Below are 57,671 nucleotides of genomic sequence, written 5' to 3' on the forward strand. Positions count from 1 at the left end.
AGTAGGGCTTATTCCTCAAATTGTTTTGGGTTTGCTCTTAGGTATAACATTAGCAGCAATTTCTAAAGACGTTGCGTTAAATATGTCTTTTATTGGCTCGCTTTTTATTAATGCCTTAAAATCAGTCGCGCCAATTTTGGTACTTATTTTAGTTATTGCGTCAATATCTAATCACCAACGTGGTAAACGCGCTAATATGGGTAAACTTTTTGCCCTATATTTTTCGGGAATGATGTTGGCCGCTTTGTTAGCAACTATTGCTAGTTTCATCTTCCCTTCTGATATTTCATTAGGTGATGCTGCTGATCAGAGTAAATTAACACCTCCAGGTAGTATTATTGAAGTATTAAAAACTCTGCTAAATAAAATGATAGACAATCCAGTTAATGCGCTTGTTAATGCTAACTATATTGGGCTCATTGTTTGGGGAGTCGGAATTGGGATTGCATTAAGACACTCAAGTGAAACAACCAAAACGATGATGAGCGATCTTTCTTTAGCAATTTCATTCATTGTAAAAATCATTATTCGTTTTGCTCCATTAGGGGTTTTTGGTTTGGTTGCTTCAACACTTGCAGAAACAGGATTTGGTGAATTACTTAAGTATGCTCATCTATTAGTTGTATTAGTGTCTTGTATGTTAATTGTGGCATTGATTATTAATCCATTATTAGCTTATATTGTAATGCGTAAAAATCCGTATCCATTGGTTTTTACCTCATTAAAAGATAGTGCTATTCCTGCTTTCTTTACTCGTAGCTCAGCAGCAAATATTCCAGTTAATATCGAAATTTGTAAAAAATTAAAAATGGATGAAGATACTTATTCTGTCGCTGTACCACTGGGAGCAGCAATTAATATGTCAGGAGCGGCAATTACTATCACTATTTTAACGTTAGCTACCGTAAATTCTTTGCATATAGACGTTGATATTCTTTCTGCAGTATTACTTTGTATTGTGACGAGTATATGCGCTTGTGGTGCATCAGGAATCGCAGGTGGTTCATTACTGCTTATTCCTGTCGCTTGTAGTATGTTTGGAATACCTAACGAAATTTCAGCTAAAGTCATTGGTATCGGTATAGCTATTGGTGTTATTCAAGATTCGGTTGAAACTGCGCTTAATTCATCAAGTGATGTTGTATTTATTGGTGCAGTATCAGAAAAAGTAAATCGTGGAAAAACTAGATAATGATATCTTAATCTTAAGTTAACCAATATTTATTATTAAGCCTGATAACTATCAGGCTTTTAAATTAATTGAATAGTGCTTTTACTCATCAAATTATTGCATTTGGTTATTTGACTATTTATTATGATTTTATTGCTGTAGGTATTAAGGAATTATCATGTCATTCAACGCCATTATTTTAGAAAAAGATGAGATTAATGGGTTTTCACATTCATTAAAAACCATCACTAAACAACAGTTGCTGCAACAACAGGGTGATACTCTAGTTCAAATTCACTATTCAAGCATCAATTATAAAGATGCATTAGCGTTAACTAATAAAAGTCCTGTTGTTAGGCAATGGCCTATGGTGCCGGGTATTGATGGTGTCGGTACAGTTATTGAATCTAGCAGTGATCGTTATCAAGCTGGTGATACTGTTATTTTAAATGGTTGGGGATGTGGTGAAACCCATTGGGGGTGTCTGGCGCAATATGCTTACTTAAAATCAGATTGGTTAATTCCATTACCCCAAAATATCACATCCTATCAATCGATGATTATTGGCACCGCTGGATATACTGCTGCATTGTGTGTAAAACGTATTGTTGATTTTGGGATAAAACCACAAAGCGGAACAGTACTGGTGACAGGGGCGAGTGGCGGAGTTGGCTCAGTTGCGGTAGCTTTATTAAGCAAATTGGGTTATCAAGTTACTGCATCAACAGGTAAATTAACTGACAAAGAATATTTAAACAAACTTGGTGCAAGCAATATTATTGATAGTAAACAGTTGAAAGAGGCTGGTAAACCTTTACAAAAAGAACAGTGGTCAGCCGTTGTCGATGTGGTTGGTTCTCATACCTTAGCTAATGTATGTGCCCAAACTCAGTATGGTGGCATTGTAGCTTGTTGTGGGCTAGCACAAGGAATGGATTTCCCGGCAACTGTCGCACCTTTTATTTTGCGCGGGGTAACATTGGCAGGTATCGACAGCGTAATGGCAAGTTATGATAATCGTATTGCCGCATGGAACTTATTAGCTCAGTATTTAGATGATAAAATTTTGTCTCATATAGGCAATACTATTCGTTTAGACGAGTGTGTTGATACTGCGCATAACATGATAGCAGGCAAAACAAAAGGTCGTTTTGTGGTAGATGTGAACAAATAAAATAACTTTATATTGAATTTCATACAGATTTTTGCTGTTTTATTGAACGCAATTCATTTTTTATTTAGATTTGTTGGTTTTCTATGATTAGCAAAATCGTCACCTATGCAAGTAGCTAAATTATTTACTGTCAAGTAGTTAGCTACTTTGCATGTGTTGGTCATTTTCAACTATTCAATTGGATAGTTTTGTTAATTACACTAAAGGTTAGCTATTTGGATCTTATTTTTAGCCAAAATACCGCAATGGTGAGCTAGCTGATAAAAGAAAAAATAGGTTGATTAATCAAAGCAAATTAAAACTTGTATTCTTGCCAAAAAGAGACTAAATTTTAAACGTATTTTGATTTTGTAGCAGCTTTAACTTTTACCGTTTTTAAATTTTCATTCATGTATGACTAATTTATTGAGGAAATGTTATATGCCATATCAAACACGAGATGATTTACCCGAATCTGTACGCCATGTTTTACCCGAACATGCTCAAGATATTTTTAAAGAAGCTTTTAACAATGCCATAAAAGAGTACCAAGATCCCAAAAAAAGACGAGATAAAAGTTCGCCAGAGCAAATCGCATTTAGAGTGGCGTGGTCAGCTGTAGAAAAGGTTTACCGCAAAAATGAAAATGGTCAATGGGAACGCAAGTAAAAACTCAATACTATAAATGCTATCAAGTCCACAACTAAGTTATTATAGATATGGGTTTATTATCAATATGTATAGTCAATAAAAACTAGCTATTAAGCTGGTTTTTTATATGGAGAATTATTATGTTTATATTCACCCTCACTTATATTAAACCCATTAGTGAAGTTGAAAAATTTTTACAGCAGCATATCGATTACCTTGAAGATAATTATCGATAGGGACATTTTATTGCTTCAGGCCGAAAAGTGCCACTTACTGGCGGTGTGATACTTTGCCGTGCTGAGAATAAAGAACAAGCATTAACTATAATGCAAAAAGATCCGTTTTATATTCAGCAAATTGCCCAGTACGATATTATCGAATTTGTACCGTCCAAATATGCCGCTGGTTTTGAACAATTTATTTAGTTAATGATCACGGTAAGCGCAATTTTATTTTTTTAATCATCACGCTTTTACATCTATTTTCTTTGCGTATATTTTCCTGATCAATACGGAAAAAGTTGGTTAGTAATTCAAATTTTTTCCTTTTATACTGTATTTAATCTCTCATTTAATACAGGTATTTGATCATGAATAATAAAGGTTTACCAAAAGATTTTTTATGGGGTGGTGCGGTTGCTGCTCATCAATTAGAGGGTGCTTGGCAAGCTGGTGGTAAGGGGCCTAGTGTTGCCGATGTGATGACTGTTGGATCGCCTAAAAGTTATCGAAAAATTACCGAAGGAATCATTCCTGGTGAGTATTATCCTAATCACGAGGCTATCGACTTTTATCATCATTATAAAGATGATATTAAACTCTTCGCTGAAATGGGGTTTAAATGTTTTCGAACTTCGATTGCTTGGACTCGAATCTTCCCGAAAGGTGATGAGCTTGCACCAAATGAAGAAGGGTTGAAGTTTTATGATGATCTTTTCGATGAATGTTTAAAATATAATATTGAGCCGGTTGTTACCCTTTCGCACTTTGAATTACCTTATTATCTAGTTACCGAATATGGTGGCTTCCGTAATCGTAAATTAATTGATTTCTTTGTTCGCTTTGCTGAGGTCTGTTTTGATCGTTATAAAAATAAAGTGAAATATTGGATGACCTTTAATGAGATCAATAACCAAGCTAATTTTAATGAAGATTTTGCGCCTTTCACTAACTCAGGTATTTATTACAAAGCAGGTGATAACAGAGAAGAAATCATGTATCAAGCTGCACATTATGAATTAGTTGCAAGCGCAAAAGCGGTGCAAATAGGTCATGCTATCAATCCTGATTTTCAAATTGGTTGTATGATTGCTGTTGTGCCAATCTATCCGGAAACCTGTAAACCAGGTGATATCTTAATGGCTCAAAAAGTCATGGAACGTAAGTATTTCTTTACTGATGTTCATGTTCATGGTCAATATCCTAATCATATTATCAAATACTGGCAACGCAAAGGCTTTAAATTAGACGTGACAAGCCAAGATCTCGAAGTATTAGAAAACGGTACAGTCGATTACATTGGTTTTAGTTATTACATGTCTAATGCGATTAGAAAAAAATCAGATAACTATGAATATAATGAAAAAACCGATTTAATTGGTAATCAATACGTTAAAAAATCTGATTGGGGGTGGCAGATCGATCCGGAAGGTTTGCGCTATACATTAAATTGGCTAACTGATATGTATCATTTACCGCTTTTCATTGTGGAAAATGGATTTGGTGCATATGATAAAGTTGAAGCTGATGGAAGTATTCATGATAGTTATCGTATTGAATATCTTCGAGAACATATTAAACAAATGAAGTTAGCGGTTGAAGAAGATGGTGTAGATTTGATGGGATATACTCCATGGGGTTGTATTGATTTAGTGTCAGCTGGAACCGGTGAAATGGAAAAACGTTACGGCTTTATTTATGTTGATAAAGACAATAAAGGTAATGGAACCTTAAAACGTAGCCGTAAAGATTCATTTACTTGGTATAAAAAAGTCATTGAGTCAAATGGTGAAACCTTATAACGATTTAAATTCATTAGGAGAAGTTATGAAAAAAGCGTTAATTATTTGTGCAGCTGGTATGTCATCATCGCTTATGGCCAAAAAGGTAACTGAATTTTTTGCTAGTAAAAATGTACCTATTGAACTTGATGCGGTATCTGCAACTGAAGGTAGTAATAAAATTAAAAATAGTGATTTTTCACTGTTTTTAATTAGTCCGCAAACAATGATGATGTTTGATAAATTAAAAGCATTAGGTGATGAAGTGGGTAAACCTGTTGTAAGTATTCCTTTTCAGGCTTATATTCCAATTCAATCTGGTATTGAACAACTAGCTAAATTAGTTGAGGACAATATTAATTAATTTTAGGCAAATCTGAGTTCTACCGTTCTTGATGCGATTGTTTAGTTTAATAATCGCATCATAGAAGTAGCTTATATTTTAATGACTTGATCTTTTAGGATAATTCTCATTAATAGTTAAGGTATAGTAGATAATGATAAAACAAAAACAACGAGAACTTATTAGTTTATTGATTCGTTCTAAAAATGGATTTAAAAGTAGTCAAGAACTCGCGGAGGAATTATCGTTATCAGATCGTACTGTACGTACCTATCTTAAAGATTTAAAAACATTAATAGAACGCAATGGCGGTAATATAGTTAGTAAACAAGGCTATGGTTTTCAACTTGAAATATTAGATCGAACTGTATTTAATTTATTTTTGATTGAATATCATTTATTAGATAAAAATATTGAGAAATCCCAATGCCGGGAGGCAAGTGAACGAAAGCACTATATCCTTAATTTATTATTACTTGAAAGCCAAAAAATTGATGTTGAAGCATTATCTGAACAGCTATTTATTAGCTCATCCCAATTGAATAAAGATATTGCGGAAATTAAGTCCCAATTACAACCTTATGAACTCACGCTTAAAAAAAGCCATTCTTTAATTTATGTTGATGGTGAAGAAAAAGCTAAACGTCATTTTATTATGAGTTACTTTTTTCATGAGGATTCAATCAATTTTTTACACCATTTATCCTATTTTAATCAAGCATGTGAAGCAATTAGCTTTGATACCTTAACTATCATTATTTTAGATGAGTGTCGTGAAGCGAATATCAAATTATCTGATGTAATGATTCAAAATATAGTCTTACATTTGTCGTTAAGTATTAAACGTTTGCAGTCGGGTCTTACAATCCAAAATCTTGATTTACTTGTTTCAGCTGATTCAGCTATTGAATATCAAGTTGCTAATCGAATCATTGCTCGTATTGAATCAATAATTGGTTTTCATTTTCCTAAAGAAGAGCAGATGTACCTTACGCTACATTTGATGAGTAAATCAAATTTAATCCAAAACGATCTTGATGATGAACTTGGCTCTTTATTAACTAATTTACTTTTAAAAATAGAACAAGAAACAGGCTATCCTTTTTGGCATGATGAACAGTTGAAAAATGGGTTAATTCAGCATTTAAAACCAATGCTTGTGCGTTTAGCGCAGAATATAAAATTAGAAAATCCTTTAATAGATGAAATTAAAAGCCAATATGGTGAAGTTTTTGGATTAGTTAAACACTATTTCAATCAATTACCTAATTTAAATAAATATAATGTTATTGATGATGAGTGGGGGTATTTAGCACTTCATTTTCTGGCATCACTGGAAAAATTAAAAAATGAACAGAAAGCTAAAGTATTAATTATCTGCGCAACGGGGCTTGGTAGTGCACAATTACTTAAAAATCGAGTAGAAAGTGAATTTGATGAGCGAGTAAAAATTATAGCAACACGTGGTTATTATGAAATAGAACAAGGGATGTTAAATGATATCGATTTTATTATTTCTTCTGTCGATTTATCATCCAAAGTATTTAAAGTACCAGTATTTCATGTTTCTGTATTTTTTTGTGAGGAAGATGTTCAAGCAATTCGCCGATATCTTTCTCATAGACAAACCCCCAATTCATTACCCAAAAATTTCTTTGATGATAAAAAACAGAATCATTCAATATATATAGCTCAAGTATTTGATGAAATTGCTGCTGATTATTTTTACTTGTGTCCCAATAAACCATCTAAACAAGCCGTGTTGGATCATTTGCTTAATTTATTATCTATCAATGAATCAAAGAACTTTAAGCAAGAGATGAAAAAACAGATGGAAAAAAGGATGGCGTTAGGTGAAATAATCTTTAGTCCAACCATAGTGGTTCCTCATCCAGCTATTCCAGTCGGTAAGATAGCCAAAATAGCGATTGCTGTTATTCCTCAAGGTGTGAGTTGGGATATAAATTATCAAGATGTTAAGTTTATTTTTATGATTTCTCCATCAATATACCAAAATTCCAACTTAGCTATGATGACCAAAGCGATTGTCAATTTAATTGATGATTTAGCTATGCAAGATGCAATGTTAAAAATTACCGATTTTAATCAATTCAAATCTTACTTTATCCAATTAATTGAAAAAGGAGCGTAGCAATGACTGACATAATGAGCTCGGAGGATATTCAAATTACTGCTTTCAATATTATTTTGCATAGTGGTAATGCCAAAACCAAAATTCACCTTGCATTTAAAGCGATGAGAGAGGCTAATTTCGAACAAGCAACGCAGTTACTTGAAGAAGCCAATCATGAGATTTTAGAAGCACATAAATCTCAAACTGAATTGCTTCAATCTTATGCAAGTGGCACTAAAATTGAGATGGAAATCATTATGGTTCATGCTCAAGATCATTTGATGACGACAATGACATTGAGAGAAATTGCTATTGAGATGTCCCATCTATATCAACAAACATATAAGTTATCAAATCAATAAAGAGGTTTGAGATGAATACACCACTAGAAAGCCAACTTAAATTACATAAAAAAGTTAGTTTGACTAACCTCTATTTTAATCGCTTTTTAGCGGTTCGTTATGCTACAGCATTTTTTTTGTTTATAAATCTCTATTGGGCAGTTTTTTTGATGGGAAGTTTATCTATAGCTATCGTGCTACCTATTATGCTCATAATACTTGCTACGCTAACCAGTTTTGAGCAAATTAAACTTTATCGAAATCATAAAAACCATCTACGCTATGCAAGTTTATTTTATCAAATAATGTTGATATCTATCATTGCGTTAATTGTTTCGATATTCACTCCATTATTTCACTTTTTCTTTCCATTCTTAAAAAATTCACAAGAGGCTATAAACATACTATTGGGAATAATGTTAACAAGTTTAGTTTTTACTATTCTTATATTAATAAAATTGAAAAAAATCGAACGTAATGAGGATAAACATTTTAAAAGAATTCAAGCTTATCAAGAAATCATTAATTAAATGAGGAAAACAAAATGAATACCGGATTTGTGTTGCTACAAAAATATCTAATGACTCCGATGGCTAAAATATCGCAGTTTAAGATTGTAAGGGCAGTAATGGCAGCGGGGATGGCATCAGTTCCTTTTTGTATCGTTGGGTCGATGTTTTTAGTATTTAATACATTACCAATGACATTTACTGGATTAGAAACTCTTTTCCAAAATACCATTTTCAAAGTAAGCGATCTTTATATGATTGCGAACACTGCGACAATGGGAATATTGGCGCTTTATTTTAACATTGTAGTTGGTTATGAATTAACCAAAATTGAGGAAGAAGAAACCGGTTTAAAAGTGAATGCGCTTAATGGTGCTATGTTATCAGTATTTGCTTTTGTTATGACTTTACCGGAATTAGTTCTACAAAATGGTTCTATGGTATTGCTTAGTGACCAAAGTGAAGTCTTCAATGGATTACGATTACAACCATTTGTTTTCCGATTAGGTACTTCGGGTATTTTTATTGCAATAGTAATGGCTATTGTGGCAACTCAACTTTATTTCCTCTGTGTACGTCGTAACTGGGTGGTTAAAATGCCTGAAACCGTTCCATTAGGTGTATCACGCTCATTTACTGCACTAATTCCAACCTTTGTTATTGCTTTTACAGTTATTATTTTAAACGGTATTTTAATTTTCTTTGGTACTGATATTTTCGATATTATTGGTGTTCCATTTACCTTTGTAACCAATTTGACTAAAAGCTGGCTTGGTATTATGGTAATTTTATTTTTAATTCATGCGCTTTGGGTTGTCGGTATTCATGGTGCAAGTATCATTGGTGCTTTTATAACACCAATAATGCTGGCTAATATGAATGAAAACGTTGGTGGTGCTCATATTCCATTTGCGGGAGAGTTTAACAATTCTTTGGTTATTTTAGGTGGTTCAGGTTCTACACTTCTTATGACATTCTTTATTGCTTTTTGTGCTAAGTCGAGTCAATTGAAAATTTTAGGTCGAGCCTCAGCAGTTCCTGCAATCTTTAATATCAATGAGCCAATTATTTTTGGTATGCCGATAGTTTATAACCCATATCTTGCCATACCATTTTTATTAGCGCCAATGGCTTGTGGTACTTTAGGTTATTTTGCTATAAGTAGTGGTTTTATGAATCCTATTATTGCGCTAGTGCCTTGGCCATCACCAATGGGATTAGGGGCATTTATTGGTACCGGTGGTGATTATCGTGCTATGTTTGTTGCGATACTTTCAGCAATATTAGCTTTGGTGATTTATTTGCCGTTTGTCAAAATGTATGACAATAAACTTTATAAAGAAGAACAAGTAAAATTAGAAACAGAAGTTCAAACTGAAGAATAAGTCACAAAATCGTTTAATGAATTATTCTTGTTAAGGTAGTAATAGATAGAAAAAATAAATTGATATAATAAAAAACCCGTTATAGTAAACGGGTTTTTTTATTGCTATTATCTGATGATTATTCAGGAATAATCTCAACAATAATTTTAGCAAAAGCTTCGCTATGCACTTGGAATAACACTTCGTGTTCACCAGTAGTACGTAATACACCATTTGGCAGGCGAACTTCGCTTTTTGATACTTGAATACCACGAGCTTTAACTGCATCAGCGATATCACGAGTACCAATTGAACCGAATAGACGACCTTCATCACCCGCTTTAGAAGTAATAGTTACTTTACCTAATGCATTGATTTCAGATACGCGCTCTTCTGCGGCTTTTAACGTTTCTGCTAGTTTTGCTTCTAATTCAGCACGACGCGCTTCAAAGAATTCAATATTCTTTTTAGTCGCAGGTACTGCTTTACCTTGTGGAATTAAAAAGTTACGAGCATAACCCGCTTTAACATTAACTTGATCACCTAAGCTGCCTAAATTAGCAACTTTATCGAGTAGAATAATTTGCATTATATGTTCCCTCTGTTGCTAATTACTGATGGTTGTCAGTGTATGGTAATAATGCCAAGTAACGAGCGCGTTTGATAGCGCGAGCTAATTGACGTTGATATTTTGCGCTAGTACCAGTGATACGGCTTGGTACAATTTTACCACTTTCTGTGATATAGCTTTTTAATAAAGAAACATCTTTATAATCAATTTCTTTAACGCCTTCTGCTGTAAAACGGCAGAATTTGCGACGACGGAAATAACGTGCCATTTGGCTATTCTCCTAATAGTTTAATTTGGTCAGCATGTAAAACTAATTGACTGGTTTTATCTCGTTTAGTATGTGTGCTGATAAAGCCACTTACTAATACTTTGCTGCCTTTTTTAATACTGCAACTTAACTCTTGTTGTCCACTGACAATAACTGGCATTGTGCACCATGCTTGTCTTGGGAATCCTGCTTCGATTTGTTCAGAAACGTGTTCTAAATAAAACTGGCAGTGTAAAATCCCACTGGGACTCATTTTTTTTATCGGGGTTTTGGTAACCAAACCCGACAAAACTAAACGATTATTCTTCTGAATCATCGTCCATGTTTACATCGCTATAATCTTCTTCTGAACTACGACGTTCATCTTTAGCTTTTAGCATAGGTGATGTTTCAGTTACAGCGTGTTTTGTGCGCATAATTAAACTGCGAATTACTGCATCATTGAAACGGAAGTTATCTTCAAGTTCATTGACTGCTTCTTGAGTAGCTTCTACATTCATTAACACATAGTGTGCTTTATGCAGTTTTTCGATAGGATAGGCTAATTGGCGACGACCCCAATCTTCTAAACGATGGATTTTTCCACCATCAGTGGTTAATGTACCAGTATAACGTTCAATCATACCAGGTACTTGTTCACTTTGATCTGGGTGAACCATAAATACAATTTCGTAATGACGCATTATCGCTCCCTACGGATTAATCAGCTTTCTGTCGGGGCAACCGCAACCCATTGAAAGCAAGGAACATGAAAATTAAGCGGTTGAAATCGACGGCGCATTATATATCAAATTAATCTCTTTAACAAATGAATAAGTTATAAAAATACGATTTGGCTATTTACGAGCAAAATATAGTCTTAATCATCAAAAAAACGGCTACTAGCTCCCTCAAAAACCCCGTTCCTCAACTTTTTTTATCAAAATATGAAGCGTAAATATAAAAATGTAACGATATCTATACATTTTTGTCATTAAAGTATGCTATTCTTAACAGAATAAAAATTTAAAATTAATAGCTATTTTTTTAGGGAGTGTTTATATGGCTGAAGAAACCATTTTTAGTAAGATTATTCGCCGTGAAATTCCTTCTGATATCGTCTTTCAAGATGATAAAGTTACTGCATTTCGAGATATTTCGCCTCAAGCTCCTACACATATCTTAATTATTCCCAATAAATTGATTCCAACCATAAATCATATAGAAGCGTCTGATGAAGCTTTGCTTGGTCATATGGTGGTAGTGGCAGCTAAAATTGCCAAGCAGGAAGGTATTGATGAAAGTGGTTACCGTTTAATTATGAATTGTAATAAGGATGCGGGACAAGAAGTCTTTCATATTCATATGCATTTATTGGGCGGTAAAAATTTAGGGCAATTAATAGGTTAACTTATATGAAACAGTTTAAACGTACCGCAGTAATTAGTATGCTGGCTTTAAGCTTGGCTGGTTGTCAACTTTTAGGTTCTAACCAAAAAACTGAAGTTAAAGCCCCAATTGAAACACCGAGTGATCCAGGTGTAGTAGATACGCCTCCAAAGATTGCAAAGACAATTGATTGGAATACAATTTTATCACCACTTGTAAATAAAATAATGCAATCTTCATCCTCAATTGAAGGCGATAAAGTTTTGTTGATTAGTGATATTCAAAATCGCAGTGGTGATTATTTAGCAACAAATCAGGTTGATGAAACGTTACATAGCTTAATGAATAAACAAAATCTTTTTACTGTCGCTGATAGGCAATCTATCAACCGAGCCAAACAAGCATTAGGTATTTCGGCTGATGATAAACTTGTATCACGAAGCAAAATGATAGGCTTAGCAAAATCAATGAATGCTGGATATGTGCTTTTTACTACACTTTATAAATCTCCATCAGAAAATGATAATGCAAACCTTTCTATGGAGTTACTTTCAACGCAAACTGGTGAAATTTTACAACGGGTAACATCAAAAGATGTGCCATCGGATAATGTTCAAGGGGCTGTGGAGTAATGGGGCCTTTATTGATTGATGTGCAAGGAACATCGTTAACTAATGATGATGTAAAGCTTTTACAAAATCCGTTGGTTGCAGGTATCATCTTATTTAGTCGTAATTACGAAGATCCAGAACAATTAACTGAACTTATTAAACAGATTCGTGCTACCACATCTGAACGTTTATTAATTTCGGTCGATCATGAGGGGGGGCGAGTTCAACGCTTTAAAAAAGGTTTTACCCATATTCCTCCTGCTCAATCATTCGCATTGTTTAATGATATCGAACAGGCTAAATCATTGGCCTTCGATGCTGGCTGGTTGTTGGCTATAGAATTGATTGCCTACGATATCGATCTTAGTTATGCGCCGGTATTAGATTTAGGCCATGAGTGTTTAGCAATAGGTAGTCGATCCTTTCATTCAGATATCAATATTGCTTATCAAATTGCATCATCTATGATTGATGGTATGCATTGTGCAGGGATGAAAACAACGGGTAAACATTTTCCCGGTCATGGTCATGTGATTGCTGATTCTCATAAAGAAACACCAATTGATCATCGCTCTAAAGCACTTATTGAAAATGATATGCAGATCTTTGCAAAATTGATCGCAGAAAAGAAACTTGATGCCATTATGCCCGCTCATGTCATTTATCCTGAATTTAATGATAAACCAGCCAGCGGATCAGCATTTTGGCTTAAAACTGTATTACGTGAACAATTACATTTTAATGGCATTATATTTTCGGATGATTTATCAATGGAAGGTGCAGCGATTTTAGGTAATCATGCTCAACGAGCAGAAGCTGCACTTAATGCTGGTTGTGATTTATTATTGGCATGTAATAACCGCAATGGCACATTAGCTATTTTAGATGCGTTGACTAATTTAAATAAAAAACAATCATTACTAACTGATAAAGCAAAACAGTTATTGACGACAACTAAAATCAATTGTGTTGACTTAATTAATAGCCATGAGTGGCAAGTTCGTCATAACAATTTAATGAAGTTAAATGAAAAGTGGGAAAATTATAATGCAAGCAGCCATCATTGAAATCGATAATAATTCAAAACTGTTGGCTTATAATAATGTAGCAAAAGCGCTATTTTATGTTAATTCATTGAATTTAAATCAAAAATTTGATTATCAAAATGTATTTAATTTGGATGCCGCATTCAATTTAGCTCAGCATGATGATGCTATTATTGTTTTAAATTCGCAGTATTTTTTATTGCAAAAAGTCCGAGAATCATTCAAAATTACTTTTGTTTTACAACCGGTTGAATATTTAAAAAGACGACTATCAAAAATCAATGTTGTTGGCAGTCATGCTTTTGATATTTTCGCCGTTCAAAGTCAAGCTATGCAAAAGTTGATTGCTCAAGCTAAAGCATTTTCGGTGCAACGAGAACCATTACTAATCACTGGTGAAACTGGGACTGGTAAAGATTTATTAGCTAGCGCATGTCACCAATATAGCCCTAGGGGTGATAAAGCTTTTTTAGGTTTAAATTGTGCAGCAATGCCCGATGATGTTGTTGAAAGTGAACTTTATGGACATGCAGCAGGCGCTTATCCTGGAGCAGTTGAAAGTAAAAAAGGTTTTTTTGAGCAAGCAAATGGTGGTTCTGTATTACTTGATGGCATTGATGAGATGTCATTCCAAATGCAAACCAAATTATTACGTTTTATTAATGATGGATATTTTCGAAGAGTAGGTGACGATAACGAAGTTTACGTTGATGTTAGAATCATCTGTGCGACTAAAGTTGATTTAGCTGAGTTAGTGGAACAAGGAAAGTTTAGGAAAGATCTTTATTATCGCTTGAATGTATTGTCTTTAAATTTACCTTCACTAAAAGAGCGCAAGGATGACATAGAACCACTTACTCATATTTTCATTGATGAATTTGCTAATAAGCAAGGTATTACCCCGCCAAAAGTGAGTCAGGATGTCATTCCTTACTTAACGCAATACTCTTGGCCTGGCAATGTAAGACAGCTTAAAAATGTACTTTATTCCGCATTATCTCAATTGACATCATCACAATTAACAGTAAAAGATATTGTTCTACCTACGATAACTTCGACCCAAGTTTCTTGGATCAATGATATCGAAAATAAAACACTTGATGAAATGACCAAACAATTCGAAAAAGAAGTTTTAAAAAGCTTGTATACCGAATATCCAAGCTCTAGAAAACTCGCAAAAAGATTGGGTGTATCGCATACTGCGATTGCTAATAAGCTTAGGGATTATGGGGTGGGTAAATAGATATAATTAAAGATTTATTTAAATTCAATTATCTATATTGACTAAATATATTATTTGAATTTGAAGCTTTACAAAAATAAGTATATTGAAACGAGATAGGAAATTTAAATAGATATCCTTAGCAAGGAAATTATAGGAGTTTTATTTATCCTATATTATTATTGCTTTCTACCTGCCTTATTGTCGAAAAAACAATGATTCCATTAATGTTAAAAGGTGATGCAAAAGAAGAAAAAACTTGCCGTATCAGATTAATTTATAGTAAATAATTATATTAATAAATGATTCAATATCTATGGCTCAACCAGTGTTCAATATATAATAAGAAAAGCCATCAGTAAAGATAATGGGAATTATTACATTGTATCTTATTTATTATGTGGAGATTTTACCTAATTACATTAAGGGTAGCATTAATTTTGCTAATTTGAAAATCATAAAGTATATCATTGAAATGTCAATTCCAAGCCATTTATAAATTAATATATACTAATTGATTGAATATCTAATAATTAAAATTATTTTTAGTTATGATTGTTTTATTTTTCATACAGTAAATACATTAGCTTTAAATATGGAAAGTTAATTTATTGGTAATTAAAGTAGGGCTAAAAATTTATGTTAAAAGTATTGATATGTACTAATCATATGGCAAGTATTGGTGGTTCAGAAATAATTGCATTAGAAGTTGCAGAATGCTTTAAAAAAAATAATTATTTAGTTGATATTGTGGCAAATTATATAGGCTCTCCTGTAATGGATATTGCCAAAGATTCGGATATCAATTTATTCACATCCGATGAATTACCAAATCCATTCAATTATGATATTGTTTGGTCTCAACATCAGGTATTACCCATTCTCGTCAACCAACATATTGAAAGTTTTAATAATAAAACTTTCTTTGTGTTTGCACATTTATCTCCTTATGAACATTTAGAAACTTTTGGATTATATACAGAAAGATTATTAGCCAATAAAATATTCTTTAATAGCGAAGAAACTTATACTCATTTAAGTAAATTTGGGGTTCCTACTAATATTTGTGAAGTTTTCTACAACGCAGCGCCATCAGATTTTTTTTGCGAGAAAGATTCTAAAAATAAACAATTAAGAAATATACTTTTGGTTAGTAATCATCCGCCACAAGAGATGCTAGATGCACTAGAAATTTTAAAAAATGAACATGGATTAAACATAATAAATATCGGTGTAAGAGGAAATGTAAGGAGATTGACATCGAAAATGGTTAAGGATGCTGATGCTGTTATTACAATAGGAAAAACAGTCCAATATGCTATTGTTAGTAACACTCCTGTTTACTGCTATGACCATTTTGGTGGAGTAGGATGGATATTGGTCGAAAATTATAAAATGGCAGAACAATTTAATTATTCTGGAAGATGTTGTTTAAGACGAATATCAGCGAGGGAAATTGTTGAAGAAATAATCAATTATTTTCCAAAAGCTAAATGTGATGTATCAAAAATCAAGAGTGAGATTTTAGAAAAATATAGTTTAGATAAATATATTACTAATGTAATCAATCATTCTAAAAGAGATATTTCAGAAAAAACTTTAAATTTAGAGGATCGTCAAAAGATAAAATCGGAATCAGAAATCGTAAAATCTATTAAGCAATATTATAATGCATACAATAGTTTATTATTAGAGTTTAGGCGACTATCTCATGATAATAATGAGTTAATCTATAAAAATGCAGAGCTAAATTCTAAAAATAATGTCACACTAGCAAACTACAATGTTCAAAACTTAAAGCATCAAGAACTTTTAATGAAACTTCAAGGAATATATGATAATGAAGCATCATTATCGCAGGGTGAATCTATTTCAAGAGTAATTAGTCTATTAATTGAAGAGTACAATAATCTGTTATTGAAAAATCAGCTTAATTTAGATCATTATAATCAATTGGTTAATTCATACAATAAATTAGAAATACGATACCAGAAATATAAAAATACATTTTTTAAAAAACTAGCACGAAAAATTAAAAGGCTTTATAACAAAAATGTGGATTAAATTTATTATGTAAAAAAAAACAATCTGTTATATGTTTTTAAGCGATAAAAAACATATAAAAGATTGTGTTGCATAGATTAACAGTAAAAGTTAACTATGTTAAATTTTTGAAGATTCTTTCCACAATTCATCAAGGTTTAAATTTAATATTAAATCCGAAATGCCTCTTGGATTATGCATTAACAATGGATCTAACTTTACAACCCAACTGTGGTTTTTGCCTCTTTCTCCTTGTGCTCCAATATCAAAGACTAATGTCGGTATTTTAAGGGCTAAAGCAATTGATAATGTATATGAGTAAGTCTCTTCCCATATACTAGGTATTAATATCAGATCAGGCGAAATATCTCTGAGTAACTTGATACATTCTTCATCGTTGTGATATTTGCCTGTGACTTTGACGTTATTTGTTTGCATTACATGTTGATCACCAGAATTACTGTAACCAACTAAGAAATAAGATAATTGCAAATCTCGTTTTTTTGCATCAATGGCCAATGCAGCTAATAATTGTGAACCTTTTTCAATACTTAATGCACCTATTGATGCAATTTTTATTTTCTCATTATTTTTATTTCGCTGAGCCGGAACAATATTATTGAACACATCTTCATGTGGAATAACATCAATATTTATATCAGGAAAATCATATAATATTATATCACGAGCTCGGTAAGATGGTGCTTCAATCTTAGAGCACTTATTAAAAAATAGGTTATAAGCTTTTTGCTTTGCAATAGCATCGGAAATATTTATCTCATATTCAGCTGGTACCGATTTTCCATTGTTCCAAATATTTCTTTGAGCAATAGTTGGTATACCTTTATAAATATATTCTGGACTCAGCAGCTTGAAATCATATGACATGCATGCATAATCATGAACGATAAACTTATAAATCCAATCTGATGATGCGAAATAGTACAAAAGTTTTTCATGATGATGCCAATCTAGACCAGCAAAACTATTGATATGTATTAAAGTTGGTTGAATTGTTTTTAAAAAGAAGTCTAAAAAAACAAAATCACAACTTAAAGATAAATTCTTCAAATTAGATATTTCTAAGTGATACTTTTCTGGAATTTCAATTGAATAACATTTTTTATCATGAACTTTTAATAGAATGCAATCAATATTTTGATTTTTAAACTGTTTTACAATTTGTTTTAGATAGGTGTTGATACCACCATCCCATGCATGAGAGACAATCACAACAGTTTTTCGATTTTCAAGTTTTAATTTTAATCTGGCAATATCTAAATTACGTCTAAGGACTAAAACTGGATCAACATTGATAAAATGATGCACCATGTTTAAATAATTTGGATGCTTCAGTTTTAGGGCATTTTCCCCTTTTTTCATATTTTCGGCTTTTATAGCAGAAAAAGACACAGAACCAACATGAAATACCAAAACATCTCCGATAATAATATTCTTGAAACCGGCGTGAAGTGCCCTCATGCAAAAATCATTTTCTTCACCGTATCCAACTTTGAAAGCATGATCATCTAACAAACCAATTTTATCAATAACTTCTCTTCTCATATAAAAACAAAAACCCACGCCAGTTGGCGTTTCAACATAACTCCCTTTGTTTATCTTAGCGGCTAATTGATCCAATTCAGCAGGAGTGACTTCAAGAACTTTATTATTATCTTGACAGGTAAATGGATAACTACAAATAGTGGCATTATTAGACATAGGTGTAATGGTGGCTATCGATTTATCATTATCAGCATATGCAATCATTCTTTCAAACCAACCTTCAAATACAAAGGCATCAGAATTTAATAAGATTACATCAAGATTATGAGATAACTTGCTTATGGCAAAATTGATAGTTTTGACAAACCCGAGATTTTCTTTATTCAGATGATAATCAAATAGCCCTTTTTGAGAAAGCTCTTTAAGTTTTTGATTTAACTCTTTATCAGGACCTGAATCATTGATAACGAGCAAACTATACTCATCAGTAGTTTTACTTTTTAGTGCATGATAAATTGAACATAAAGATTCATCCAAACCTTTATAAATAGGTAAGATGACGACACATCGTGTTTTAGAAGAATATTTAGCAGGTTGCAATTCATCCCATAAATGATCCTCAGGAGAAAATGGTGTAAACCATAATTTTTTTTGTAAATCAGATTTTATCTCGCCATTGTTAGGCAAATTAGAAGTTTCAGGATTTAAGACATTACTTTTAATTGGTAGCTTTTTTGATAAAATATTAAAACCAAGAAAATTTATTTTTTTAAAGCCATTCTCGCGTTTTATCACTAAGATTTTTTTGAAGAAAAATTGCTTATTTGAGTCAAGTTTTCTTTTATAAATAGTGATTCCTAAGCACTTTATTTTTACAGCTGATTCTGATTTAATTCTTTTTAGCATCTATTTCTTTACCATTTATAATTTAATTTTTTAAAATTATAACGCTATTTTCAATTCAATTAAATATGTAATCTTATTTATTTAAATTCAATTAACCATATGAATATTAATTTATTTAAATTCATGCTAAAGCGTGATAAACTGATTCATTAATTATATTCAGTTAAATTAATTATTTCGGAATCAAATCATGAAAATAATAATTACGGGCGGAGCTGGTTTTATTGGTTCTGCAGTTGTTCGCTATCTCATAGAGCAAACCGACGATGAAGTGTTAGTCATTGATAAATTAACTTATGCAGGAAATTTAGAGTCTTTAGATAAAGTATTTAATAATAATCGATTTCATTTTAAACGGATTGATATTTGCGATAGAAGCTCTTTAACGAAAGCAATTAATGCATTTCGGCCTGATATTATTATGCATTTAGCTGCTGAAAGTCATGTTGATCGGTCAATTGATAATCCATCTACTTTTATAGAAACCAATATAATTGGAACTTTTACGCTTTTGGAAGAGGCATTAATCTACTGGAAAAAATTAGATTCAGATAAGCAAGAACGTTTTCGTTTTCATCATATTTCTACCGATGAAGTATATGGAGATTTACATGGTACAAACAATCTTTTTACTGAAAAAACGCCTTATTCTCCTAGTAGTCCATATTCAGCATCTAAAGCATCAAGCGATCATTTAGTTCGTGCCTGGCATAGAACGTTTAATTTACCTATAGTTATAACCAATTGTTCAAATAACTATGGTCCTTATCATTTTCCCGAAAAATTAATTCCTTTGATGATTTTAAATGCTTTAGAAGGAAAACCTTTGCCTGTTTATGGTAATGGACAACAAATTAGAGATTGGTTATATGTTGAGGATCACGCTAGAGCACTTTATCTTGTTGCCACTCAAGCAAAAAATGGAGAAACTTATAACATAGGTGGACATAATGAGCAGAAAAATATTGATGTGGTCAATATTATCTGCGAATTACTTGAAGAATTAGTGCCAATTAAGCCTTATAATATTAAACATTATAAAGATCTCATCACTAATGTTACTGATAGACCAGGTCATGATCAAAGATATGCGATTGATGCCTCAAAAATCTATCATGATTTAGGTTGGAAGCCACAAGAAACATTCGAAAGCGGTATGCGTAAAACAGTTGAATGGTATTTGCATAATCGAGCTTGGTGTGACCATATAAAAGATGGTTCTTACGCCAGATCTAGACAAGGTATTTTAAATTAAAAGGTTAGGTTAATTTATGAAAGGAATTGTGCTTGCAGGCGGTTCGGGAACTCGGCTATATCCTATAACACGAGGTATTTCAAAACAATTACTTCCCATATATGATAAACCTATGATTTATTATCCAATATCTGTTCTTATGATTGCTGGTATTACTGACATATTAATTATTTCAACTCCAGATGATTTACCGATATTCAAACGGCTATTAGGTGATGGTTCACGATTTGGAATTAAGCTTAGTTTTGCCGAACAACCAAGACCAGAAGGCTTAGCTCAAGCTTTTTTGATTGGTGAAGAGTTTATTAAAGGTCAAAAATGCAGTTTGATTTTAGGAGATAATTTATTTTTTGGTGAAAGTTTTGGTAAGAAACTACAAAAAGTTATGACACAAACTGAAGGAGCAACCATTTTTGGATATCAAGTTGTAGATCCAGAACGTTTTGGTGTCGTTGATTTTGATGAGAATTTTAAAGCATTATCAATAGAGGAAAAGCCAATAAAACCAAAATCAAATTGGGCTGTCACAGGACTTTATTTTTATGATGAAAATGTTGTTGAGATGGCCAAAGAGATTAAGCCTTCGTATAGAGGAGAATTGGAAATAACAACACTTAATCAAATGTATTTAGAAGCTGGATTATTAAATGTTGAAATACTTGGTAGAGGATTTTCTTGGCTCGATACAGGAACCCATGATAGTTTAATTGAAGCTTCATCTTTTGTTCAGATCATTGAAAAACGTCAAGGATTGAAAATAGCGTGTCTTGAAGAGATTGCCTATCGTAATGGTTGGTTAACTTTAGAGCAAGTAAAACAAGAAGCAGCTAATTTAGGTAAAACATTGTATGGACAATATTTATCTCAATTAATTAATGAATAGGTAAATAAATGCACGTAATTGAAACAAAAATTCCTGATGTGAAAATAATTAATCCTAAAGTTTTTGGGGATCAACGCGGTTTTTTTTTAGAAACTTTTGAACAAAAGCGTTATCAAGAAAAGTTAGAAATCAATTTAACTTTTGTTCAAGATAATCATTCTCGGTCACAAAAAAATGTTTTAAGAGGTTTACATTTTCAAAAACAAAATCCACAAGGCAAGCTTGTTAGAGTTGTTAGAGGAGAAGTATTTGATGTGGCTGTAGATATCAGAAAAGATTCATTGACTTATGGTAAATGGGTAGGTGTTCTTCTTTCTGAAGAGAATAAGAGTCAATTGTGGATTCCTCCTGGCCTTGCTCATGGATTTTTAGTATTGTCTGATATCGCAGATTTTGAGTATAAATGCACCAACTATTATGATCCTAATTCCGAAGGATGTCTACTTTGGAATGATCCAACAGTAAATATTACTTGGCCAATATCAACGCCAATTTTATCTGAAAAAGACAAATTAGGTAAAACATTACAGGAGCTATAATAAATCATATGAAAGTTTTATTAACTGGAGCTAATGGTCAATTAGGTAATTGTTTTGTAGATATTTTCCCATCTAAATGGGAACTAATTAAAACTGATGCTGAACAACTTGATATAACTGATAAATATGCGGTCGATCGTTTTATCGCTAAATATAAGCCTGATGCAATTATCAATGCTGCTGCATACACCGCAGTTGATAAAGCAGAAGATGAACCTCAACTGGCATATAACGTCAATGTTATAGGCCCTAAAAACTTGTCCATATCATCAAGAAAATATAATGCAAAATTTTTTCATGTTTCTACTGATTATGTTTTTGATGGAACTAACAATATTCCTTATATTGAAGAAGATATTACTAATCCTATTAATATCTATGGTGAAACAAAACGTAAGGGGGAAATAGCAGTTTTAGATAATGACCCATCAGCTATTGTTATTAGAACTTCATGGGTATTTAGCCCTTATGGTAATAATTTTGTTAAAACGATGTTGAGATTAGCTACTGAAAAACAACAATTGTCCATAATTGATGATCAACTCGGTAATCCAACTTACGCAGGCGATTTGGCTCAACTAATTCTTCAATTACTTGATAAAAAAATGGATGGAGGAATTTATCATTTTTGTGGTGATAGTTCAACATCTTGGTTTATGTTTGCCAAAAAAATCTTTGAAATTGCTTCAAACCAAAAAATAATAACCCAATTTCCAGAAATCATCCCAGTCAAAACTGAAGCGTTTCCTACAAAAGCCACAAGACCAAAATATTCGGTAATGAGTGTTGAAAAATTAGGTAAGTATGGTTTATCAGCCTCAGATTGGAATAAAGGGTTGATTCACACTATTTCTAAAATTCATTTTGATAATTAAATTCAATGATCTCATGACTATTTATTTTGCAGAATGGAATGCGGATTATGAAAAGTATATGATCAACTCTCTCAAACACGAGTATGATGTAGTACTTTTTAATAAATTAATGAAGCATTTTAGAAATATCAATCTTTCATTAGAAAGAAAAAATTTTCCTCGACAATGGTTTATCAAATTAAATCAACTAATAAAGTTAAGAAAGTTAAAGCCTGAAGATATTTTATTATGCAGTGGTTTTTGCATATCAGGATTTATAGATTTAGTTAAAGATGTGAATTGCCATCGAGTGTTGGTTTTAAGAGATACTATTGATGTATTAAACAATAGTATGAAAAACAAAAAAAAATGGCTACGTCAGGATGAAGATTTTATCTCTAAAATTACGCCTCACTTTGATAAAATATACAGTTTTGATTTTGACGATTGTAAAAAATATCATTTTATCTATTTGAATCAGTTTTTACCTTTTAGTCTCTCTGAGATGAAAAAAATTCGTGAAAATACATTTAATAATAATACAGTAAAAAAATGTTTTTTTATTGGTGAATATAGGAAAAATCGAGTTGAGGTTATTAATAAACTTGCGCCTATATTGCAACTTAACAATTATGAAACTGATTTTAATTTAATCAATTATGAAGCGCTTAATAAAGCGAATGCAACTATTGAGCAATCAAAATATTACACTTTAGGTAAAAAAATAAACTATTTTGACAATATAGAAAAGGTAAAACAAAGTGATATTATTTTAGAAATATTACAAATTGGTCAAACAGGGGTAACCTTAAGAGCCATCGAAGCGATTTTATTTAATAAAAAATTAATCACTACAAATAAATCAATTAAAGAATATGATTTTTATAATGCTAATCAGATTTTTATTCTTGATGATCAGAATGATCAAGACATCATAAATTTTTTACATACAAGGTTTACACCTGTTTCATTGAATATTTTGTGCCAGTATAGCGCTGATGCAATGTTAACGACTATTAAAAATGATTTAATCCGGTATGTTTAATTTTTAATGTTTAATTAGTTTTTTAAGGCAATAAATGATGTTGCAAATTATTCCAGAAAAATATTTTTTCTGATGCATTCTATGTTTCGAACAATATCTCATTTGAGTAGAGGTACTAGCAGGTAGTAATGGTAAATATCTCAATGGTGATTGTTGTTTTGCTTTTATAAAGTATTGTGCACATTTATAATGGTTAGCCCATATGTGCCAAGGTTTAGTTGGTCCAATATAATGTATTAATATAGCTTGATCTAAATGAGGTGAATAGGTACTATTTTTATATTTCAATTCATAATTAATGCTCACTTGTTGATTGTACTTTTTATCAAGATATTTCACTTTATCCAGAAGCAATAAATTCAAAACGTCTTGATCAAGATGGGTGAATTTTTTTGATTTATTGGTATCAGAAAGTAGTTCTAATGCTTTACCATTTATATTGAATTCATGCCACTTATCTAAATTCATAAGTAAAAAACCGGCATTAAAATAACTTTTTGTCAGTTTATCTTCACCAAGCCGAGTGGCACATTTATTCCACCAAATAGCATCTTTGTCTGTAACGACATAGGCAATATTTTCAACGATGGGTAACATTAATAATTCTTCTAATGATCCCTTGCATATTATATCTGCGTCAATATATAGAATTTTATCAATTTTTTGATAAAAATAATCGGCTACTAGAAATCTAAAATAAGTTGCTATGGTCCAGTTTTTTGTTGTTGGAAGTTTTGACAAGCTTACATCATCAACTAAATATAAAGTTATATTAGTTTTATAATGTCTAGCTAGTAAATTTAGATTTTTTTCAAATTCATCCGATAAATGATTTGTAAATATATGAAAAGAAAAATTGAGATTAGGGTTGAAGATTAAAATAGAAGAAATTGAAACAGCACAACCTAAGAAAAAATTCTTATCTATTCCATAAGCTATATCAAGCTGATTAGCATTGCTACTATTATTATAAAAAGTTATTTTTTTTTTAATTATATGATTAGCATCGAGATACATTGCTGATTTCCTATTTGTAATAATATACAAATAAACGCATTCAATTAAAATAAGCGTACGGTTGGTGTAAACATTTAATATACTGATTAAATATCACATAAAATGTATTAAATTATACATGACATTTAATTTATTAGTTATTATATAGATAATACAAATTTTTTCTAGTTGAAAAAGAATTGAAATAAGATATTAAACAATACTGTTTATGTAGTATAATTAACATTTTGATTAATAGTTCTCTTTTATGAAAAATAAATATAGTTCATTTAACACAATTAAACAATTGTGGCCATTTATTTATCCATATAAAAAAGCTTTAATAGTTGCTGTTATTGCACTTTTATTAAATGCTGCAACTGATGCAACATTAATTTCACTAACTAAACCATTGCTAGATAATGGCTTAATGGATAAAAATTATGAACTTTTAGTCCTTTTTTCATTTGGCATTATTGGCTTGATTGTTTTACGAGGGTTATCAAATTATTTTTCTACTTATTGCCTTTCTTGGTTATCAGGAAAAGTGGTAACTAAATTTCGCCAATTAATTTTTAATCATCTAGTCAAAAGCCCAACAAGTTTTTTCCATAAAAGCTCAATTGGGGATCTCGTTACTCTAATCACTTACAATACACAATTATTATCGAAAGCATCATCGGATGCTTTAATTATACTTGTTAGAGAAATCGCGTATGCTATTGGTCTATCTGTAGTAATGTTTTATGGTAATTGGAAATTAGCTTCAGTATTAATTGTTGTTGTACCTGTAGTTATTTTTATTGCTCAATTTATTGCCAAAAAATTTCGTAATGCGCTAATTACAATGCAAAAAGGGATTGGCACCATAACAACTGCAGCTGATGAGATGATTAAAGGGCATAAAGAAATTCTGGTTTATAATGCCCAAAAATATGAAAAAGAAAATTTTTATACTATTAACAAAATTTTTAGGCGAGGTCTATTGAAGATCGTTTTAGTTTCTGGATTGTCCTCACCCATTATCCAATTAGTTGCTACTGCCGCTTTAGGTTTAATATTGTTTCTTGTTGCAAGTCAAACTTTAGATATTACACCTGGTTCATTTACTGTTGTTTTTTCCGCAATGGTGGCAATGATGAGACCATTAAGAGAATTAACCAGTGTTCACCTTGAATTACAAAAAGGTTCTGTTGCTTGTGAATCGCTATTTGCTCTTTTAGCCACTCCTCTAGAAGAAGATAATGGAACAATTGAATTGAAAGGGGTAAAAGGTGATATTGTTTTTCGTCATGTGACTTATACATATCCAACAAATAGTTTCCCTTCATTAAAAAATATCAGTTTCACAATTAAGAAAGGGGAAACCGTTGCATTAGTTGGTCGATCTGGAGCAGGAAAATCGACAATAGCAAGTTTATTACCAAGATTTTATGATATTGTTAAAGGTGAGATATTAATTGATTCTATTAATATCAAACAATATACGCTAAGATCATTGCGTGACCAAATTGGATATGTATCTCAGCAGGTGCATTTATTTAATGGAACCATTGCAGAAAATATAACGTACGGCGCCAAAAAAGAATATAGCATACAAGATATTATTGAGGCAGCTAAGCAGGCAAATGCTATGGAATTTATTGATAAATTAGAAGGTGGGATACATACTGAAATTGGCGATAATGGTGTTTTATTATCTGGAGGACAGCGTCAACGCATTGCTATTGCAAGAGTTCTATTGCGTAATAATCCAATTCTTATCTTTGATGAAGCTACATCCGCTTTAGATAATGAATCTGAAAGGTTAGTGCAACAAGCAATTGAAAATTTAAGAAAAAATAGAACTTCTATTATTATTGCACATAGACTATCGACAATCGAACAAGCTGATCGCATTTTAGTTATTGATGGAGGAAAACTTGTAGAAGAAGGTACTCATCAAACGTTGTTATCCCAAGATGGCATTTATGCTTCAATGTATCAACTACAATTTAACTCTTAATTAAAATTATATTATGAAATACAATAGGTCAACGATGAATAATGATATTGATCGAGATTTTTCAACATTACATACGTTTTCTAAGCTATGGCCCTATATTGCCAAGCATAAAATTTTGCTCTTTTTTTCAATAATATTATTAATTTTAAGTGCATTTGCAGATACTTCACTTATTGCAATTTTGCAACCTTTACTTGATAAAGGTTTTGTCGAAAATGATCAAACCTTTTTATTTATGGCTCCATTTTATATTTTTGGTCTAGTTTTTCTTCGAGGTGCAGCCAATTACGGTTATGCTTATTTTTTATCCTTAATATCATCCAAAATTGTACTTAAAATTCGTCAACGCCTTTTCGATCATTTTGTTGATTCTCCAGTGAGTTTTTATGATAAAAATTCTGCCGGACGGTTATTATCGCGTATAACGTATGATACCGATCAAGTTGCCTCTTCATCTTCCGATGCTTTGATTACTATAGTACGTGAATTTGCATTTATTTGTGGATTATTTTATACAATGTTTAGTAATAGTTGGCAATTATCTCTATCGTTAATTTTTATTACGCCTGTGGTTATTGGACTTATCACATTTGTATCAATAAAGTTTCGTAAAATGGCTAAAAACATGCAGAACTCAATGGGCAATGTCACTATGTCTGTTGAACAAATGCTAAAAGGTCATAGAGAAATCATTCTTTTTGGGGCCCAAGATGAAGAATCGACTAATTTTGAAAAAGTAAGTAATAAATTTAGAAGGGATACTATGCGATTAGTTTCCATTTCAGCTTTATCTACGCCAATTGTTCAATTAATTATATCGTTTGCCATTGCTTTTGTTTTGTTAATGGCGAGTAATCCAGAATTAAATATTACTCCAGGACAATTTACTGTTGTGTTTTCTTCTTTGGTGGCGTTAATGCAACCAATCAAAAGTTTAACAAGTGTCAATGCTGACTTTCAAAAAGGGATGGCTGCCTGCCAGACTTTATTTGCGATATTTGATCAGCCTGTTGAGAAAGATAGCGGTAAAATAAATATAGAACATTCAAAAGGTAATATAGAGTTTAAACATGTTTCTTTTACTTATGAAACACGACAAGAGCCTGCTTTAAAAGATATCAATTTTACGATAGAGCATGGTAAAACCATTGCCTTTGTCGGTCGTTCAGGTTCAGGCAAAACTACTATAGCTAGTTTACTTACTCGTTTTTATGATATAGGTGAAGGTGAGATCTTAATTGATAATCATAATATACAAGATCTAACTTTATATAGTTTACGAGACCAAATTGGTTTGGTTTCTCAAAATGTTCATTTATTCAATGATACCATAGCCAATAATATTGCTTATGGGCGAATAGGTGAGTATTCACAAAGTCAGATTGAAGAAGCAGCTAAAAAAGCTTATGCCTACGATTTTATAAAAGCGCTTGAAAAGGGATTTGACACAATTGTTGGAGAAAATGGAGTATTATTATCTGGAGGACAACGTCAACGTATTGCCATAGCCAGAGCTTTATTGCGTGATAACCCAATTTTAATTTTGGATGAAGCTACATCCGCATTAGATTCAGAGTCTGAAAATGCAATTCAAGAAGCGTTGAATGAATTGCAAAAAGGGCGAACTTCAATTGTTATAGCACATCGACTATCGACTATTGAAAAAGCTGATAAAATTCTTGTTATAGATAGTGGTGAAATTATTGAACAAGGAAATCATAATGATTTATTATCCCAAAATGGCTTATATTCTAAATTATATAAAAGTAACTTAGCAGATTAATATATAATATTTTATTTATGAATAATATTTATGTACTATAGGATATTGAAGGAAATATGATAAATAAGTTACTGGATTGTATTAAATATTTAAATAGACAAAGAAATTTAAAGATAAAACCGTTAAAGTCAGCAATTAAACTATACTTATTGAACAGAAAAAAAAAAGAACGATCTCCATTTAGACTTGAACATTACTCTAGCGTTGCTATTCTTATGAATGATCAAGGTATTGGTGATGCAATAGTTACCACTTATTTGATTAAATCTTTAAGAGAAAATAAATTAAAAGTATATGTTGTAGTTGAAAAAAGAATTGCATTTCTATTTGAACAATTTATTACTGTTGATGGTGTTATATTGTATGATAAAAAGAAAGGGATAAAGCAATTTAAAAAACAACTTAATAGTTTATCTATTGACGTAGCTATTGATCTTGTTGATAGAGGTCATAATAGTATAAGACGTTCTCAAATAATTTTAGCCATTAATCCTTTACATACTATTGGTTTTAATCAAGAAAAATATAAATTGTATGATACATCGATTTTTTATGATCAATATACATCACATATTTCAAAGAGAAGTAAACAAATTTTAAAACTATTAAATATAGAAGCTGATTCAATTAAATATCATGTAAATCTTCCTGATAAAGCTCATGAATCTGTAGAAAAATTTATTAGGCCCTATTTATTATCAGGTAAAAATATTATTATTTTTAATCCTTATGGTTCCAATATAGCAAGAAGCTTTTCTGATACACAAATTGAAACTATTTTATCTTTTCTATCTCATTATGATAATTGTGTAACTATAGTAGTTGGGGAGCCGAATAAAATAAAACATATTAAGACCTCAACAAATATCATTATTAATCCGTTAGGCTCATTTTTTGAAACGGTAGCTTTGATTAAGTTCGCAACTTTAGTTATTACCGTTGATACTTCAATTGTACATGTTGCATCGATATATGAAAAAAAAATGCTTTGTATATATAATAATCGAATAATTGATAATAAATTTATTAATAACTTTGTATGGGGACCTAACTATCCTAATGCATTGCAAATATTCACTAAAGAAAATCTTGGTACAGGTCTAGGTGATCCAATTGCAAATCTTAATCCAAACATTGTACTTGAACAGTTAAAAGAAGAATTAATAAAATTAAAATGAAAATGAAAATGAAATGAAGCTTTTAATTAATAGGAATGATTTTGAAGGGCTTAAAACAAAAATTTCGACAGATTAATTGGAAACGTAATTTTTTCTTTAAAAAATTAAAGTATTTCATTAAGTTAAAAATTATTTCTTTTTTAATGTTCTTATTTTTCAAAAGAAAATCCAAACCAAATCTTAAGGTAGTTAAAAAAGTGCTGGTGATGAGAAATGATTGTATTGGCGATATGATTGTCACAACACCATTTATTCGATCATTATCAAAAGCAGGTTATAAAGTTTTTGTCTCCTCAAGAAAAACTAGTTTGGAGATTGTAAATAATAATCCCTATGTATCTCAAACTTTATTATATAATGATAGAAACTTTTTTGATTTGATAAAAACAATTAGACTTGTTCGAAAACACCAATTTGATTTGGCTATTGATGTAAGATTTCATAGGAAATTGGATTTAAAACATTTATTATATTGTTGTTTTATAAGAACATCTAATTTACTCAGTTACAATAAAAGTAACATGAAACCATTTAATATTTCTTTACCTTACTATGAATCAAAAGCTCATGTAATTAATCAATTAAAGTATTATCTTAGTTACCTTAACATAAATTTTGATTCATTTGATTATGATGTATTTATTGATTCTCAAAAACAAAAAATGGTTGATAGTTTTATCAATCAGTATGTTAAACCAAAAAGTAAATTTGTCGTAATAAATCCTTATGGTGGATCATCTTATCGCTGTTTATCAGAGAATCAAATCAAGGAATTATGTTATTTATTTGATAATAACTATCCTGAATATAAAATTATAATTATTGGTCAAGGTAATAATTTTGAAAAATTATCTGTGAAAGAATCAGTTAAATTTCAATCATCTTCTATCACGGATGTTATCCCTTTAATAAAAAAAGCGGATTTAGTCATCACAGTGGATACGTCTATTGTTCATTTAGCCTCAGCTTTTTCGACTAAATGTATTTCAATTTACATGGAACCATTGCCTGTGGATTTAAAAAATTTAAAGTCTTGTTATAGCAGACAATTCAGTGATTATAAATATTTGCAGCAAGATTTATTTTTAGATAATAACTATATAAAAAGGCATTGTCCAAATCTTGAGTTTCAAATAAATAAAGATATATGGTCTCCAAATAATAAAAACGGTAAACAAATAGTTTTCTATACTAACAGTATCGATAAAATTGAGTCTAATAAATTAATAACTACTATAAACAAATATATTTAATTACTTTAGGATTGTTTTTTTATTTTCAATGCTAAATAAATAAAATAATATTTTAATCCATTAAATATTTTTCTATTTTTTATCAAGTTTTTAGCATAAATACGATAATCATTAACCCGCATTTTATACTTATAACTTTTAAGGGGGGTATTTGCCCAAGGGGTGAAATGTTTATAAAAATTATACAAATTTTGTGCAAGCCCAGTGTGTTCTTGATACCACATCTTTCTTGCACCAGTAAAATGAATTATGTATGGTAACGATTTTTTGTTGTGAAAAAATGTCTCTTTTTGCTTGTCATTTATCCAGGTAAATAAATAATTCCATTTAGGATCTATCCATAAAACTTGATTTTGTAATACGACATTTAAAGCATCTTGATCAGGATAGATTAGATGTTTTTTTTCAGACGATAGTAATATTTGATTAACTTTATTTTCAGTATCAAACTCAATCCATTTATTAACATTAATATACAAAAAACCAGAGTTAAAATAATTGGTTGAATTAAGTTGAAGCCTTTCCTTGTTTTTCAACATATTTTTTTTGTCTAATGAATCGGGCGTTACACCACAAACCACCGAATCTATATTAATATCCGAAATTGAAGAAATATTAGCAAAACATAAAGTATCCGCATCAAGATAAATGAATTTATCAACAACACCCTTTAATAGTCTGGGAACTGATAGTCGTATATACATTGACCGATTAATATGTTTGACTTTGTAATTTTGAGTATCAGAATATTTTGTCAACTCATCTACAGGGATTGAATGTAGCGTAATTGAAGGACTAAATTGTTCTAACTTCTGTTGTTCCTCAAGCGAAACATCATACAAAAAAACATGAAAATGAATATTATTATTGAGATTATTATGCATTATAGAACTTATCGACACACCTACATGTTCAAGATAATTTGAATCAGTACAATATGCGATATTAATAATATTATTCATTTCAGACACTCTTAAATTACTTATCGTGATATTTAGTCATTACCTAATTAATATGTCAATATAAAATTGATTATTACTTCATTGTTTAATTTAACGTATGTTACAATGTTATTTCAAATTTTCTAAAATCACCCTTAAATATTAGTAAAAATGAAAGAAAATCTTTTTATCAAAAAAATCACTACATTATTTGAAAATGCTCAAGCATCTTTAGAAACCACACATATTGCATTTTGTTTTGATGACAATTATGCAATGCCAGCAGGAATAGCGATGTCTTCAGTTATATCAAATAATATGGATAAGAATCTAGTATTCCATTTATTTGCTAATAATGTAACTAATGAAAAAATATCAACGTTTAATCAACTAAACAACGATAATGTTAGCATAATTTGTTATGAAATTGGGGATGATTTTTCTATTAATCCTGATACATTAGTATTGCATGTGTCTGCCTCAACCTGCTTACGATTTGTCGTTCCTCAGATATTAAATAAAGTGACTTCGCGAGTTTTGTATTTAGATTGCGATGTACTTTGTACAAATAATCTTAATGAATTAATTCACACTGAATTAAGTGATAAATATGCAGCAGTGGTACCTGATGTTGATAAAACGCAAGAAAAACAATGCCCAGCTTGTGATATCCCTTACGGTGAATATTTTAATGCCGGAATGATCTATATTAATACTGATATGTGGGTAGATAATAATCTTACTGATAAAGCGTTTGTTATGATAAATAGCGGTAAAGTATATAAGTTTGCTGATCAAGATGTTTTAAATATATTAATGCAAGGTAAAACTGTTTTTCTTCCTAAAATTTATAATCAACTTACATCACTTACCGTTGGTGGTAATGAAGATAATTTGTTAAGTGAAGATACTGTTATTATTCATTATGTTACCGGCAATAAACCATGGTATCAGTTATATTTAACTCCGCTTTATCAAACTTATATTGCTTCTTCACCATGGGCTAATCAAAAATTATCATTGGCTAATGAAAATGCGCCTTCAACTACAAGACGGTATGCAAAATTGTTAGCTAGTCAGAAAAAGTATTTTTCGGCGTTCAAATATTATTTACTTTATCTTAAGCACAAAGTTACTAAAAAACGATAAGGATGTTCGTCGTGATTCAAGTTGATAGATTTATTAACAAAAGAAATGAATTACTGTCACATAATTTTGACAATAACCAGTCTGTTTTGCATATTTTATTATGTTTTGATGATAATTATGCATTATCAGCTGGTATAAATATTTTATCTATTTTTGAGAATAATCCTTTAAGACCGATTCATTTTCATTTATTTACTCATAATCTATCTGATGAAAATAGATTTAAATTTAGTGAAATAGAGTTTGATAATATATCAATAACTGAATATGTTATTAATGATCAGTTTAAAGTCGATCAAAAAAATACCGAACAATTTCCACTTTCAGCCTGTGTTCGTTTAATAGCACCAATATTATTAAAAAATACTACTGATAAATTACTTTATGTTGATAGTGATACTTTATGTATTAATAGTTTATCAGAAATTGATAGTATTGATTTAAGTGGTATTTTAGTCGCCGCGGTTGCTGACGAACCATATATGCAACAATCTCAATGTACTAAATATCATATAGTTGAAGGCTCTTATTTTAATTCTGGTGTTATGCTGATTAATATTCCTCTTTGGTGCGAAGACGAAATTACTGATAAGACATTAGAACTATTGAATAGTGGTGAAAAGTACCAATATCCAGACCAAGATGTTTTGAATATTTGTGTCGGAGAAAAACGATTAATATTGCCAAGAAAATTTAATAATTTATTAGCATTATCGGTTAATGGTAATGAAGATGCAAATGTCCCTAGCGAAACTATTTTTATTCATTATATAACGAAAAATAAACCTTGGCATGAGCCTTATCGTTCTAAATTATTTGATGCTTATTTAGAAAAATCACCATGGCAGAATGACAGTTTACCTTTGTATAATCCTAAAAAAACCTCTTCAATTCGTGCTTATTCAAAGTTAATGCTTAAGCAAAAAAAATATCTATTAGGAATAAAGCATTATCTAATTTATTTGAAAACTAAGTTTAAAAAGTAATACTAAAATATATACGGTTAATAGATATAAGCTTATTTAGTCAATAGATTTGAAACTTAATCTATTTCTAACTAAGCTTTTTCTTTATAGTGAATATTCATGTATATATTTTTGTCTGGGTTATTGCTATAGTATAGCTTGTAATTTAGATAACTGTTTATTTATAATTTCATCTCAACTTTATGAATATTTTATTTTTTTCAAACGTTAGCTTATTTCTTAAATAAATTTTCCAATATACATAGACAAATTGGGTTTATCTTCTAATTAGGTGCATTTTAAGTGATTAATGATTTTGCAGAAAATGGTTTGCTTGCGACAGCTATAGATGGTTTTGTTGCTAGAGAACCACAAAGACATATGGCAAATAAGGTCACTGAAGCAATAAATGCACAAAAGTCATTGGTGGTCGAAGCGGGTACTGGAACGGGTAAAACCTTTGCTTATTTAGTTCCTGCATTACGCAGTGAGAAAAAAGCAATAATCTCGACAGGCTCCAAGAATTTACAAGAACAGTTATATAGTAAAGACTTACCCATTATCAAAAAAGCTTTAAACTATACTGGTAAAATTTCACTTCTTAAAGGTCGAGCCAATTATCTCTGTTTAGAGCGCATGTATCATCAATATGCTGCTGCCGGAGATTTAGAGAAGAATTTACGAACTGATCTGGTTCGGGTTAAAAATTGGTCAATCAAAACAAAAGATGGTGACATTAGTAAATGTACAACTGTTACCGAAGATAATCCAATTTGGCCAATTTTAACTAGCACAAATGAAAATTGTTTGGGTAGTGATTGTGAACATTACAACGATTGTTATGTGGTTAAAGCTCGTAAAAGAGCCATGAACGCTGATATTGTTGTTGTTAATCATCATCTATTTTTAGCTGATGTTGTTGTGAAAGATACCGGATTTGGTGAACTAATTCCTAAAGCTGATGTGATGATATTTGATGAAGCGCATCAACTTCCTGATCTTGCGTGTCACTATTTTGGTGAGCAGTTAACAAGTCGACAACTGTTCGACTTAGCTAAAGAGATAAATTTGGCTTATCGAACAGAAGTCAAAGACATGTCACAACTCCAGCAGTGTGCTGATAAACTACAAAAATGTACCCAAGATTTAAGATTGTTGATAAGCCAGCAAAATAATAAAGGAAATCTTCGTTATCTATTTAATCAAACCAATATTAAACAAGAATTATCTTATTTATTTGATGCGCTTGATTTTTGCAAAGAAGTTCTGTTATTAGCGATAGGGCGATCCACAACTTTAGATAATTGTTATGATCGAGTTAACCAATACCAGCAATTATTAAAAAAATTGTCCGATACTCATGTACCAGGTTTCAGTTATTGGTATGAAAGTTCATACAGCTCTTTCCTCTTTGCATTAACTCCATTGTCGGTAACGGAAAAATTTGAGGAATTATTAATCCAGCGTAAAGGTGCCTGGATTTTCACATCAGCAACATTATCAGTTGATAATCAATTAGATTACTTTACCAAACGTTTAGGTTTAACTAATGCAGAATCATTAATTTTAGAAAGCCCATTTGATTATATCAATCAGACTATTTTGTGTGTACCACGTTATATACCATCACCAAATGAAAGAGGCAATGCTGAAAAACTTGTCAATATTTTATTACCGGTTATTGAGGCAAACAAAGGGCGTTGTTTTTTCCTTTGTACATCTTATGCAATGATGAATGCATTAGCTGAACATTTTCGCTTACATACCGAGTTACCGGTTTTAGTTCAAGGTGAAACAAGCAAATCAAAACTTCTTGAACAGTTTATTGAAAGTGGTAATGCACTATTAATCGCAACGAGCAGTTTTTGGGAAGGGATTGATGTTAGGGGAGATACTTTATCTTGTGTTATTATAGATAAATTACCGTTTACCTCACCAGATGATCCCTTAATGAAAGCGAGAATGGAAGATTGCCAAATGCAAGGTGGCGATGCCTTTAATGAAGTGCAATTACCTGAAGCCGTTATTACCTTAAAACAAGGTGTTGGGCGATTAATCCGTCATCATAATGATCGAGGAGCAATTATTATTTGCGATAATAGATTAGTTATGCGACCTTATGGGGCAACGTTTATAAATAGTTTACCACCATCGCCAAGAACCCGAGATGTTAACAAGGTAATCAATTTTTTATTATCTAACAACCAATCAGATAATCTGGAAACCAAATGAGTACTATTTTAGCCATTGATACTTCGACAGAAGCTTGTTCCGTAGCTCTATTTTTTCAAAATGAAATCACTCATGATTTTATGATTTCGGCACGTGATCATACTAAAAAGATCTTACCAATGGTTGATAAAATTTTAAGTCAATCAGATTGCACGCTTTCACAACTTGATGCTATTGCTTTTGCTCAAGGTCCTGGTAGCTTTACTGGAGTAAGAATAGGTATTGGTGTAGCTCAAGGATTAGCATTAGGAATTGATAAACCGATGATAGGTGTCTCAACTTTGATGACCCTAGCGCAAGGCGCTTATAGGAAAACAGAGGCAAAGAAAGTCATACCTGCGATAGATGCTAGAATGGGCGAAGTCTATTTAGGACAATATGAGTATCAAAACCAAAATTGGCAAACGATCATTCCAGAATGTGTCGTCAAACCTGAAAATGTAATAAATAAAATTCAAAAAAGTCACAATGATTATTACTCAGCAGGTACGGGTTGGCAAACTTATCCTGAAATGTTAACAGGAACTAAGCCTAGTGAAGTATTCTTACCAGAAGCACAAGATTTGGTGGTTATCGCTCATCAAAAATGGTTAAGAAATGAAGTGGTTAAAGTTGAAGATGTCGAGCCAACTTATTTGCGTAATGAAGTTACATGGCAAAAATTGCCGGGGCGTTAAGATAAACCACCGAAATGGTTTATCTGTATTTGATGTGAAAAAGTATTTAGTCTTGAAATAATCCCAAATTAGCTTTGGCATATGCTTCAAAATCAGTACAGCCACCAATTGGTTTTTCATCAATAAAAATTTGTGGTACGGTTTCAACCGGTTTACCAACACTTTTAGAAAGATCTTCCTTGGTAATACCTTCTGCATTTATATCTACATATCGATATGAAAAATCATCACGTTCTTGAGATAACTTCTCGGCAAGCTCTTTAGCTCGCACACAATATGGACATCCTTGACGTCCAAAAATAACAGCGTACATATTTCACCTCTATGAGTTAAATTGAATAAAATTACTATACTTTAGTTTTGAATAAAAAAAAGTAGATAAATCTAGTTGATATAATAGATTATATCTATTGATATTACATCCGCATAGCGTGTAAGGTATACGTTTTAATCATTTAAATGATTAATTGATTATTTTATAGCTTTTTTTATTAAAAAAGTTGAGGAACGGGGTTTTTTAATTCTTTAAATTGATGCTAATTTGATATTACTCGCTATAATTTAAATTTCAACCATTAAATGGATGTCAAAATGCTAAAAAAATTAATAGTTATTTTTTCATTAACCTTATCAATAACAGTGTTTGCGGCACAAAAAGAGTGTGCTGTAAAACCCAATTACGATATAGTGATAAATAAAGACAACATCCAAATCGTAAATAAGTCGAATGATTTATCGATCAAGAATGATGGCAAAGTAATACTTAATAAGAAAACAATATCAGCTAGCCCTCAATTACGTAAAAATCTCAATGAATTTCAAAAAAGTCTAAGATCACAATTACCACAACTAGAACAACAATCATTAGATTTATTATTGGAAGTAAAAGTTGCTTTCGATCTAGCAATAACAAGAAAATTAAGTGATGACCGAGAACTACATGGCGAATTAAATAAATTATATAAACGATTAGTTAAATTGCTACATCGTTCAATTATTACTGAAAATGGAACAACAAAATTTTATTACCAAAACTTTAATAAATTAAAAAAAGATGGACAAGATATCGGCGAACGTATTTTTTATAATGTTGTGGGGGGAAGTATTTTAGAATTTAACTTCTTTAAAAACTTCGGTGCCATCAAAGATATCTCAAAAAATGAATGGAAAGCTCAAAAACCTAAACTTAAAGCATTCGATTCACATATTTGTTCGGTAATTACTGATATAGACAAACAATATCAACAGATTTTAACAGAACTTAGTCAATCAACCGATAAGTGAATAGACAATAATAAAAACTTTTGCGAGAATACCCCATTCATTGGGTAAAAGAAGTAATCGCTTATGACTGCAAAAATAATTGATGGTAAAGCGTTAGCGCAGCAAATACGTAACGAAATAGCCAAAAAGGTAAAATCCCGGACTGAACAAGGTTTATCTGTTCCAGGGCTAGCTGTTATACAAGTTGGCTCTGATCCCGCTTCTAAAATTTATGTTAAAAATAAGCAAAAAGCTTGTGACGATGTCGGCTTTGCTTCTTTTGCTTATGATTATCCATCTTCAACCACTGAGGCATTATTAGCGTTGATCGATGAATTAAATCAACGAGCTGATGTTCATGGCATCTTAGTTCAGCTTCCATTACCAGATAACATTGATAAGACAAAAGTGTTAGAGCGTATCGATCCTCGTAAAGATGTTGATGGTTTTCATCCTTATAATATTGGTCATTTATTACAACGCGATCCGATATTACGCCCATGCACGCCGTATGGTGTTGTTAAAATGTTAGAATCAACTGGCATTAATTTATCTGGCTTAAACGCAACAGTTGTAGGTGCATCGAGCATTGTTGGACGTCCTATGGCGTTAGAATTATTGTTATTAGGTTGTACCACAACGATTACTCATAGCAGAACTATTGATTTAGAAAAGCATGTTCGTAATGCTGATATTGTTGTTGCGGGTGTTGGAATCCCTAACTATGTTAAGGGAGAATGGATCAAACCTGGTGCTATCGTAATTGATGTTGGAATTAACCGTTTACCTGATGGCAAACTTGTTGGAGATGTAGAATTCGATATTGCTAGCCAACATGCCGGTTGGATCACACCTGTACCTGGTGGAGTAGGGCCAATGACGGTTGCAATGCTAATGAGTAATACATTAGAGGCATGTGAAAGATTAAGCGAGTAAGTCTAAGATAATAGACAGATTTGTATTATGATTTTTATGAATTAAAAAATGAAAATAAGGACATCTTATGATTATATTTCATACTTCTTTAGGTGATATTAAGATCAATACTTTTGATGATAAAGCTCCTGAAACAGTCAAAAATTTTGTTGAATATTGTAAAGAAGGTTTCTATGACAACACTATATTCCATCGAGTGATTAATAATTTTATGATTCAAGGTGGTGGATTTGAACCAGGTATGAAACAGAAAAAAACTAAGGCTCCAATCAAAAATGAGGCTGCTAATGGTCTAAAAAATAGTCGTGGTACTTTAGCTATGGCACGTACAAGTGATCCTCATTCCGCGACGGCTCAATTCTTTATTAATGTCGTTGATAATGATTATTTAAATTATCGTTCTTCTGATATTAATGGTTTTGGTTACTGCGTATTTGCAGAAGTTGTGGATGGCATGGATGTTGTCGATAAGATCAAAGCCGTTAAAACTGGCCGTAATGGAATGCATTCTGATGTGCCAGTTGAAGATGTCGTGATTAAGAGTGTAACGGTTGAATAATCCTGTTCGCTTTTTTATCGCAGATATTCACCTCGGTGAAAACGAGCCTGCTGCACATCATTTTGATATTACAGTAGGCTTTTTGTCATTTCTTAAACAATTACCTAATGGCTGTGAACTCTATATTCTAGGGGATTTGTTTGACTATTGGGTGGGGGATGATGTTGATTCAACACTACACAAACAGATTTCGGATGCTTTAAATGAGTTATCCTCAAAGCAAATTAAAAAGTTTTTTGTCCACGGTAATCGTGATTTTCTGATTGGTAAAGACTATGCTAAACGATGTGATATGACCTTACTAGGCGATATTAATTGTTTAGTCAATCAGGATAAAAATATTGTTTTCTTACATGGCGACCTGCTTTGTATTGATGATCATCAATACCAAAAATTCCGAAAAATCATGCATAAAAAGTGGCTACAAAAGTTATTTTTATTCTTACCATTATTTATTCGATTAAAAATTGCGACGAAATTACGAAAAGAGAGTAGTCAGCATAATCAAATAAAATCAGAAACGATCATGGATGTAAATCCACAAGCAGTGATTGATACGATGATTGAGAATAATGCCAATATAATGGTTCATGGCCATACTCATAAACCTGCAACCCATCATCTAACCATTAATGGTGAATCAGTAACCAGAATAGTATTAGGTGCTTGGCATGATGGTGTTTCATATATAAAACAAGAAGAGAATAGTACTACATTAAAGCTTTATAGCCAGTCTTTCAAATAGTTACTTTGTAATATTTGTTCTGTCGTATCAAAGTCTATTAATTTCCCCTGTTCTAACACGGCTACATGCTGAGCAATACGTTTGACTTCATTAATATTATGGGTGACATAGATAATAGGTATGTTCAAGTCACTCACTAGTTTATTAATATAGCTTAATAACTCCTTTTTACGGGGCATATCTAAAGCGGATAAAGGTTCATCCATCAATAATAATTTGGGGTTGGTTAATAAAGCTCGACCAATGGCAACTCGCTGTTTTTCACCACCTGACAGCATCGCTGGATAACGATCAAGTAGTGAACCAATATTGAGCACATTGACAATATCATCAAATTTTTCTGTATTTAACGATTGTGCCCCATAAGTTAAATTTTTGATTACTTTATAATGAGGAAAAAGTAGTGCATCTTGAAAAACAGTACCAATTTGTCTTTTCTCTGGTGTGACAAAAATATGTTTTTCTGTATCGACTAAACTATCTTGTTTTAAATTGATATAACCATTATCAGGTTTGATTAAACCATTAATAAGGTTGATAAGTGTTGATTTTCCCGAACCAGAAACCCCTAAAACAGCAGTCACACCTTGGCAGTTAATTTCATGTTTAAATTCGAAAACAAACGAGGCAAGTTTTTTGCTTACATTGATATTTAACATTATTGCTATCCTGTTAATTTCTTTTTATGCCAACGATTTAGCATCTCTGAAACGAATAAGGCAACTAAAGATAAAATGATCGAAACAATACAAAGTCGTAATGCTCCTGACTCGCCATCTGGGGTTTGTAATAAGGTGTACATTGCTAATGGAAGGGTGCGTGTTTCTCCTTGAATGTTTGATACAAAGGTAATTGTCGCGCCAAATTCACCTAAGCAACGAGCAAAACCGAGCACGACTCCCATTAAAATCCCAGGGAAAGCTAATGGTAACGTGACAGTCATAAAGACTCGAAATGGTTTAGCACCTAAAGTTCGAGCTACATTTTCTAAACGTGAATCTATCGATTCAATTGCTAATCGAATCGATCGAACCATAAGCGGGAACGCAACCACAGCAGAAGCTAAAGCTGCACCTTGCCAATTGAAGCTAAAGCTTAAATGAAAATATTTATCTAACCATTCGCCAATAAAGCCATGGCGACCCATTGTTAAGAGTAGAAGATAGCCTAATACTACTGGAGGCAACACTAAAGGCAAATGGACAATGCTATCAAATAGTGATTTACCGATAAATTGACATCTTGCTAAAATCCAAGCTGTCAACACACCTATTGGAAGGCTAAAGACAATTGCTGCTCCTGCTATTTTCAAGCTTAACAGCAATGTTTGCCATTCATACTCAGTTAACATCATCTTGTTTAATTTCTATTCAGTTATAAAACCATATTTTTGGAAAATCTTTTTGGCAGTTTCAGAACTTAAATATTGATAAAATTCTTTTGCTTCAGGTTTAAGTAATGTGATCGGATATTCAATTGGCGTAAATGTCTCAGCTGGAAAGCTACCAATAATTTTCACTTTATCACTTACTTTCGCATCAGTACTGTAAACAATACCTAATGCAGCTTCATTACGCTCAACTAACATTAATGCATCACGAACATTACTTGCTGGCGCCATTTGAGGCAATAATTTATCAAATACGCCTAAATTGGTTAAAGATTCCTTAGCATAAAGCCCTGCAGGTACATGGTCAGGATCACCAACAGCTAACCTTTCTCCTTTTGGTAAAATGGCTTGCCAATCAGTATTTGCATTAATTTCTACCTTTTCTAATTTAGATTGTTTTGGAGCAATCAATACTAATCCATTTTTTAACAAATTCTGTTTATCTGTTGCAACTTTGTGTTCAATAAGATAATTCATCCACTTTTGGTCAGCAGACATAAATATATCAGCAGGTGCCCCTTGTTCAATTTGTTTGGCTAATACAGAAGATGAAGCAAATGAGAAAACAATTTCTGCATCTTTGTAAGAAGTTGCAATATCTTGCATTGCATTAGTAAGTGATGCTGCTGCAAATACCGTAATTTTTTGGGTGGCAGATGTTGTTAAACTGACGAGTAACGTTACTATAAATAGTGATACACCAATGATTCTACGCATTTTATTCCTCACATTCGTTATATAATGAACTATATAGCGATGCTATCAAAATTTATTAATAAAGTACAATCAAACTTTAAGCAGTACACTATTTTTATCCTTTACGAATATGGCTAAGGACATTTTTTGAAGGAAAAGAAAAAAACGTCTACAATAGATTTACTTTTTTATTGAAAGTAGCTTGTTTATTCAATTAAGGCATAAAGTAATGCTGTCACCAGAAATATTATTAACTTTAAACATAAATCAGCAATTATTTACTGATCCCAGACGAATTGCCTTATTAAAAGCAATAGAACTAACTGGCTCACTAACCCAAGCGGCTAAGAAAGTCGGTATTAGCTATAAAACTGCTTGGGATGCGATAAACGAAATCAATCAGTTATCACCAAAACCTTTTTTAATAACAGCAACGGGTGGTAAAAATGGTGGAGGCACAAAACTTAGCGCTTATGCGATAAGGTTTATTCAGCTTTATGATCTCTTAACTCAACTCCAATATAATGCTTTTAATATTCTAAATGACGACAATATTCCTCTTGATGATATATTAAAAATAACCGCTAAATTATCATTACAGACTAGCGCCCGTAATCAAATCTATGGCAATGTTTCGAGCATTGAAACTAACAATATAGCTGGGTTTGTAAAAGTAAAATTAAATGATAACCAAACTGAATTAAAAGCTTATATAACTCAACAAAGTATTGCGCGTTTAAAATTGAATATTGATAAAACTGTTCTTTTATTGATTAAAGCACCTTTGATTGAATTGAATGATTTAAATGAAAATCAATTGAGAGTTAAAGTTGAAAAAATAGTGAGCGATGGTCAATTATCTGAGATCTCATTTTCATTACCTTCCGGTCTAATGCTTTATGCTAATAAATCAACCAGTGAAATTAATCATCTAAAATTAACCGAAGGCCAAAAAACTACCATATCCATCCATCCCCAGAACATTATTGTTGCCACATTAGTCTAGCAATTTGAGGTATTTATGTTACAAATTGAAAATGCAGTATATAAAATAAGTGATTTCAACGTTTTTAAAATTGAATCATTGACTATCAATAGTGGTGACATTGTCGCTTTTGTAGGTCGAAATGGCTCGGGCAAGTCGGTATTGGCTAAAGCATTAGCTGGTAATCAACCGTTATTGTCGGGTAAAGTTATCAATCAATTTAAATCAATAGCGCATATCTCATTTGAGCAACTTCAAAAAATAATAGATGATGAATGGAAACGCAATAATACCGATATGCTTAGTGACAACGAAGATGATACTGGATTAACTACAGTAGAAATTATTCAAGAAGTTAATCAAGATGCCGAACTTTGCGAACATTTAGCCCGACAATTTGGTATTGAACATCTGTTAGATCGTCGCTTTAAATATCTCTCAACCGGTGAAACACGCAAAACATTGATATGTCGCACATTAATGAGTCGACCGGAACTGCTAATTTTAGATGAACCGTTTGATGGTTTAGATGTTGCATCTCGAGCAAACCTAGCTGAAAAACTTAAACAACTCGCTGAAAAAAATATTACGATTGTAATGGTGTTGAATCGTTTTAATGAAATCCCAATATTTGTAAAAAATATTGGAATACTTGCTAACTGCCAGCTATTGAAATTTGGTCCCAAAGACACCATATTAAATGACGTAGCCATCAAGCAACTTGCGAATTTAGAACAGCTATCAAACTTTACTTTACCCGAACCGGATGAAACACCCATTCAACTACCCGATACATTAGACCGTATTATATTAAATAATGGTCATGTTCAATATGATGGAAAGTCAATTATTAATGGACTTAGTTTGTTGGTAAAAGCGAATGAAAATTGGCAGATCATTGGTCCAAATGGTGCAGGTAAATCGACATTATTAAGTCTAATAACTGGCGATCATCCTCAGGGTTATAGTAATGATTTGACGCTATTTGGGCGAAAACGAGGGTCTGGCGAAACAATATGGGATATTAAACGTCATATTGGTTATGTCAGTAGTAGTTTTCACCTTGACTATCGAGTTAGCTTAAGTGTGGAAAATGTATTGGTATCGGGGTACTTTGATTCAATTGGGGTCTACCAAGCGATTAGTGATAAACAAGCAAAGTTAGTTAAGCAATGGTTACAATTACTAGATTTGACTGGTTTAGCCGATAAACCCTTTCAATCATTATCTTGGGGACAACAGCGATTAGTATTGATAGCGAGAGCTTTAGTGAAACATCCAACATTACTTATCTTAGATGAACCGCTACAAGGACTGGATCATCTAAATAGAGAACTAGTAAAAAATTGGATTGATAATTTAATCGATAAAGGTCGTACACAATTATTGTTTGTTTCACATCATGCAGAAGATGCACCAAAATGCATCACTCATCGATTAACTTTTGTGCCAAATGATACTGTTGGCTATCAATATAAAATTGAGCGTATCAAATAATGGATTAGTTATAAACTATTAAAATGAGACTTAAAAATAGAAATAATCAATAAAAAAACTTTTTTTTAGTGGCGTTTTTTTAAGCTAAAAATTCAAAAAAGTCTATATTGATTATACTTAGCAAGTTATCCCCGTTACCTGTGGATAAGTCTGTGAATAGTTAATTGAAAAGTGTGCTAACTTCAATGTCTATCAGGTTTTTATTTAATTTGATTACAACTTAGCCATGATTTTAATAATTATTATTAATCATAGCATTACGATAAATCAAGGTATAGTTTTAATAATGTCTTAACAAACTTTTAACTTAACTGAACAAAAAATATAACATTTTTAAAGGTCAAGTGTTTTTGGGGATAATTTTTATTAATAGGTGAAATTTTAGGTTGCGATGTAATGAGAAAATTTAAACTATGTTCTGATTTTAAACCAGCAGGTGATCAGCCGGTAGCAATTGATCGTATAAATCAAAATCTTGATGATGGAATTGCGCATCAAACATTATTAGGAGTAACAGGATCTGGTAAAACTTTTACCATGGCTAATGTTATTGCAAAGCATAATCGCCCAACAATTATTTTAGCGCCTAATAAGACTTTGGCTGCTCAACTATATGGTGAAATGAAAGCGTTCTTTCCGGATAATGCGGTGGAATATTTCGTCTCTTATTATGATTATTATCAGCCAGAATCTTATGTTCCGTCTACAGACACATTTATAGAGAAAGATGCATCGATTAACGAGCACATTGAACAAATGAGACTATCGGCAACCAAATCATTATTAGAACGCCGTGATGTTGTTATCGTTGCTTCGGTATCGGCTATTTATGGTTTAGGTGCACCTGAAACTTACATGTCAATGATATTACATTTGGCAAGAGGGACGATTACTGACCAACGCGCAGTATTAACGCGCTTAGCAGAATTACAATATACACGTAATGAAATTGGCTTTAGTCGCGGTACTTTTCGTGTTCGTGGCGATGTGATTGATATATTTCCAGCTGATTCAGATGAACATGCAGTGCGTGTTGAGCTTTTTGATGATGAAGTTGAAAGAATAGTCATATTTGATCCATTAACAGGTAATGCAATTAATGAAGTACCACGTATTACTATTTATCCAAAAACACACTATGTCACACCAAGAAATATCATGGATGACGCAATTGTTGAAATTAAGCAAGAGCTTCAAGAACGCCAAAGAGTATTGTTGGACAATAATCGTCTACTAGAAGAGCAACGATTAACTCAACGCACACTATTTGATATTGAGATGATGACAGAGCTTGGTTATTGTTCTGGGATAGAAAACTATTCTCGTTATTTAGCAGGACGAAATGCCGGCGATCCGCCAGCAACACTATTTGATTATTTACCTGCTGATGGCTTATTGTTTATTGATGAATCGCATGTAGCAATCCCACAATTGGGTGCAATGTATAATGGTGATAGATCGCGAAAACTTAATCTGGTTGAATACGGTTTTCGATTACCTTCGGCTTTAGATAATAGACCATTAAAATTTACAGAATTTGAAAATATCATGCCACAAACAATTTATGTTTCGGCAACACCTGCTAAATATGAAATTGAAAAATCAGCAGGTGAAATCATCGAACAAGTGGTAAGACCTACAGGATTATTAGATCCAATCATCGAAGTTAGGCCTGTGGCTACTCAAGTTGATGATCTTTTGTCTGAAATTAAATTACGCATAAACCAAGACGAACGCGTTCTTGTGACAACATTGACTAAGCGAATGGCTGAGAATTTGACAGACTATTTATCAGAACATAATGTCAATGTTAAATATTTGCATTCTGATATTAACACTGTTGAACGAATGGAAATTATTCGCGACTTGCGTTTAGGTAAGATTGATGTATTAGTTGGTATTAACTTACTTCGAGAAGGATTAGATATCCCAGAAGTATCATTAGTCGCAATTTTAGATGCTGACCGAGAAGGATTTCTACGTTCAGAAAGCTCATTAATTCAGACCGTGGGACGCGCAGCTCGAAATGTTAATGGTAAAGCAATATTATATGCTGATAAAATTACGCCAGCAATGCAACTCACTATTGATGAAACTGCAAGGCGTCGTAAAAAACAGGAAGATTTCAATCAGGAACATGGAATTACACCAAAATCAGTGCGTAAAGAAATCAAAGATATCTTAGATGCAGGTTTAAGCACTAAAAAATCAACGGCTAAAATTCAAGCATTTGAACAAGGTGGTCAGTATAATTATGTTTCAATAAAAGAAGTTCAGGCAAGAGTTAAAGAACTTGAAGCCATGATGTACGAAGCTGCTCAGAATCTTGAATTTGAAAAAGCAGGTGTATTACGTGATGAGATTAAAAAATTGCGTTCGGATTTTATAAAGGTATCTTAATAAATAGTCTTTAAGGAAAATATAATGACAATAACACGAATAGATCCTGCGGAAAGGTGGTCAGAAGCAGTAATTCATAACAATGTAATTTACTATACTAGTGTTCCAACTGATTTGAGTGATGATGCTTATATACAAACTAAAAGTGCATTAGCTGAAATAGATCACATCTTGGCTAGAGCAAATAGTGATAAAACTCGCATTCTTGATGCGACACTATTTTTAGTAAACAAAAACGATTTTTCTGCCATGAACAAAGCATGGGACGAATGGGTAGCAAAAGGAAAAGCGCCTGTTCGTTGTACCGTTAATGCAGGGTTAATGAAAAAAGAGTATTTAATTGAAATAAAAATTGTTGCGGCAGTGAGTCCGTAATATACAGATAATTATCCGTCATAATCTTGGCGGATATTCTCAATCTGATAATTTAACTTATTGATAATCAACCTTACTTCTTGCTAGCCCATTCATTTAATTTTAGTGTATACTTTGAACACTTAATATTTTATATCTTCCTATAAACGTTTATGCATACTCAACCTAAAATTGCCATTGTAATGGGCTCGAAAAGTGATTGGAGTACCATGCAACATGCTGCGGATATCTTAGATACTTTAACCATTGCTTATCATGTCGAAATTGTTTCTGCACACCGAACACCTGATAAATTGTTTGAATTTGCGCAAAATGCCAAATCACGAGGTTTTGATGTGATCATAGCTGGAGCAGGTGGGGCTGCGCATTTACCTGGTATGTTAGCGGCGAAAACACTAGTACCAGTGTTAGGTGTTCCAGTTCAAAGTGCAGCGCTTAGTGGTATTGACAGCCTTTATTCTATCGTACAAATGCCTAAAGGTATTCCTGTTGGAACTTTAGCTATAGGTAAAGCTGGAGCGGCAAATGCAGCTTTATTAGCTGCACAAATTCTGGCATTGCATAACCCAGAGATCTATCTACGTTTATCAAATTGGCGATTGAGTCAAACTGATGAAGTTTTGAATAATCCTGATCCGAGAGTCGATATTTAATATGACAATGCAATCTGTTTGTGTTTTAGGAAATGGCCAGCTAGGACGAATGCTTAGACAGGCTGGTGAACCTTTAGGAATCCATGTCTATCCAGTTGGCTTGGATGTTGATCCTGCAACCATCCCTTACCAAAGTTCAGTCATTACTGCTGAAATTGAGCGTTGGCCCGAAACAACGTTTACTCAACTCTTAGCGAGCCACCCCCACTTCATTAATCGAGATGTATTTCCAATAATAGCAGATCGTTTAAGTCAAAAGCAGTTACTTGATGAGCTTAATTTACCTACGGCTAAATGGTACCCGCTTAATAATGAAGATGATTGGCCGAATTTATATAAAAATTTGGGTGATTTATTAATCGTTAAACGTCGAACAGGTGGCTATGATGGTCGAGGCCAATGGCGCATAACTGCTCACGATTCGATTCCAGACGATGTTTATCAACATGCTATTGTTGAACAAGCCATTCCTTTTGAAGAAGAGCTATCACTAGTTGGTGCCAGAAATGCTAAAGGCGAAACTGTCTTTTATCCCTTAACAAATAATCTCCATCAAGATGGCATTTTAAAAATGAGTGTTGCCATTCCTAGTAAAAGTAATACATTGCAGAATAAAGCTGAACAGATGCTTTCAAGCATCATGCATAAACTCAATTATGTAGGCGTTATGGCGATGGAATGTTTTGTTATTGGGGATAACTTACTAATTAATGAATTAGCGCCAAGAGTACATAATAGCGGACATTGGACCCAAAATGGGGCATCTATTAGCCAATTCGAATTACACTTAAGGGCAATTTTAGGACTACCAATGCCTAAACCGGATGTTTTTTGCCCATCGGTCATGGTGAATTTGATTGGAACAGATTTTAATCTCAAATGGTTATCAGTTGATTTAGCGCATCTACACTGGTATGAAAAAGAAGTAAGAGCAGGGCGAAAAGTTGGACACATCAACCTAACTCATAACGATAGCCCAAAATTAATTGAAGTATTAAACCAATTATCCTTTTTATTACCAGCGGAATATAGTCAACCAATAGCATGGGCAAAACAAAAATTATAGCTGATTAAATCAAGGGACTGCGATATGATCGACTTTAGTAAAAAAATTAATTATCAGCGATATGCAAGTAAACCGCGTGAAGCATTTGATGATTACTCGGTTTTACGCTTTTTCGAAAGTGATCGTGGTCGCATCCTTAATTCTGCTGCCATTAGGCGTTTACAACAAAAAACACAAGTATTTCCATTAGAGCGTAATTCTGTCGTTCGAACACGCCTTACTCATTCACTGGAAGTACAACAAGTTGGTCGTTATATTGTAAAAGAGATTATTTATCGACTTAATAAATCTGGACAATTAAAGGCTTTTGGCCTTGAAAATTCAGTTATGTCAATTGAAAGCCTAGTTGAAATGGCTTGCTTAATGCATGATATAGGTAATCCACCATTTGGTCACTTTGGTGAAGCGGCAATCAATCATTGGTTTGGTATGCGTTTAGGTATAGATAAAACGTCATGCTACTCAGTGCTTAATATTCAGGATACTGATGATAAATCAACTCAATCATTAAAATTAAAAATACGCCAAGATCTCTCTAATTTTGAGGGTAATGCACAAGCAATTCGATTAGTTCATACGATTTTACGACTTAATTTAACTTACTCGCAAATTGCGTCAATTCTTAAATATTCGAAACCAGCTTATTGGTCTGATCCTATACCTGATGAATTTAATTACTTAATGAAAAAACCAGGGTATTATCTATCCGAAGAGTCTTTTATTAAAACACTTTCGGAACAACTTGATATCCAACCTTTCCATCGTTATCCGCTCACTTATATTATGGAAGCAGCAGATGATATTTCCTACTGTATCGCCGATCTTGAAGATGCTGTAGAAAAGAAAATTTTAACTGTTCAGCAGCTTTATCATTATTTAAAAGAAGCATGGGGACCCGTTAAAAAAGGTGATTTATTTGATGAAGTTGTGAATCGCCCTTATGAAAATTTGAAAAAGAATGAATTTGAAGCGATAGGTATCGACCAGTTTTTTATGTATTTGCGTGTAAATACCATTGGTCAACTCGTACCTCATGCAGCTGAACGATTTATCGAAAACATCGAAGCAATTTATCATGGTTCCTTTAATCATGCTCTACTTGAAGATCATGGTGCGGAATATAAATTGCTTAGTATCTTCAAAACAGTTGGCTTTGAACACATCTTTAACCATGAAACGGTTGAAAATATCGAACTGCAAGGTTACCGAATCATTACTGGATTGCTAGAGATCTACAGCCCACTTTTAGCTATGCCTACTGATGATTTTATAAAATTAGTCAAAACAGGTAATCACAAAAAATATCCTATCGAAACTCGGTTGTATCACAAACTATCAGCAAAACATTGCGTAGCTTATCAACAAGCACTTGAGCAGATAGGCAATCAACACTTTGATTGTTGGGAATTTTACTATCGTTGTCGTTTAATTCAGGATTATATCAGCGGTATGACCGACCATTTTGCTTATGATGAGTATCGAAAATTAATGGTAACATTCTAATTTGGCACATTTAAAACAGCACCAAAAATAAGCACAAGCACCATATTAGTGCGACAATGAGACTATTTTTCGCTTCAAAAACCCCGTTCCTCAACTTTTTTTTAAATAGCAACTAATAACCTTTACTCATTTTAAGTATTTCACAATATTAATCACCCTCTTTTTAATTTTTGGCACGCCCTTTGCATTAACTTTAATAAGATTAATAGTTATAAGGAGTAATGGATGAAATTTGTCACTGTAGTTATTAAGCCTTTTAAATTAGAAGAGGTTAGGGAATCACTATCCAATATAGGTGTTACTGGTTTAACTGTTACTGAAGTTAAAGGTTTTGGCCGACAAAAAGGTCACGCCGAACTGTACCGAGGCGCTGAATACAATGTTAACTTTTTACCAAAAGTAAAAATAGAGTTAGCCATTAGCGATGAATTACTTGATGAAGTCATTAACACCATTACAAAAGCTGCGTATACCGGAAAAATAGGCGATGGCAAAATATTTGTTACGCCATTAGAACACGTAGTTCGAATTCGTACCGGCGAGACTGATGAGTCAGCACTATAACTATCAATAAGGATATCATTATGTTGAAGAAAATTATTCTCTCTTTAAGTTTAGTTTTAGCCAGTCCAGTCTTTGCCGACGAAGTGGAAATTGCGGATAAAGCCGATAATGGTTTTATGATGATTTGTACTGCATTAGTGTTATTTATGTCTGTGCCTGGTATCGCATTTTTTTATGGCGGATTATTACGATCTAAAAATGTGCTATCCATGTTATCGCAAGTCTTAGTCACCTTTTCTTTAATTGCTGTATTATGGATTACTTATGGGTATTCATTAGCATTTGGTGAAGGTAACTGGTTTTTCGGCAATTTTGAGCAATTCTTATTGGTTAATGTTGGTATTACTGATATTTCAGGTTCGATTTACGAACTAATTTGGATTGCATTCCAAGGTTCATTTGCTTGTATTACTTGTTGTTTGATCTTAGGTGCGTTTGCTGAAAGAGTCCGTTTTTCAGCTGTCCTTATCTTTATGGTGTTATGGTTTACTTTTTCCTATATTCCAATGGCACATATGGTATGGGGTGGTGGTATCCTTGGTGATGAAGGTGCATTGGATTTCGCTGGCGGAACCGTTGTGCACATCAATGCAGCTGTTGCCGGTCTATTAGGTGCTTATATGCTTAAAAGCCGTATTGGCTATAACCGTGAACCATTAAAACCATTCAACCTACCTTATGTTTATTTAGGGGCCGCAATATTATATATTGGTTGGTTTGGATTCAATGCAGGATCATCAACACACGCTGACGAAATCGCTGGACTAGCCTTCATCAATACCGTAGCTGCAACAGCCGCAGCCGTACTCGCCTGGACCATTGCCGAATGGATACTACGTGGCAAACCATCATGTTTAGGTGCTGCATCGGGTGTAATAGCTGGATTAGTTGGTGTAACACCTGCTGCTGGCTTTGTTGGTGTTGGTGGAGCAATGTTAATTGGGCTTGCTTGTGGTTTTGCAGGAGTATGGGGCGTATCATCTTTAAAAAGAGTCTTAAAAGTAGATGATACTTGCGACGTATTTGGCGTTCATGGCGTGTGTGGTATTGTTGGCTGTATATTAACTGGAGTATTTACCTCCGAATCACTGGGTGGTATAGGCTTTGCCGAAGGCGTTACTATGGCTAGTCAAGTTGGCATACAATTAATGAGTGTGATTACCTGTGTAATTTGGACTGCAATTATTGCCTTCATTGCTTATAAAATCGCTGATATTACAGTTGGTTTACGTGTTTCAGAAGAATATGAACGTGAAGGACTTGATATTAACAGTCACGGAGAAAGCGCATTTAATAGTTAATATATAAAACTATAAATAAAAAAAATCTACAGTATGTTACTACTGTAGATTTTTAGCTTATTAATTATTGTTAAGTTTTTTTCTAGTCATCCCAAAGCATAATTGCATTATCTTCGGTTAAGACTAAAGGTGGAGCAAAAAGGTACTCTTTAAATTTAGTTGGTAATAGTTGAACATTATTTAAATTAAGTTGTATTTCTGGGTAAAATTTGGCAAATTCTTTTAAACGATCACTAAGTAATTCCATAACTTTATTGGACTCTTTGGCAATTAACATCTCTTCTTTTAACATGCCAATCTGTTTTTTATGGTGTTCTGATTCAAATATTTCAGGGAAAATAAATGAAAAACCTGATTTCTTATTAGTGTCATTATGATGTTCCCTGTATTCAGAATGGTGTAGCTTTAACTCCTTGATACGTAAACCAATAATTTCGTCGATGTGATCGGTATAATCATTTAATGTTGAATCTAAATAAGCTAAAGTTTTGTGTTCAGGAATAGCATCATTACTGTGCACTAAGGTAAATAATGGCTTTTTATATGTCTTCATTCTGTAACTTCCTTTTTAATTCAGGGTAAAAATAGAACAATAAATTTGATAATAAACACTCATTGCCAAGGTATATCTGTATATCTGTATAACTTTATGTTTATAAATAAAAATCAATTAAGATTTTTAAAATACTGCTATTTACTACTGACTATTAAAACTTGTGGTTTTTTTACAAAAAAGACCATACGATTACTATAAGCCTATCAGACTAATTACTAGCTTATTTAAACCGGCTATTTTTTCAGTACCCTCCATAATATTTTGAAAAAACTAATTAAAAAAATACCAATTATGATCTACAAATCAAAGATTAACTAAATAAACTCTATCTGGATTAAAATAAATAAGACTTCTTATAACTAAACATTTATCACTCAGTCAAGCTATTCATCTTGATAAAATATTTGTCTTAGAATATAGATTAGGGGGCATATTGATACCTCAATCCAATCATTGGTTGATATAAGTCCATTTAAGAAGTATCAAATCTTCTTGAAAATGTTTGCAATAAAAGGGATAAACTCAACTACTAATTTATCGTATATCGGACTTAAACTCTTTCGTTATTACTCTACTAGAAAATATTTTTAGAAAATAATTAACTCTTGGTGATGCAAAATATTTTTAAGATAAAAATATATTACTTTATATTGGGACGATCAATAAATTTTTAAATACCAAAAGATAATATTACTTCATTTCTACTTTATTTAACTAAATAAACCAAATAACAAAATGTATCAACCTCGGTAAAGACTTTATTTTAAAGATGTAAAAAATACCTTAAAAAACATAAACTATTTTATCAATAACATTACTGTTTTTCAGGTTATTAAATACTAGTATTTTTTTATATTTTTGTCCAGTATTTGATAAATGATATATTGTTAATTTAATTTAGCGAGATTATTTAAACATTTCATTATTTTAATGGGCAGAATAACGGTGAAAAATATTATTGGCATTCTGATTATTTTTTTTTGCTCTTTTCACTCGAGCGATTTTGAGCTCAAAATTATTACAATATACTAATTGTTATCACGTCAAATATTCTTCAGGATAAAATAGTGGGGATCAGGGCAACTTATTGTATCTCCACGATAGATAAAATCAGCCTATGCTTAACGTTATAATATTTGTGAGTAACAAAAGAATCCTGTAAAGAATATTTAGACTATTGGTTAAAAAGTTAAGTACAAGATCTGTTTGAAGATAATTAAGTGTGGATAACCACACTTAATTTATTGAATATTATTTCTTTAAATGTTTTAGATTTGGTAAGGCGATTGCAAACAAAATAATCACTACTCCAATCCATTGATTCAAATAGACCGATTCTTTTAAATAAAAATAAGAGCAGGTTACAGCTACAGGCAGTTCTGCAGCGGATAAAATCGCACTCAGCGAAATGCCGATTTTAGGCATACCGACTGAAAATAGAAAAGGGGGTAAGACCGTACCTAATAAGGCCAATAAAAATCCGAGTTGATAAATTTTATCGTCAATACTGAGTTCAAAGAAAAATAGTGGCGGAAAAATACAGAAAGTCACAATACAAGCACCGGTTATCATCAAGGCACTTTTCTCTAATTTTGGTAATTCATTGCCGATATTGCTACTAGTTGTAATAAAAAGCGAATACATAAGCGCTGCTAGAAAACCAAATAAACAACCTGTTAAATTTAATTCAATAGCTTGATTGAAAAGACCCGCAGCAAAACAACTACCAACAATTATGATAACGACTGTGACTAATTGAAGTGGTGAAGGTTTATTTTTAAAAATAACAAAATCAATAATGACACTAATCCATAAGTATTGCATAAGCAAAATAATCGCAATTGATGCTGGCACCAACTGTACACATTGATAATAGCAAATACCCACTAATCCGGGAAATATACCTACTGCACATACTTTCCATTTTGGGGTTAATTTTTTTTTATTTTTAATCTTTGGTTGTTTGAGCGTTTTTACAATCAGATGGATCCCCCATAATATCAACATACCTAAAAAACATTGAACACCAGTAACTTGTCCTAGGGTATAACCTGATTGATAAGCGGTTTTTACAATAGAAGAGAGAACGCCAAAACTACACGCACCTAAAAAAACTAATAAACCACCAAAAAATTTTTCTTTCATACTAAAATCTCATTACTTTTAAAACTATATTTATCGCCAATAATTGGCGCATAAAACAATCATAGCCGACAAGCTATATCTTGCGGCTTTATGTCACTATTTTTTACGGTATGGTAATACTCAAAAAAAACAGAGGATAAATAAGGGACGATGTATCCCTTATTTATATTGATAAGATGTTACTTCGCAGATTGTTTATAATTAAAGGTAAAATAAAAAACAAAACCTAAAATTAATGCGTAAGCCGCAAAAATTAACCATATTGAGTGCCAATCTTTTAATCCATCATGAGTATTGATATCAACGACAAAACCACTGATAAAAGAACCTATAATCGCACCAATACCATTAACCATCGTCATAAATAGCCCTTGGGCACTCGCACGTATATTAGAGTTAACTTCTTTCTCAATAAAGATAGAGCCTGAAATATTAAAGAAGTCAAAAGCACAACCATATACAATCATTGATAACATCAATAATACAAAACCAAATGGCGTTGGATCACCATAGGCAAAAAAGCCAAATCTAAGTGTCCAAGCGATTAAGCTGATTATTATGACTTTTTTGATTCCAAATTTCTTGAGAAAAAATGGGATCGTCAAAATGAAGGCAACTTCAGCCATTTGTGACACTGATAATAATATTGCTGGATGTTGTACAATCACGCTATCTTGAAATTCTGGAATTCTACCAAAATCTTTCAAAAATGCTCCGCCGAAGGTGTTGGTGATTTGTAATATAGCCCCTAATAGCATCGAAAAGAGAAAAAATATCGACATTACTGGGTTTTTCAATAATACAAACGCATCTAAGCCAAGGCGTGAAATCCATGATTGTTGTTGATTCGCGATGACTTTAATATCAGGTAAAGTCGCACTGTAGATGACCAAAATCACAGACGCACCACAAGCAATATAGAGCTGATCATTACTAATATCGAATTTTAGTAAACTGATTGTCCACATAGCAATAATAAAGCCTATTGTTCCAAAAACACGAATTTTTGGAAAAACGGTAACAGAGTCTAAATTGCTTTTATCTAAACAGTGATAACTAATTGAATTAGATAATGCAATTGTTGGCATAAAAGCCATTGCATTGATAAGCATCAACCAATAAAGTTGAATTGGTGTTGTTGCGGTTGCCGCATAAAATAGTGCAATAGCACAAACAGTATGGCAAAGCATAAATAAGTATTTTGGTGGAATAAATTTATCCGCAATTATTCCAATAATAAACGGCATAAATAATGCCGCAAAGCCTTTAGTGCTATAAACCAGACCGACTTCTGCACCAGAGAAATGCAACGTATTGATTAAATAAATACCAAAAGTTGTCAACCAGCTTCCCCAAATAAAATATTGGAAAAACATCATTACTTGTAATCTATGCTTCATGTTCATTATTTATATCCAAAATAAAGTGAACTGCTGATGTGAAATTATACAAATTAAAAACGCGCAATTGTTTTAGTTATCAATTGTAAGAAAGTTGATTTAACGCGTTCAGCTGTTTCAATCACTTCTTCATGCCCTAAAGGTTGATCTAAAATGCCACAAGCCATATTAGTTAAACATGAAATACCGATAGTTTTAATGCCAGAGTGATGAGCAATAATTGCTTCAGGAACCGTAGACATACCAACCGCATCAGCACCAAGGGTACGGATCATTCTGATTTCTGCTGGGGTTTCATAAGTTGGGCCTGTCCACCAAGCATAAACACCTTGTTGTAATGCGATATTTAGTTCCTTGGCTACTTCGCTAACTGTTGCTCTTAATTGCTTATTATAAACTTCGCTTACATCCAAAAAGCGAACCCCTAATTCAGGATTATTTGGCCCCATTAATGGATTATTAGCTGTTAAGTTAATGTGATCAGTGATTATCATTAAATCCCCTGGCTTAAAGCTAGTATTGACTGCGCCACAAGCATTGGTAATGATTAGTTTTTCAACGCCTAGCATTTTCATTACACGCACAGGGAAGGTAACTTGATCTAATGAAAAACCTTCATAGTAATGAAAACGGCCTTTCATTGCGACAACAGTCTTATCACCGCATTTACCAATCA

55 protein-coding genes and 1 pseudogene (2 of these 56 running past the window's edge) are annotated in these 57,671 nt (G+C 32.3%); 41 read left to right on the top strand and 15 right to left on the bottom strand.

Features of this window, described 5'->3' with window-relative positions:
* The 10 genes and pseudogenes from sstT to celB form a co-directional block, all read left to right on the top strand.
* On the top strand, nt 1–1,192 hold the 3' portion of the coding sequence (sstT, locus tag J3U00_RS01785; RefSeq protein WP_065563085.1) for a serine/threonine transporter SstT. Its footprint begins 41 nt before the window's first position; the window shows 1,192 of its 1,233 coding nt (coding positions 42–1,233); its start codon lies off the left edge, out of view; the stop codon is at nt 1,190–1,192.
* Between the two features lie 157 nt (nt 1,193–1,349).
* Nucleotides 1,350–2,345: an MDR family oxidoreductase gene (locus J3U00_RS01790; protein WP_267331319.1), complete on the top strand. Its 996-nt coding sequence runs from the start codon at nt 1,350–1,352 to the stop codon at nt 2,343–2,345.
* Nucleotides 2,346–2,765: 420 nt separating this feature from the next.
* The gene (locus tag J3U00_RS01795) at nt 2,766–2,993 is read left to right on the top strand and encodes a ChaB family protein (RefSeq protein WP_065563083.1); all 228 of its coding nucleotides are present in this window, start codon (nt 2,766–2,768) and stop codon (nt 2,991–2,993) included.
* Nucleotides 2,994–3,115: 122 nt separating this feature from the next.
* Nucleotides 3,116–3,400: pseudogene (locus J3U00_RS11615) on the top strand (YciI family protein).
* A gap of 164 nt (nt 3,401–3,564) precedes the next feature.
* On the top strand, nt 3,565–4,995 hold the full coding sequence (locus tag J3U00_RS01805; protein ID WP_267331320.1) for a 6-phospho-beta-glucosidase: 1,431 nt from the start codon (nt 3,565–3,567) through the stop codon (nt 4,993–4,995).
* Nucleotides 4,996–5,020: 25 nt separating this feature from the next.
* Nucleotides 5,021–5,338 (top strand): PTS cellobiose transporter subunit IIB, encoded by a 318-nt coding sequence (locus J3U00_RS01810; RefSeq protein ID WP_065563107.1) that lies wholly within the window; start codon nt 5,021–5,023, stop codon nt 5,336–5,338.
* A gap of 133 nt (nt 5,339–5,471) precedes the next feature.
* A complete protein-coding gene (locus J3U00_RS01815) occupies nt 5,472–7,469 on the top strand; it encodes a BglG family transcription antiterminator (protein WP_267331321.1) in 1,998 nt (665 codons plus the stop codon).
* Nucleotides 7,470–7,471: 2 nt separating this feature from the next.
* The gene (locus tag J3U00_RS01820) at nt 7,472–7,813 is read left to right on the top strand and encodes a PTS cellobiose transporter subunit IIA (RefSeq protein ID WP_065563080.1); all 342 of its coding nucleotides are present in this window, start codon (nt 7,472–7,474) and stop codon (nt 7,811–7,813) included.
* Between the two features lie 11 nt (nt 7,814–7,824).
* Nucleotides 7,825–8,322 (top strand): hypothetical protein, encoded by a 498-nt coding sequence (locus J3U00_RS01825; protein WP_065563079.1) that lies wholly within the window; start codon nt 7,825–7,827, stop codon nt 8,320–8,322.
* 14 nt (nt 8,323–8,336) lie between these two features.
* Nucleotides 8,337–9,686 (top strand): PTS cellobiose transporter subunit IIC, encoded by a 1,350-nt coding sequence (celB, locus tag J3U00_RS01830; RefSeq protein WP_267331322.1) that lies wholly within the window; start codon nt 8,337–8,339, stop codon nt 9,684–9,686.
* Nucleotides 9,687–9,804: 118 nt separating this feature from the next.
* Here the strand turns inward: celB and rplI are convergent, their stop codons facing one another.
* The 4 genes from rplI to rpsF are packed head-to-tail and all read right to left on the bottom strand — an operon-like array spanning nt 9,805 to nt 11,187.
* Nucleotides 9,805–10,254, bottom strand: coding sequence for a 50S ribosomal protein L9 (gene rplI / locus J3U00_RS01835; protein WP_065563077.1), 450 nt, complete (start codon nt 10,252–10,254; stop codon nt 9,805–9,807).
* A gap of 22 nt (nt 10,255–10,276) precedes the next feature.
* Nucleotides 10,277–10,504: a 30S ribosomal protein S18 gene (gene rpsR, locus J3U00_RS01840; RefSeq protein ID WP_025314965.1), complete on the bottom strand. Its 228-nt coding sequence runs from the start codon at nt 10,502–10,504 to the stop codon at nt 10,277–10,279.
* A gap of 4 nt (nt 10,505–10,508) precedes the next feature.
* The gene (gene priB, locus J3U00_RS01845) at nt 10,509–10,820 is read right to left on the bottom strand and encodes a primosomal replication protein N (RefSeq protein ID WP_267331323.1); all 312 of its coding nucleotides are present in this window, start codon (nt 10,818–10,820) and stop codon (nt 10,509–10,511) included.
* Complete coding sequence (rpsF, locus tag J3U00_RS01850; RefSeq protein ID WP_034882519.1) at nt 10,804–11,187, bottom strand: 30S ribosomal protein S6; 384 nt, start codon at nt 11,185–11,187, stop codon at nt 10,804–10,806. Before rpsF ends, priB begins: the two co-directional genes overlap by 17 nt.
* A gap of 358 nt (nt 11,188–11,545) precedes the next feature.
* Here rpsF and hinT point away from each other — a divergent pair, with 358 nt between their 5' ends.
* The 5 genes from hinT (at nt 11,546) to J3U00_RS01875 (ending at nt 16,815) form a co-directional block, all read left to right on the top strand.
* A complete protein-coding gene (gene hinT, locus J3U00_RS01855; protein WP_267331324.1) occupies nt 11,546–11,893 on the top strand; it encodes a purine nucleoside phosphoramidase in 348 nt (115 codons plus the stop codon).
* A gap of 5 nt (nt 11,894–11,898) precedes the next feature.
* Entirely contained in the window at nt 11,899–12,504 is a 606-nt protein-coding gene (locus J3U00_RS01860) for a penicillin-binding protein activator LpoB (RefSeq protein WP_267331325.1), read from the top strand.
* Complete coding sequence (gene nagZ, locus J3U00_RS01865; protein WP_267331326.1) at nt 12,504–13,550, top strand: beta-N-acetylhexosaminidase; 1,047 nt, start codon at nt 12,504–12,506, stop codon at nt 13,548–13,550. Before J3U00_RS01860 ends, nagZ begins: the two co-directional genes overlap by 1 nt.
* Complete coding sequence (locus tag J3U00_RS01870) at nt 13,531–14,772, top strand: sigma 54-interacting transcriptional regulator (RefSeq protein WP_267331327.1); 1,242 nt, start codon at nt 13,531–13,533, stop codon at nt 14,770–14,772. Before nagZ ends, J3U00_RS01870 begins: the two co-directional genes overlap by 20 nt.
* Nucleotides 14,773–15,420: 648 nt before the next feature.
* Entirely contained in the window at nt 15,421–16,815 is a 1,395-nt protein-coding gene (locus tag J3U00_RS01875) for a hypothetical protein (RefSeq protein ID WP_267331328.1), read from the top strand.
* 99 nt (nt 16,816–16,914) lie between these two features.
* Here J3U00_RS01875 and J3U00_RS01880 read toward each other — a convergent pair whose 3' ends face one another.
* Nucleotides 16,915–19,206 (bottom strand): glycosyltransferase, encoded by a 2,292-nt coding sequence (locus J3U00_RS01880; RefSeq protein ID WP_267331329.1) that lies wholly within the window; start codon nt 19,204–19,206, stop codon nt 16,915–16,917.
* 190 nt (nt 19,207–19,396) lie between these two features.
* Here J3U00_RS01880 and rfbB point away from each other — a divergent pair, with 190 nt between their 5' ends.
* From rfbB to J3U00_RS01905, 5 genes are read left to right on the top strand one after another with little or no spacing between them, the layout of a single operon-like run.
* Entirely contained in the window at nt 19,397–20,461 is a 1,065-nt protein-coding gene (gene rfbB, locus J3U00_RS01885; RefSeq protein ID WP_267331330.1) for a dTDP-glucose 4,6-dehydratase, read from the top strand.
* 16 nt (nt 20,462–20,477) lie between these two features.
* Complete coding sequence (rfbA, locus tag J3U00_RS01890) at nt 20,478–21,344, top strand: glucose-1-phosphate thymidylyltransferase RfbA (RefSeq protein WP_267331331.1); 867 nt, start codon at nt 20,478–20,480, stop codon at nt 21,342–21,344.
* 8 nt (nt 21,345–21,352) lie between these two features.
* Complete coding sequence (gene rfbC, locus J3U00_RS01895) at nt 21,353–21,883, top strand: dTDP-4-dehydrorhamnose 3,5-epimerase (RefSeq protein WP_267331332.1); 531 nt, start codon at nt 21,353–21,355, stop codon at nt 21,881–21,883.
* 8 nt (nt 21,884–21,891) lie between these two features.
* Nucleotides 21,892–22,758 (top strand): dTDP-4-dehydrorhamnose reductase, encoded by an 867-nt coding sequence (rfbD, locus tag J3U00_RS01900; RefSeq protein ID WP_267331333.1) that lies wholly within the window; start codon nt 21,892–21,894, stop codon nt 22,756–22,758.
* A 13-nt stretch (nt 22,759–22,771) separates the two neighbouring features.
* A complete protein-coding gene (locus J3U00_RS01905) occupies nt 22,772–23,782 on the top strand; it encodes a hypothetical protein (RefSeq protein ID WP_267331334.1) in 1,011 nt (336 codons plus the stop codon).
* A gap of 3 nt (nt 23,783–23,785) precedes the next feature.
* On the opposite strand, the gene J3U00_RS01910 is transcribed toward J3U00_RS01905, so the two are convergent.
* Nucleotides 23,786–24,799, bottom strand: coding sequence for a glycosyltransferase (locus tag J3U00_RS01910; RefSeq protein ID WP_267331335.1), 1,014 nt, complete (start codon nt 24,797–24,799; stop codon nt 23,786–23,788).
* A gap of 247 nt (nt 24,800–25,046) precedes the next feature.
* Here J3U00_RS01910 and msbA (J3U00_RS01915) point away from each other — a divergent pair, with 247 nt between their 5' ends.
* The 4 genes from msbA (J3U00_RS01915) to J3U00_RS01930 are packed head-to-tail and all read left to right on the top strand — an operon-like array spanning nt 25,047 to nt 30,997.
* Complete coding sequence (msbA, locus tag J3U00_RS01915; RefSeq protein ID WP_267331336.1) at nt 25,047–26,783, top strand: lipid A export permease/ATP-binding protein MsbA; 1,737 nt, start codon at nt 25,047–25,049, stop codon at nt 26,781–26,783.
* 34 nt (nt 26,784–26,817) lie between these two features.
* A complete protein-coding gene (msbA, locus tag J3U00_RS01920; RefSeq protein WP_267331337.1) occupies nt 26,818–28,566 on the top strand; it encodes a lipid A ABC transporter ATP-binding protein/permease MsbA in 1,749 nt (582 codons plus the stop codon).
* Nucleotides 28,567–28,622: 56 nt separating this feature from the next.
* Nucleotides 28,623–29,744 carry a glycosyltransferase family 9 protein gene (locus tag J3U00_RS01925; protein ID WP_267331338.1) on the top strand — a complete coding sequence of 374 codons (1,122 nt, stop codon included), beginning with the start codon at nt 28,623–28,625 and terminating at the stop codon, nt 29,742–29,744.
* A gap of 41 nt (nt 29,745–29,785) precedes the next feature.
* Nucleotides 29,786–30,997: a glycosyltransferase family 9 protein gene (locus J3U00_RS01930; protein ID WP_267331339.1), complete on the top strand. Its 1,212-nt coding sequence runs from the start codon at nt 29,786–29,788 to the stop codon at nt 30,995–30,997.
* Between the two features lie 5 nt (nt 30,998–31,002).
* Here the strand turns inward: J3U00_RS01930 and J3U00_RS01935 are convergent, their stop codons facing one another.
* On the bottom strand, nt 31,003–31,959 hold the full coding sequence (locus tag J3U00_RS01935) for a glycosyltransferase family 8 protein (protein WP_267331340.1): 957 nt from the start codon (nt 31,957–31,959) through the stop codon (nt 31,003–31,005).
* Nucleotides 31,960–32,109: 150 nt separating this feature from the next.
* Between J3U00_RS01935 and J3U00_RS01940 the strand changes: the two genes are divergently transcribed.
* From J3U00_RS01940 to tsaB, 4 genes are all read left to right on the top strand, one after another.
* Nucleotides 32,110–33,087, top strand: a complete 978-nt coding sequence (locus tag J3U00_RS01940; RefSeq protein ID WP_267331341.1) for a glycosyltransferase family 8 protein — start codon at nt 32,110–32,112, stop codon at nt 33,085–33,087.
* Between the two features lie 11 nt (nt 33,088–33,098).
* A complete protein-coding gene (locus J3U00_RS01945; RefSeq protein ID WP_267331342.1) occupies nt 33,099–34,073 on the top strand; it encodes a glycosyltransferase family 8 protein in 975 nt (324 codons plus the stop codon).
* A 282-nt stretch (nt 34,074–34,355) separates the two neighbouring features.
* Nucleotides 34,356–36,284 carry an ATP-dependent DNA helicase gene (locus J3U00_RS01950; RefSeq protein WP_267331343.1) on the top strand — a complete coding sequence of 643 codons (1,929 nt, stop codon included), beginning with the start codon at nt 34,356–34,358 and terminating at the stop codon, nt 36,282–36,284.
* On the top strand, nt 36,281–36,961 hold the full coding sequence (gene tsaB / locus J3U00_RS01955) for a tRNA (adenosine(37)-N6)-threonylcarbamoyltransferase complex dimerization subunit type 1 TsaB (protein ID WP_267331344.1): 681 nt from the start codon (nt 36,281–36,283) through the stop codon (nt 36,959–36,961). The genes J3U00_RS01950 and tsaB overlap by 4 nt, the downstream gene beginning before the upstream one ends.
* Nucleotides 36,962–37,007: 46 nt before the next feature.
* On the opposite strand, the gene J3U00_RS01960 is transcribed toward tsaB, so the two are convergent.
* The gene (locus tag J3U00_RS01960) at nt 37,008–37,274 is read right to left on the bottom strand and encodes a GrxA family glutaredoxin (RefSeq protein WP_065562576.1); all 267 of its coding nucleotides are present in this window, start codon (nt 37,272–37,274) and stop codon (nt 37,008–37,010) included.
* Nucleotides 37,275–37,552: 278 nt separating this feature from the next.
* Here J3U00_RS01960 and J3U00_RS01965 point away from each other — a divergent pair, with 278 nt between their 5' ends.
* The 4 genes from J3U00_RS01965 to J3U00_RS01980 all read left to right on the top strand — a co-directional run bounded on the left by J3U00_RS01965 (nt 37,553) and on the right by J3U00_RS01980 (nt 40,464).
* Nucleotides 37,553–38,245: a DUF2884 family protein gene (locus J3U00_RS01965; protein WP_267331345.1), complete on the top strand. Its 693-nt coding sequence runs from the start codon at nt 37,553–37,555 to the stop codon at nt 38,243–38,245.
* A 63-nt stretch (nt 38,246–38,308) separates the two neighbouring features.
* Nucleotides 38,309–39,160, top strand: a complete 852-nt coding sequence (gene folD / locus J3U00_RS01970; protein WP_267331346.1) for a bifunctional methylenetetrahydrofolate dehydrogenase/methenyltetrahydrofolate cyclohydrolase FolD — start codon at nt 38,309–38,311, stop codon at nt 39,158–39,160.
* A gap of 67 nt (nt 39,161–39,227) precedes the next feature.
* Entirely contained in the window at nt 39,228–39,719 is a 492-nt protein-coding gene (ppiB, locus tag J3U00_RS01975; protein ID WP_065562573.1) for a peptidylprolyl isomerase B, read from the top strand.
* Nucleotides 39,712–40,464 (top strand): UDP-2,3-diacylglucosamine diphosphatase, encoded by a 753-nt coding sequence (locus tag J3U00_RS01980; RefSeq protein WP_267331347.1) that lies wholly within the window; start codon nt 39,712–39,714, stop codon nt 40,462–40,464. The genes ppiB and J3U00_RS01980 overlap by 8 nt, the downstream gene beginning before the upstream one ends.
* Here the strand turns inward: J3U00_RS01980 and modC are convergent.
* Genes modC through modA form a run of 3 tightly spaced genes read right to left on the bottom strand, consistent with a single transcriptional unit; the run spans nt 40,443 to nt 42,571 of the window.
* The gene (gene modC / locus J3U00_RS01985; RefSeq protein WP_267331348.1) at nt 40,443–41,123 is read right to left on the bottom strand and encodes a molybdenum ABC transporter ATP-binding protein; all 681 of its coding nucleotides are present in this window, start codon (nt 41,121–41,123) and stop codon (nt 40,443–40,445) included. The two genes, J3U00_RS01980 and modC, sit on opposite strands and share 22 nt — an antisense overlap.
* 5 nt (nt 41,124–41,128) lie before the next feature.
* Entirely contained in the window at nt 41,129–41,818 is a 690-nt protein-coding gene (gene modB, locus J3U00_RS01990) for a molybdate ABC transporter permease subunit (protein WP_065562570.1), read from the bottom strand.
* Nucleotides 41,819–41,830: 12 nt separating this feature from the next.
* Nucleotides 41,831–42,571 (bottom strand): molybdate ABC transporter substrate-binding protein, encoded by a 741-nt coding sequence (gene modA / locus J3U00_RS01995; RefSeq protein WP_218058406.1) that lies wholly within the window; start codon nt 42,569–42,571, stop codon nt 41,831–41,833.
* A gap of 208 nt (nt 42,572–42,779) precedes the next feature.
* Between modA and J3U00_RS02000 the strand changes: the two genes are divergently transcribed.
* The 9 genes from J3U00_RS02000 (at nt 42,780) to amtB (ending at nt 52,894) form a co-directional block, all read left to right on the top strand.
* The gene (locus J3U00_RS02000; protein WP_267331349.1) at nt 42,780–43,556 is read left to right on the top strand and encodes a TOBE domain-containing protein; all 777 of its coding nucleotides are present in this window, start codon (nt 42,780–42,782) and stop codon (nt 43,554–43,556) included.
* 15 nt (nt 43,557–43,571) lie between these two features.
* Entirely contained in the window at nt 43,572–45,032 is a 1,461-nt protein-coding gene (modF, locus tag J3U00_RS02005; RefSeq protein ID WP_267331350.1) for a molybdate ABC transporter ATP-binding protein ModF, read from the top strand.
* 396 nt (nt 45,033–45,428) lie between these two features.
* Entirely contained in the window at nt 45,429–47,432 is a 2,004-nt protein-coding gene (uvrB, locus tag J3U00_RS02010) for an excinuclease ABC subunit UvrB (RefSeq protein WP_065562566.1), read from the top strand.
* Between the two features lie 24 nt (nt 47,433–47,456).
* Nucleotides 47,457–47,807, top strand: coding sequence for a RidA family protein (locus J3U00_RS02015; RefSeq protein ID WP_267330200.1), 351 nt, complete (start codon nt 47,457–47,459; stop codon nt 47,805–47,807).
* A 152-nt stretch (nt 47,808–47,959) separates the two neighbouring features.
* Nucleotides 47,960–48,460, top strand: a complete 501-nt coding sequence (gene purE / locus J3U00_RS02020) for a 5-(carboxyamino)imidazole ribonucleotide mutase (protein WP_065562564.1) — start codon at nt 47,960–47,962, stop codon at nt 48,458–48,460.
* A gap of 7 nt (nt 48,461–48,467) precedes the next feature.
* A complete protein-coding gene (purK, locus tag J3U00_RS02025; RefSeq protein ID WP_416379868.1) occupies nt 48,468–49,526 on the top strand; it encodes a 5-(carboxyamino)imidazole ribonucleotide synthase in 1,059 nt (352 codons plus the stop codon).
* A gap of 24 nt (nt 49,527–49,550) precedes the next feature.
* Nucleotides 49,551–51,029, top strand: a complete 1,479-nt coding sequence (dgt, locus tag J3U00_RS02030) for a dGTPase (RefSeq protein ID WP_267331352.1) — start codon at nt 49,551–49,553, stop codon at nt 51,027–51,029.
* A 225-nt stretch (nt 51,030–51,254) separates the two neighbouring features.
* Nucleotides 51,255–51,593, top strand: a complete 339-nt coding sequence (gene glnK / locus J3U00_RS02035; protein WP_065562562.1) for a P-II family nitrogen regulator — start codon at nt 51,255–51,257, stop codon at nt 51,591–51,593.
* Between the two features lie 20 nt (nt 51,594–51,613).
* Nucleotides 51,614–52,894 (top strand): ammonium transporter AmtB, encoded by a 1,281-nt coding sequence (gene amtB / locus J3U00_RS02040; protein ID WP_065734595.1) that lies wholly within the window; start codon nt 51,614–51,616, stop codon nt 52,892–52,894.
* 82 nt (nt 52,895–52,976) lie between these two features.
* Here the strand turns inward: amtB and J3U00_RS02045 are convergent, their stop codons facing one another.
* The 4 genes from J3U00_RS02045 to J3U00_RS02060 all read right to left on the bottom strand — a co-directional run.
* Entirely contained in the window at nt 52,977–53,447 is a 471-nt protein-coding gene (locus tag J3U00_RS02045) for a hypothetical protein (protein ID WP_065562560.1), read from the bottom strand.
* Between the two features lie 1,254 nt (nt 53,448–54,701).
* A complete protein-coding gene (locus J3U00_RS02050; RefSeq protein ID WP_267331353.1) occupies nt 54,702–55,595 on the bottom strand; it encodes an EamA family transporter in 894 nt (297 codons plus the stop codon).
* Nucleotides 55,596–55,774: 179 nt separating this feature from the next.
* Complete coding sequence (locus J3U00_RS02055) at nt 55,775–57,001, bottom strand: nucleoside permease (protein WP_267331354.1); 1,227 nt, start codon at nt 56,999–57,001, stop codon at nt 55,775–55,777.
* 47 nt (nt 57,002–57,048) lie between these two features.
* On the bottom strand, nt 57,049–57,671 hold the 3' portion of the coding sequence (locus J3U00_RS02060) for a purine-nucleoside phosphorylase (RefSeq protein WP_267331355.1). The gene runs 196 nt beyond the window's last position; only the last 623 of its 819 coding nucleotides appear in the window; its start codon lies off the right edge, out of view; its stop codon occupies nt 57,049–57,051.

This window comes from Gilliamella sp. B3127 (assembly GCF_026536935.1).
Lineage (GTDB): Bacteria > Pseudomonadota > Gammaproteobacteria > Enterobacterales > Orbaceae > Gilliamella > Gilliamella apicola_E.

What these genes read in the sequence shown, in the direction of transcription:
- J3U00_RS01790 (WP_267331319.1), top strand. Translation starts at nt 1,350, where the DNA reads ATGTCATTCAACGCCATTATTTTAGAAAAAGATGAGATTAATGGGTTT.
- J3U00_RS01795 (WP_065563083.1), top strand. Translation starts at nt 2,766, where the DNA reads ATGCCATATCAAACACGAGATGATTTACCCGAATCTGTACGCCATGTT.
- J3U00_RS01805 (WP_267331320.1), top strand. Translation starts at nt 3,565, where the DNA reads ATGAATAATAAAGGTTTACCAAAAGATTTTTTATGGGGTGGTGCGGTT.
- J3U00_RS01810 (WP_065563107.1), top strand. Translation starts at nt 5,021, where the DNA reads ATGAAAAAAGCGTTAATTATTTGTGCAGCTGGTATGTCATCATCGCTT.
- J3U00_RS01815 (WP_267331321.1), top strand. Translation starts at nt 5,472, where the DNA reads ATGATAAAACAAAAACAACGAGAACTTATTAGTTTATTGATTCGTTCT.
- J3U00_RS01820 (WP_065563080.1), top strand. Translation starts at nt 7,472, where the DNA reads ATGACTGACATAATGAGCTCGGAGGATATTCAAATTACTGCTTTCAAT.
- J3U00_RS01825 (WP_065563079.1), top strand. Translation starts at nt 7,825, where the DNA reads ATGAATACACCACTAGAAAGCCAACTTAAATTACATAAAAAAGTTAGT.
- celB (WP_267331322.1), top strand. Translation starts at nt 8,337, where the DNA reads ATGAATACCGGATTTGTGTTGCTACAAAAATATCTAATGACTCCGATG.
- rplI (WP_065563077.1), bottom strand. Translation starts at nt 10,254, where the DNA reads ATGCAAATTATTCTACTCGATAAAGTTGCTAATTTAGGCAGCTTAGGT.
- rpsR (WP_025314965.1), bottom strand. Translation starts at nt 10,504, where the DNA reads ATGGCACGTTATTTCCGTCGTCGCAAATTCTGCCGTTTTACAGCAGAA.
- priB (WP_267331323.1), bottom strand. Translation starts at nt 10,820, where the DNA reads ATGATTCAGAAGAATAATCGTTTAGTTTTGTCGGGTTTGGTTACCAAA.
- rpsF (WP_034882519.1), bottom strand. Translation starts at nt 11,187, where the DNA reads ATGCGTCATTACGAAATTGTATTTATGGTTCACCCAGATCAAAGTGAA.
- hinT (WP_267331324.1), top strand. Translation starts at nt 11,546, where the DNA reads ATGGCTGAAGAAACCATTTTTAGTAAGATTATTCGCCGTGAAATTCCT.
- J3U00_RS01860 (WP_267331325.1), top strand. Translation starts at nt 11,899, where the DNA reads ATGAAACAGTTTAAACGTACCGCAGTAATTAGTATGCTGGCTTTAAGC.
- nagZ (WP_267331326.1), top strand. Translation starts at nt 12,504, where the DNA reads ATGGGGCCTTTATTGATTGATGTGCAAGGAACATCGTTAACTAATGAT.
- J3U00_RS01870 (WP_267331327.1), top strand. Translation starts at nt 13,531, where the DNA reads ATGCAAGCAGCCATCATTGAAATCGATAATAATTCAAAACTGTTGGCT.
- J3U00_RS01875 (WP_267331328.1), top strand. Translation starts at nt 15,421, where the DNA reads ATGGCAAGTATTGGTGGTTCAGAAATAATTGCATTAGAAGTTGCAGAA.
- J3U00_RS01880 (WP_267331329.1), bottom strand. Translation starts at nt 19,206, where the DNA reads ATGCTAAAAAGAATTAAATCAGAATCAGCTGTAAAAATAAAGTGCTTA.
- rfbB (WP_267331330.1), top strand. Translation starts at nt 19,397, where the DNA reads ATGAAAATAATAATTACGGGCGGAGCTGGTTTTATTGGTTCTGCAGTT.
- rfbA (WP_267331331.1), top strand. Translation starts at nt 20,478, where the DNA reads ATGAAAGGAATTGTGCTTGCAGGCGGTTCGGGAACTCGGCTATATCCT.
- rfbC (WP_267331332.1), top strand. Translation starts at nt 21,353, where the DNA reads ATGCACGTAATTGAAACAAAAATTCCTGATGTGAAAATAATTAATCCT.
- rfbD (WP_267331333.1), top strand. Translation starts at nt 21,892, where the DNA reads ATGAAAGTTTTATTAACTGGAGCTAATGGTCAATTAGGTAATTGTTTT.
- J3U00_RS01905 (WP_267331334.1), top strand. Translation starts at nt 22,772, where the DNA reads ATGACTATTTATTTTGCAGAATGGAATGCGGATTATGAAAAGTATATG.
- J3U00_RS01910 (WP_267331335.1), bottom strand. Translation starts at nt 24,799, where the DNA reads ATGTATCTCGATGCTAATCATATAATTAAAAAAAAAATAACTTTTTAT.
- msbA (WP_267331336.1), top strand. Translation starts at nt 25,047, where the DNA reads ATGAAAAATAAATATAGTTCATTTAACACAATTAAACAATTGTGGCCA.
- msbA (WP_267331337.1), top strand. Translation starts at nt 26,818, where the DNA reads ATGAATAATGATATTGATCGAGATTTTTCAACATTACATACGTTTTCT.
- J3U00_RS01925 (WP_267331338.1), top strand. Translation starts at nt 28,623, where the DNA reads ATGATAAATAAGTTACTGGATTGTATTAAATATTTAAATAGACAAAGA.
- J3U00_RS01935 (WP_267331340.1), bottom strand. Translation starts at nt 31,959, where the DNA reads ATGAATAATATTATTAATATCGCATATTGTACTGATTCAAATTATCTT.
- J3U00_RS01940 (WP_267331341.1), top strand. Translation starts at nt 32,110, where the DNA reads ATGAAAGAAAATCTTTTTATCAAAAAAATCACTACATTATTTGAAAAT.
- tsaB (WP_267331344.1), top strand. Translation starts at nt 36,281, where the DNA reads ATGAGTACTATTTTAGCCATTGATACTTCGACAGAAGCTTGTTCCGTA.
- J3U00_RS01960 (WP_065562576.1), bottom strand. Translation starts at nt 37,274, where the DNA reads ATGTACGCTGTTATTTTTGGACGTCAAGGATGTCCATATTGTGTGCGA.
- J3U00_RS01965 (WP_267331345.1), top strand. Translation starts at nt 37,553, where the DNA reads ATGCTAAAAAAATTAATAGTTATTTTTTCATTAACCTTATCAATAACA.
- folD (WP_267331346.1), top strand. Translation starts at nt 38,309, where the DNA reads ATGACTGCAAAAATAATTGATGGTAAAGCGTTAGCGCAGCAAATACGT.
- ppiB (WP_065562573.1), top strand. Translation starts at nt 39,228, where the DNA reads ATGATTATATTTCATACTTCTTTAGGTGATATTAAGATCAATACTTTT.
- modC (WP_267331348.1), bottom strand. Translation starts at nt 41,123, where the DNA reads ATGTTAAATATCAATGTAAGCAAAAAACTTGCCTCGTTTGTTTTCGAA.
- modB (WP_065562570.1), bottom strand. Translation starts at nt 41,818, where the DNA reads ATGATGTTAACTGAGTATGAATGGCAAACATTGCTGTTAAGCTTGAAA.
- modA (WP_218058406.1), bottom strand. Translation starts at nt 42,571, where the DNA reads ATGCGTAGAATCATTGGTGTATCACTATTTATAGTAACGTTACTCGTC.
- J3U00_RS02000 (WP_267331349.1), top strand. Translation starts at nt 42,780, where the DNA reads ATGCTGTCACCAGAAATATTATTAACTTTAAACATAAATCAGCAATTA.
- modF (WP_267331350.1), top strand. Translation starts at nt 43,572, where the DNA reads ATGTTACAAATTGAAAATGCAGTATATAAAATAAGTGATTTCAACGTT.
- uvrB (WP_065562566.1), top strand. Translation starts at nt 45,429, where the DNA reads ATGAGAAAATTTAAACTATGTTCTGATTTTAAACCAGCAGGTGATCAG.
- J3U00_RS02015 (WP_267330200.1), top strand. Translation starts at nt 47,457, where the DNA reads ATGACAATAACACGAATAGATCCTGCGGAAAGGTGGTCAGAAGCAGTA.
- purE (WP_065562564.1), top strand. Translation starts at nt 47,960, where the DNA reads ATGCATACTCAACCTAAAATTGCCATTGTAATGGGCTCGAAAAGTGAT.
- purK (WP_416379868.1), top strand. Translation starts at nt 48,468, where the DNA reads ATGCAATCTGTTTGTGTTTTAGGAAATGGCCAGCTAGGACGAATGCTT.
- dgt (WP_267331352.1), top strand. Translation starts at nt 49,551, where the DNA reads ATGATCGACTTTAGTAAAAAAATTAATTATCAGCGATATGCAAGTAAA.
- glnK (WP_065562562.1), top strand. Translation starts at nt 51,255, where the DNA reads ATGAAATTTGTCACTGTAGTTATTAAGCCTTTTAAATTAGAAGAGGTT.
- amtB (WP_065734595.1), top strand. Translation starts at nt 51,614, where the DNA reads ATGTTGAAGAAAATTATTCTCTCTTTAAGTTTAGTTTTAGCCAGTCCA.
- J3U00_RS02045 (WP_065562560.1), bottom strand. Translation starts at nt 53,447, where the DNA reads ATGAAGACATATAAAAAGCCATTATTTACCTTAGTGCACAGTAATGAT.
- J3U00_RS02050 (WP_267331353.1), bottom strand. Translation starts at nt 55,595, where the DNA reads ATGAAAGAAAAATTTTTTGGTGGTTTATTAGTTTTTTTAGGTGCGTGT.
- J3U00_RS02055 (WP_267331354.1), bottom strand. Translation starts at nt 57,001, where the DNA reads ATGAACATGAAGCATAGATTACAAGTAATGATGTTTTTCCAATATTTT.